This is a genomic window from Allosphingosinicella sp., assembly GCF_036403745.1.
Classification (GTDB): Bacteria; Pseudomonadota; Alphaproteobacteria; order Sphingomonadales; family Sphingomonadaceae; genus Allosphingosinicella.
Genome location: NZ_DASWQI010000098.1, coordinates 1 through 57,136, shown reverse-complemented (window position 1 = coordinate 57,136; position 57,136 = coordinate 1). Strand labels below are relative to the sequence as shown.

The window sequence follows — 57,136 nt, the reverse complement described above, 5'->3', positions numbered from 1 at the left end:
GCGCCAGCTTCAAGGAGCTAGGGCTGCGGCCGTCGCTGTTCCTCGACGTCGGCGCCGTTTTCGGTGTCCGCCGCCCGACCACGGACAGCGTGCTGCCGAACGACCCGCGAGCCGTCGACCGCTGCGTCGACACAGCGGGCGGGAGCGCCGGTACGCCGGATGCGACCGGCGTCTGCGCTACCGGCACCCTCGTGGCCGGCGTCAAGCCGTTCATAGAGCGCTTCGTCGGCGATACGCCGCGGCCGCGCGTGTCGATCGGCTTCGGCGTCAACTGGAATTCGCCCTTTGGCCCGTTCAGGATCGATATAGCCAAGGCGCTTATCAAGGCGCCGGGGGACGCGCCAAAGCTTCTCACCTTCAACGTAGGGACCGCATTCTAATGACCAAGACCCTTATCGGCGCGGCGCTCGTCGCGCTCGCCCTTGCCGCCCCGAGCGGCGCCGTCGCCCAGCGCGGCGGCTCGGCGCCGGACGTTCTCGTCGTCGACATCGGCCGCATCTCGACCGAGTGCAACGCGTGTCGCGCTGCGGCCACCAACCTGCAGAGCCAGCAGTCGGCGCTCCAGCAGCGTCAGCAGCAGCTGCAGCAGCAGCTCCAGACGACCGGCGGCCCGATCCAGACCGCGGTCGACGCGCTTGCCGGCAAGCAGCCCGACCCGGCGCTCCAGGCGCGCATCCGCGCGTTCGAGACGCAGCGCAATCAGGCCGCGCAGGAGATCCAGAGCCGCGGGCAGCAGATCGAATCGATCGGTGCCAACGTCAACATCCAGATCGACACGCGCCTGCGCGCCATCGTCGAGCAGATCCGCGCGCAGCATAATGCCGCCGTGGTCGTCGCCAAGGGCGCGACCTGGGCGAGCAATCCGAGCATCGACGTCACCAACGAGGCGCTTGCCGCGCTCAACCAGCAGCTGCCGTCGGTCAGCCTGACGCCGCTGCCGCAGACGGCGCAGCCGACGCAGCCCCAGGGCCGCTGAGCCCACACCGGTGAGCGAAACCGCAGGAACCGCCGCCATGGGCCCGCTCGATATCAAGCGGGTCATGGCGGCGATCCCGCATCGTTACCCCATGCTCCTCGTCGATCGCATCGAGGAGCTGGTGCCGAACGAGCGGATCGTCGCCATCAAGGCGGTGACGATCAACGAGCCTTTCTTTCAGGGCCATTTCCCCTCGCGGCCGATCATGCCCGGCGTGCTGATCGTCGAGGCGATGGCGCAGGCGGCGGGCGTGCTCGCCGTCGAGTCGCTCGGGCTCCGGGATTCAGGCAAGCTCGTCTACTTCATGGCGATCGACAACACGAAGTTCCGTACGCCGGTGGAGCCCGGCGTGCTGCTGCGCCTCGAGGTGACGCTGACCCAGTCGCGGCGCGCGGTGAGCAAATTCTCCGGCCGCGCCTATGTCGGCGACAAGCTCGCCGCAGAGACCGAGTTCACCGCGATGATCGCCGACGCCCCGGCCGACTGAGGCCCGGTCACCCGGCGGAAGGCGGGAATCTGCCGTGGTCTAGGCCAGTTCCCAGCCGGTGCTTCGACGCACGATGCCGAACACCTCCTGCAGATGCGGGCTGTCGAGCAGCGCTCGCGGCGCCCCGTCCGCGGCGACGGCGCCGTCCTTAATCATCAGTAGCCGGTCGGCAAAGCGCGCCGCCAGATCGAGATCGTGCATCGCCGCCACGACGGCGATGCCGCGCGTCTCTACCAGGTCGCGCAGCAGCCCCATCAGCTTCAGCTGCCACTTCGGATCGAGATTGGCGCTCGGCTCGTCGAGCAGCAGCAGCCGGGGCACGGGCGCGATGGCACGGGCGATCAGCACCCTGCTGCGCTCCCCGGTCGAGAGGCGGTCGACCCTGCGATCCGCGAATTCCTCCGTTTCAAGCATCTCGATCGCCGGATCGACCACGCCGCCCGGCGGCAGGCCGAGTCCAATTACGTCCTGCGCCGAAAGCGGCCAGGCGATCTCGCGGGACGCTGGGAGGTAGGAGAGGAGGCGCGCGCGGGTTTGGGGGCCGTGCGATTCCGGATCCTCGCCCGCGATGCGAACCCTCCCGCCCGGTCTGCCGATCCGCGCGAGGGCGTGGAGCAGGCTGGTCTTGCCGCTGCCGTTCGGGCCGACGAGGCAGACGAGTGCCGGCCCGTCGATCCTGAGGTCCGTCGGCTTGAGGCGTCCGGGGAGGCTGAGCGCCTCGGCGTGGAGGAGCGGCGTCATCGCGCCAGGCCCCAGCGCATCCGCACCACCAGCCGGAGGAAGAATGGCGCCCCGAGCAAGGCGGTGACGACGCCGATCGGCAGCGCCCGCCCCATCGGCGCCACCCGTGTGACGAGGTCGGCGGCAGTCATCAGTGCGCCGCCGATAATCGCCGCCGGAAAGATGGCGCTGCCGGGATGGCCGCGGGTCAGTCGCCGGGCGAAGATCGGCGCGACCAGACCGACGAAGCCGATCGCCCCGCACACCGCCACGCAGGCGCCGACGCCGACGGCCGAGAGGCAGACGACGCCCACGCGCAGGCGAGTCAGCCTGTAGCCGAGGGCCTCCGCCGCCTCCTCGCCGAGGGCGAGGCTGTCGAGAGCGCGCGCGGTGCGGGCGAGGAGCAGGATCGTGGCAAGCGCCGGCACCGCGGCGAAAGCGGCTTGGGCGAGGCTGCGGTCGACCAGCGAGCCCATCAGCCATTCATAGGCATCGTAAAAGGCGAAGGGGGAGGGGGCGAGGGCGAGCGCCACCGTCGTCAACGCCCCCGCCAGCGCGCTGATCGCGAGGCCGGCGAGGAGCAACGTCGCCACTTCTGCGCGACGGCCGGCGAGGGCCAGCAGCAGCAGGAGGGCGCCGACGGCGCCCAGCACTGCGCCCGCAGAGAGCCCGACGGGGCCGCTGAAGCCCAATATGTAGGCGCTGAGCACCGCACCGAGCGCTGCCCCGCCGGTCGTCCCGGTAAGGTCTGGCGAGGCGAGGGGGTTTGCGAACAGCGCCTGGATCGCCGCGCCCGCAGCGCCGAGGACGGCGCCGTAGGAGAGGGCGAGCAGCGCCCGCGGCAGCCGCAGCTCCTGGAGAACGGCGAGGCCGAGCGCGCGGTCGCCGGCGAGCAGGTCGGCAAGCTGACGCCATGGCGTCGCCACCGACAGCGCGAAGAGGAGGAGCAGCGTGGCTGCGAGCGCAAGGGTGGCGGGCCGGCTCACCGGCCGAGTTCCCGCCGCAGCCGCACGATTTCGCGGGCCATCAGCGGCCCCATGCAAGTCCACAGCCGCCCGTCCGTCGCCACCGTCCGCCCCGCCTTGGCCCGCGCCGCGAGGGGGTGCGACAGCCAGCGCTGCTCGGCGGAATATTGGCCGCTCCTGTAGCTGCTGCGGAGCAGCACGGCCGGCGGGCGGACGAGGAGCGTTTCCAGCGACACGCGGTCGCCCGGGAGCGCGCGCTGGCGCAGCCCGGCGGCCGCCATCCACTCGGCCCCCGCGCCGGCCGGCGCGAGGCTGCGCCCGCCGCCGCTGAGGTAGACGGCGTCGCGCAGGGGATGCGGCGCGCTGTGGCGCACCCGCTCGATCGCCGCCGCCACCGCTCGGCCCCGGTTCTCCTGCCCCAACGCGGCCGCCACCCTCATTGTGGCCGCCTCGATATCCGAGAGGGTCTGCGGGTAAGGGATGTCGAGGACCTTGAAGCCGAGCCTGGCGCCGATGCCGGCGCGGTCCCGCCCGCCGCCGCCCATATTGAGGACGAGGTCGGGCTTCAGCGCCGCGACGGAGAGGAGGCTGCCGCCATTGCGGCGATAGGCCCGCGCACGGCTCCACAGCGGGGTCTCTTCGGGCAGCTGGGAGAGGTAGCTGACAGAGACGATCTGCCGCGGCTCGGCGAGCAGCAGGAGCAGCTCGTCGGTGCACAGGTTGAGCGACGCCACACGCTGCGGCGCCGCGGGGGCGGGTGCCGCCGCCGCCGCGAGGGCGAGGCTAAGCGCCGAGGCGCAGGCGAAGGCCCGCATAGACCGTCCTTTCCGCCGTCGCGTAGCCGACGACATCCTGGTAGCGCGCATCGAAGGCGTTCTCCGCCCGCACATAGGCCTCGATCTGCCTGGTGAGCCGCCAGCCGATCCGCGCCGAAGCGAGCAGATAGGCATGGAGCCGCACCCGCTCGGCCGGAAACACATCGAAGTTCGTGTCGGTGCGGGCGCCGACATAGGCCCCCGTCGCGCTCCAGCTCAGCCTGCCCTGTGTGACGGCGGCGATGAAATTGGCGCTGTGCCGCGGCCGCCGAACCTCCCGGACGAGGGTGGTGCCCGCCGCCTGCTGCTCGTCGGCGTCGAGCCAGGTGTAGTTCGCCGACAGCAGCAGCGCCTTGGACGGGCGGTATTGCGCCTCTACCTCGACGCCACGGCGGCGGCTCCGTCCGCTGGCATTGGCGGTCGAGGAGAGGAAGGTCACGGGGTCGAAGACGTCGAGGATCTCGTCCTTTAGCCGCGCCGAAAAGCCGGTGATGCCGGCGCTGAAGCCCTTACCGTCCCATCGCAGCCCTGCTTCCCAGCCCTCTGATCTCTCAGGTTTAAGATTAGGATTGCCGCGGAAGGAGCCGGGGAAGAAGCCGTAAAGATCGTAGAAGGTCGGTTGGGCGATTCCTTCCCCATAAGCTGTGTGGATCCTGAACCCGCCCCCTGGCGCGACGACCGCAGCGGCGCGGACCGTCGTCGCGTCCTTGAACGCGCTGAAGGAATCGTGGCGAACGGCGAGGTCCGTCGAGAGGAAGCCGATCCAGTCCGCCTTCCATTCGCCGACGAATGCGTCGAGGCGTCGGGAGCGGTCCTGGTCGGTGGCGCCGAAATAGCTTTGGTCGCGGCCGTGAAAGCGTTCGCTTTCATGGTCGTAGGCGAGGGTGATGCGATGGTGTCCGAAGGTCCTGGAAAGCTGGGCGCCGCTGGTGAAGCGCTCTCCGGACGTCGTGTTGAGCGGGGCCTCGCCGGTGAAGTTGCGGTTGGCGCTGCCGAGCAGGCTCGCTTCGGCGGAGACGTGCCAGCCGCCCGCCTCATAGGCCGCCCAGGCACGGCCGGCGGCGATGCGGTTGCGGGTGTTGTCGAGTGTTTCGGTGCGGGCGAAGGTGACGGGGTCGTAGCCGTCGAATTCGCTCTTCCCCTCGACATAATGGCCGACGATTCCGAGCTCGAGACCCGGAAGAGGCCGTGCCACGGCCTTGGCGGTGGCGAAGCGGGTCCAGTAGCCGTCGCGCTCGCCGCCCCTACGCCCAAGCTCGTCTATGCCTTCGCTGGCCGCTGCTCCGGCGGCGGCTGAGAAGCCGGCCGGGCCCGCCTGCGCGGCGCCTTGGACGAAGCCCCGGCCGCTCGTGAGCGATCCGTATTCGCCGAGCGCCGTCACGCCCGTCCCGCGGCGTGTGTCGGCGCTCTCCACCGCCACCACGCCGCCCAGCGCCTCCGAGCCCCACAGCGCCGATTGCGGCCCGCGCACCACCTCCACGCGCGACAAAGCATCGCTGGACAGCAGTTCGAACCGCGCCTCGTTGCCGGCCGCGGGGTCGTTGAAGCGGATGCCGTCGACGAACAGCAGGCTGTGGTTCGCTTCCGCTCCCCTTATCCGCAGCTGCGTCTGGCTGCCTTTGGGGCCCGAGACGGCGACCGAGACGCCGGGCACCAGCCGCAGCACGTCGCTCGCCTGCGGCAGCGACAGGGCCTCCAGCGTCTCCGCATCGATCAGTGTGGCGGAGACCGGGCTCTCATCCTGCCGCTCCGGCTCTCGCGAGGCCGTCACGACGATGGTGTCGGCGGGTGGGGTATCGGCCGCGGGAGGGGCGGCGAGAGCGGTGAGCAGGAAGAATGGAATCATGGCGGCTATCTCCTTCGCGTGTCGACACATGTCGTCACGAAGGGAGCGGCCGCGGCCGTTCCCCGCAGCCCGGCTGGTCCCGGCCGGAATGCGGACGACGCGCGAAGGCAGGTCTCCTGGCTCACGGCTTTCGGAGGCCTTGCCGCCTCCGGCGCCCCGCCCTCCTTTGCGGATGGGGGGCTCGCCGCCTACAGTTGCGGGTACAGCGCCGGCTTGAACCGGCTTCCCTTTTCACCGTACCTGTTGGGTACGGCACCTTCGGCTGCGACGGGGCTAGGCGCCGGTGCCGAGGCTTGTCAATCTCGGCCCTTTTCGCTAGGGGACGCGGCAGCCGGCGCCCCGCTTTCGCGGGGCCGCTTTGTTTTGAGGCTGGTCGGAACCAGCCATCCCCGAAGGACCGACGCGATGAAGACCGACGCCCATCCCGATTACCACATGATCAAGGTGCAGATGACCGACGGCACCGTGTTCGAGACCCGCTCCACCTGGGGCAAGGAAGGCGACACCCTCCAGCTCGACATCGACCCGACGGCGCACCCGGCATGGACCGGCGGCAGCGGCAAGATGCTCGACAGCGGCGGCCAGGTCGCACGCTTCAACAAGCGCTTCGGCGGCCTCACCCTCGGCGGCAAGAAGTAAGGCTGCATGGAGGCGCCGACGCTCGAGACCGAGCGCCTCCGCCTCCGCGCTTTCCGCGCCTCCGATCTCGACGCCCAGGCCGCGACCATGGGCGATTCCGAAGTCGTGCGCCATCTCGGCGGGCACCCCTTCTCGCGTGAGGAGACGTGGCGCAAATTGCTGTGCGCGCCGGGCCTGTGGGTGCTGCTCGGCTTCGGATACTGGGCGGTCGAGCGGAAGTCGGACGGCGCCTATTGCGGGCAGTTGGGGTTCGCTGACTTCAAGCGCGACCTCCAGCCCTCGATCGAGGGCACGCCCGAAATGGGCTGGATCTTCGCGCCGCAGATGCACGGCCACGGCTATGCGTCCGAAGCGTGCGCTGGCTCCCTCCTATGGCTCGATGCCGCGCTCCCGGGGCGCGAGGCGACGGCGATCATCTCCCACGCGAACATCGCCTCGATCCGCGTCGCCGAGAAGAACGGCTTCTCTATCCGCGAGGAGGCGCTGTACCGCGGCGAGCCGATCCTCCTCTTCCGCCGCCCGCCGGCGCGGAGCTAGGCGGCTACGGCCTATTCCGCCGCTTCCGGCGTTGTAAGCGTCGGTGGCGAGTTTGAGGCCGGATCATCTGCTGACGCAGCGTCTGCTGAAGTCGGTAACGCGAGCTTGACGAGCGGGCGTATCGGGCTCGTCACGGGCGGAATATCCGCTATCGCGGCCTCACCGTACATAGTGTCTAGGTCTTCGAGTTTCCTCGCCTGAACCAGAACGTTCCGTTCCAAACTACCGATGAAGTCGTTGTAGGATCCACTGGCTTTTTCGAGCCGGCTCCCCAGATCGACGATTTTATTCACCATCGTTCTCATTCCAGCGTGAAGCTTCTTGCCAGCGCTTACGAACTCACGCGCCTCACGGGCGGCGTGTTCTTGCTTCCACATCCATGCCATCATTCTCGCTAGCGCTAGGAGATTGATAGTAGAGGCAATCACGACCTTGTTTTTGAATGCCTCTGAGATCAGCGAGGGAAGCCGTTCAGCTGCTGCTGAAAGAAAATGCTCTCCGGGAATAAACATAATTACAAAATCAGGAGTATTTTCAAACTTGTCCCAATAAGCCTTTCTTCCGAGTTCCGTAGCGTAGGTTCTGACCGCGTTGGCATGATCCAGCAAAAGCGCGGCACGAATATCCTCGTTTTCCTCGTCGTATGCCCTTTCAAACGCGGTTAGTGGGCACTTTACGTCCACAACAATACATTTGCCGCCGGGCAGACGGATAACACAGTCTGGCCGAAACTGCTGCCCTTCCTCAGTGCGAGTGGCTTGGATCTCAAAGTCTACGTTGGGTGCCAGTCCAGCGGACTCGAGGATCGTACGTAGTTGCTCTTCACCCCACCGGCCCCTCGCCTTAGGACTAGAGCGCAGGACACCCGCCAGCCGTGAGGTTTCGAGACGAGCTTGGTCGTTGACCCTGTTCATTTGCTCCACCGCCTTAATTAGGCCGGCGTATTGATCCACTCGCTCTTTCTCCACGCGGGCGAGGCTCTCAGTTTGCCCCTTGAGTAGCGTTTCCACAGGTTGAAGAATCGCTCGGAGTTTGGTCTCATTGGCCTTCTCTGCCTCAGCAAACCGGTCGGTTGCACGCTTAAGCAGCTTAGTCTGCGCGTCGTCTAACGCCCGCGCAGCGAGTTGGTCGAACGTCGCTCGCAACTGGATTTCAGCCTCTTCGATCCTCTTTAGTTGCTGTTGGTGCGACTCCTCTCGCTCTGTATGTTTCGCGCCCATGGCAGCGAGCTTTTGAAGAGCATCATCTCGCTCTACCGTCACCGAGGTCAACATCGGTCGAAGAAGCTCAGCAGCCTCGGCACGATTAGTCGCTACCGCGAGTTGCTTCTCAGCCTCATTGCACCGGTTGCGGATATCATGAGCCTCCGCCCGAAGCGCCGCGGCCTGGCGGCCGCCGAGCATGAAGCCGAGCCCCGCCCCGCCCAAAGCGGCGACGACGATGACCAGCATCAGGAGCGCTTCCATTCTTCTGTCCTCGGCTCAGAACGAAGTGCGAACCTAAAGCAGGGCCGCCGCCGCGGCAACCCAGGCGGACCGACTATCCACAGGAAAAAGGTCAGTCGTCAGGGAGGAGCCGGGGCTCCGGGCGGCCGAGATGGTGGGCGAGGGCGCGGATCCATTCGCAATGGGTTTCCCGTTCCTTGGCGAACGGCTCTGGATCGAACCCGTCCTGCTGGCGGTAGCCCGCGGCCCGAAGGCGCCGCGCCATCCCGGAGGCGGCCTTCGGGTCGGGGGGAGAGGCGTGGGGCTCGAGGGCGATGAGGCGGCCGATCTCCTCGCCCATCCGGCAGCCGTCTTCGCGCAGCAGGACAGCGAGGCCGCGCAGGTCCGGCATGTCGAGCCAGCGTTCGACGATGAGGGCGAGGTCGAGGAGGGCCCCCAGAGCGGCGGGCCAGCCGGAGCCGGTACCGGTCGTGCGGAAGTAGATGAGCGAGGGATGCGAGGTGTGGCTCTGGCGGACGGCCGCGCACCAGTCGCGGCCGTCGCGCAGGATCCGCGGCAGCTCGGCGACTGCGCCGATGGCGGCGAACTTCTCCAGGAGGGCGACGGCGGCGGGCGGCTCGCCGGCGGAGGTGCGCAGCTTGAAAATGCCGGAATCGCGGTGGGCGATGCTCGACTGGACTTCGAGAAGATAGGTGACGGCCATGGTCATGACGCCGAGCCCGCAAAAGCCGGCGGCGAGCATCACCCAGCGCCCGCCGTCCCGCACCGTGTCGCTGCTCTGGCCGATGGTGACGAGCGCGCTTCCCGCGGCGAAGACGGCGTCGCCGAAGCTGGTGATGTGCGGCGTGAACGAGGTGCCCGCCGCGTGGACCATGAGGCCGAAGGCGATGGCGAGGAGCCCCATCCAGATCGCGAAGGAGGCGACCAGCGCGAACGGCGCGAACATCGTCGACAGTCCGCGCCGCCGCCCCCGCAGCCGCTTCCACACCGGAAGCAGGACGAAGACGAGGCGGCGGGCGATGTGTAGCGAGGCGTGACTGCCGCCCGGCACCACCACGGTGTCGAACACGTCGCGCAGCGTCATCGCCGCGAGGGCGATGCCGGCGGCGAGCTCGAGGAACGTCCAATCCATCCGCGCGCAACGCGCCTGCGGTGGTTTGGATCATATGCGGTGGTGTGGCGGCGGCGGGGCAGGCCCCTCCACCACCGCTCCCGCGGCAGGCCCCTCCACCACCCTTCGGGCGGTTCCCTCCCCATCGCCTGCGGCGACAGGAGGACGAGAACCAGTCCTCCCTGTTGCGAAGCAATGGGGAGGGGGACCATGCGCAGCATGGTGGAGGGGCCGCCCTAGCGGTCGGCCTTGCGGGGGAGGCGGACGATTTTGTCGTCGTGGCCGACGAGGGCGGCGAGGGCACCGGCGATTTCGGCCTGGCCGAAAGGCTTGGCCAGGCGGGGGAGGTGGAGGACGTCGTCGGTGGTGCCGGTGTAGCCGGTGATGATCAGGATGGGGATCGACGGGTGATCTGCCTGGAGGCGGCGGGCGAGCTCGGCGCCGTCCATGCGCGGCATCTTGTAATCGGTGATTACGACGTCGGCATCGAGGCCGCCCGCCAGGAGCCCGATGGCTTCGGCGCCGCCTTCGGCTTCGGCGACCTTGTGGCCAAGGTCGCGGATCATCTCAGCCGTCCCGACGCGGACGATCTCCTCGTCGTCGACGAGCAGGATGGAGAGCGGCCGTCCGGTCGAGAGCAGGGGCGCGGTGGCGCGGGCGCGGTCGCGGGCCTGGCCCTTGCCGGCGACAGGGAGGTAGAGGTCGGCGCGGGTGCCCTTGCCGGGTTCGCTGGCGAGTGAGAAGCCGCCGCCGAGCTGGGCAGCGAGGCCGTGGACCATCGAGAGGCCGAGGCCGGTGCCGCGGCCCGTCTCCTTGGTGGAATAGAAGGGCTCGACGGCGCGGGCGAGGGTCTCGGCATCCATGCCGCAGCCGGCGTCGATCACCGACAGGTGGACGTAGAGCCCGGGCCGGAGGCGCAGCTGCGAATGCGGACCGACGGCGACCTCGTCGACGACGATGGTGAGCGGCCCGCCGTTCGGCATCGCGTCCCGGGCGTTGACGCACAGGTTGAGGATGGCGAGCTCGATCTGATTGGGATCGGCGAGCGCGGCCGGGAGGTTGGCGGCGGGGCGGACGTTGAGCTCGATCGTCGGGCCGATCGAGCTGGCAATGAGGTCGCGCATGCCGGTGAGGAGCTCGCCCAGGTCCACCGGCTGCGTCTCCAGCGTCTGGCGCCGCGCAAAGCCGAGCAGGCGCTGGACGAGGGTCTTGGCGCGATCGGCGGCGAGCAAGGCGTTGGCGATGAGGCGGGCCGAGCGGGGATCCTCGGCGGCATATTTCCGCTGGAGGAGGTCGAGCGCGCCGGTGATCGGGGTCAGAAGATTATTGAAATCGTGGGCGACGCCGCCGGTCAGCTGGCCGATCGTCTCGAGCTTCTGGGCCTCGTGGAGCTGGGCGACCGCCTCGGCATGCTGGGCGGTGCGCTCCTCGACGCGCTGCTCGAGATCGGTGGCGAGCTGGTGCAGTTCATCGAGCCGCGCGCGCGCCTCGTACTGGCGGCGCCGGCCGCGGATCGCGGACTGGGCGAGACTGACGAGGGTGGTCGGGTGGAACGGACGTTCGAGGAAGGTGACGTTGCCGAGCATGCGCAGGTAGCGCACGGCGGCCGGGTTGCGCTCGATGCCGCCGCCGCGCTGGGTGAGGAGGACGAAGGGGAAGTCCGACCATTCGGGCTGGGCGGCGATCCATTCGCCGAGCGGGCCGATGCCCGCCTCCCAAAGCGCCTCCTCGGTGACGAGCGCGAAGCCGGCTCCGGCGGCGAGCCCGGCGACCAGCTCGGCCAGGCCATGGCAGACTTGGCCGCGAATGCCGGCTTCCTCCAGCATCGCGCAGGCGACGGCCGCGTCGCGGCCCTGCGGTGCCAGCACCAGCGCGCGCTCGGAGAGGTGGGGGATCACTCCCGCTTGGCTTCCAGCAGCTGCGGCTCGTCGCCGATCAGCTCGGGAACGCCCCGAAGCACGCCCTGGAAGGCGGTCAGTGGCTCGCCGAAAGCGATGCCGGTCGATCCGATCCGATATTCGCGAATCGTGTCCTCGTGCGCGCTGGTCCGCTTCTTGATGACCGAAATGGCGCGGCGGACGCGGCCGCGCGCCTCGAAATAGCGCAGCAGGATGACGGTGTCGGCGAGGTAGGTGACGTCGACCGGCGCCTTCATGTCGCCGACCAGGCCGTGCTGGGCGACGGTGAGGAAGGTCGAGGCGCCGCGGCGGTTCAGATATTGGAGGAGCTCGTGCATGTGCAGGATCAGCGCCTGCTCGCCGGGCATCGCCGCCTGGTAGCCGTTCAAGCTGTCGATCACCACGGTGCGCGCCTCATATTCCTCGACGCAGTGGCGCACCCGCTGCGACAGCTCGCCCGGGGTGAGCTCGGCGGCGTCGACCTGCTCGATGACGAGGTTCTTCGAGTCGACCAGCGCCTGAAGATCGATGCCGAGACCCTTGGCGCGCTCGAACAGCAGGCCGAGTTCCTCGTCGAACACGAACATCGCCGCGCGCTCGCCGCGGCTGATCGCGCCGACGATGAAGTTGAGGGTGAACAACGACTTGCCCGTGCCAGCGGGGCCGAGGATGAGCACGCTCGACCCCCGCTCGACGCCGCCGCCGAGCAGGGCGTTGAGTTCGGCCGATTCGGTCTTGAGCACCTCGCGGTCGAACGCGATCCTGTGCTCGGACGAGATCAGGCGCGGGAAAACCCTGACGCCGCCCGTGTCGATGACCAAGTCGTGATAGCCGCCGCGATAGCGCTGGCCGCGATATTTGATCACCCGCATCCGCCGCCGCTCGGAGCCATATTCTGGCGACAGCTCCTCCAGCCGCATGACGCCGTGGGCGACGCTGTGCATGGTGCGATCGTTGGCTTCGCTCGACAGATCGTCGAGCATCAGCACGGTCGCGCCGGAGCGCGCGAAATAATGCTTCAGCGCCAGGATTTGGCGGCGGTAGCGGAGCGACGACTGGGCGAGGAGGCGGATTTCCGAGAGGCTGTCGAGCACGACCCGCTCGGGCTTCACCGCCTCGAACGATTCGAAGATGCGCTTGGTCGTCTCGCCGAGCTCGAGGTCGGCGGAATAGAGCAAACTCTGCTGCTGCTCCTCGTCGAGCAGGCTCTCGGGAGGGACCAGCTCGAAGATCGAGATCGGGTCGAGCGACCAGCCATGCGAGGCGGCGCCGGCGCGCAGCTCGTCCTCGGTCTCGGACAAGGTGATGTAGAGCGAGCGCTCGCCCTTCTCGGCGCCGGAGAGGAGGAATTGGGTGGCGATGGTCGTCTTGCCGGTGCCGGGGCTTCCTTCGAGCAGGAACAGCCGGCCGCGGGCGAGTCCGCCGGCGGTGATCTCGTCGAGGCCGACGACTCCGAAATTCGCCTTTTCGTCTCGCTCCACCAATCGCTCCATCCCGCCGGGACCCTTTCTAACGCAGATCAACCCGTAACGATCCCAAGCGGGAATAGGGTCTCGACGCCGCTCAAAAGCGCCTCCCGAACCATGCGCAAGACCGAAAAAAAGCGGGGCGCCGAAGCGCCCCGCAGGAATCCCCGGGATGAACAAAGGGTCGGGGGAGGGAGGGTTAGAACTTCATCGAGGCGGCGACGCGGAAGTAGCGGCCGAGGATGCCCGAGAAGTAGGTCACCGAACCGCCGCCGGCCGGCGACGGATAAGGCGGCTTCGAATCGAGGAGGTTGTCGACGATCAGCTTCAGCCCGAACTGCTTGTTGATGTCGAAGCCCAAGGTGGCGTTGTACACCGTCCAGGCGCTGACGCCGCTGATGTTGCGGCGGTTGGCGGCGGCATCGACGTCGAAGCTCGACTTGCCGAAATATTGCGCCTGGACGAGGGCGTTGAACGGCCCCTTTTCCCAGGTGACATTGGCGGTCGCGCTGTGGTGCGGATAGCCGATGTCGCCTGCCAGATGGCTGACGTCGCCGGTACCGACCTGGGTCTCGAGCGTCTTCAGGTAGAAGTAATTGACGCCGAGGCCGAACGTGCCGAGCTCGCCGATCTTGTGCCGGTAGGAGACGTCGGCGGTGAGGCCGCGGAACCGGTAGGAGGCCGCGTTGTAATAGCCCTCCCGGATCATCGTGATCTGGCCATTGGCGTCGCGATCGACGAGGCCGCAGAAATTATTCGGATAGTTGGACGCGTCGTAGCAGGCGTTGAGGATGGCATCCCCTCCCAACGAGACGATCGCATTCTTGAGCCTGATGTCCACCCAGTCCACCGCGGCCGAGAAGCCGGGGAGGAAGCGCGGCTGGAAGATCGCGCCGACCGTCCAGCTGTCGGCCACCTCGTTCTTGAGGCCGGGGTTGCCGGACACCGTCACCGGCACGGTGAAGTTGCTGTAGTCGGAGATGAAGGTCGCCGGGTTGATACCCGCCGCGCGGCAGTTGGCCTCGCGCCGCGATGGATTGGGTCCCGAGCCGACGCTGTTCATGTCGCACGGGTCCGAGCCCACGTCGAAGGCCGAGGAGGTCGGGTTGAACGCCTCGGTGATCGCCGGCGCGCGGATTGAGCGGGTGAAGTTGCCGCGGAAGGTCAGGTCGCGGATGAAGCCCAGGCGACCGCCCGCGGTCCAGGTGAGATCGCCGCCCGACAGCGAGTTCCAGACGTAGCGCGCGGCGCCGTCCAGCTCGAGGGTCTTGAGGAACCTGAGGCGCGTGTCCGGCGAGACGATCGGCACGCGAAGCTCGCCGAAAATCTCGTTGGTGTGGAAGCTTCCGGAAATGGGGTCGATCGGGATGGTGCGGCCGTACTGGCTGCGGGTCCCGTCGCCATTGTCCTGGCCGTAATAATAAGCGCCCGGATCGAACGAGGTCGACTCGCGACGGTGCTCGTAGCCGAGCGACACCTGGACATCGCCGCCCCAAATGTGGGCGATCGGGCCGGTGACGTTGGCGTTGAGGACCATCTGCGTGTTGGTCGAAACCGGCGTGGCGAGCGCAAAGATGTAGTTCCGCGCCGCCTGGCTGGCCTGGCCGACGCCGAAGACGTTGAGCGGCGCGCAGGTGGAGGAGATCGTCGCGATCGGAGCGTTGGTGTAGCCCGGCGCGCAGACGATGTTGCCGCTCGAATCGCGGACGGCGTTCAGCGCGTTGGCGAAGTTCTGCTGGACCAGCTCGTAGTTGCGGCCCTCGGTGCGCGAGCGGCCGTAATTGGCCGATGCCTCCCACTTGAAGTTCTTGGATCCGACGCTGAAGTCGCCGTCGAAACCGCCGACGAAGCGGTAGGTCTCGACCTTCGCTTCGGCGCGGCCGGTGGTGAGGTCGCTGAGCGCGCGGCCGATGTAGAAATTGGTCTGGCCGGGCGCGAGGTTGGCCTGGATCGTCGCGCGGTCGGCGGCGCTCAGGAAGGGGTTGTTGACGCTGGCGATGATGTTGCCGTCCGCCGTGCCGGCGGCGTCGAACAGCGCCGTGTTGTAGTTCGGCTGGTCGATCAGATTGACACCCTTGGTGTGGGCGTACCACGCCTCGCCGAAGACGCGGACATGGTCGGTCAGCTGGTAGCTCGCCAGCGCGGTGCCGAGATAGCGCTCCGAGCTGGTGAGAAGGTTCGACTGCGCCGGCAGGTCGAAGCCGTTGCCGCCCGAGCTGATATAGCCCTGACGCAGCACGGTGCCGAGATCGAGGGGGACGAGGGTGCCGCCCGGGCCGAACTGCAGGAGGTTGCCGCTGGCGTCGCGGATGCCCGAGCGCGAGGCGAGGTAATCGTCGCGCCGGAAGGGAACGCCGCCGCTGGTAAAAGCGGTGTAGCGCTGCGACGGGTAGAGCAGGGTCTGGAAGGTCGAGCCGGCGCTGGTCGGCGGGCTGCCGAAGAAATTGCCCGCTGCGGTGATCGCGCGGTCGCCGGCGGTAAGGCCGGTAGAAGTGTTGTACTCACCGGAAAGCGTGATGTTGCCCCGGCCGCCGGCGAAATTGTGGCCGGCGATGACGCTGATCCGGTAATCCGGCGCGTCGCCCTGCTGCGAGATGCCGGTCTGGCCCTCGATCCGCACGCCTTCGAAATTGCGCTTGAGGATGATGTTGACGGTGCCGGCGATCGCGTCGGAGCCGTAGATCGGCGCGCCGCCGACGGCGACGGTCTCGATGCGCGAGACCAGGGTGGTCGGAATGTTGTTCAAGTCGACCTGGCTGCCCGGCGACACCGGGCCGAAGATGCTCGCGGTGTTCGACGAGACGAAGCGGCGGCCGTTGACCAGCACCAGGGTACGCTGGGTGCCGAGGCCGAAGAAATCGACGAAGGTCTGGGCGGGGCCGAACGAGGACTGGGCGCCGACCGCGCTGTTGCCCGGCGGGCCGAAGGCGGGGAGCTCGTTCAGCGCCTGGCCGACATTGGTGTAGCCGCGATTCTCGATCTGCGCGGCGCCGATGACCTGCGTCGGCTGGATAGTCTGGAAGTCCGGCCGGGCGATGCGCGAGCCGGTCACGACGATCGCCTGATCGTTCGTCGGCTCGTCCGCCGGCGTGGTGGTCGCGGCGCTCGGCGTGGTGGCCGTGGCTGCGGTGGTGGAGTCGGTGACCGGCTGCGCTTCGGCCTGGGCGGCGGCGGGCGCGGAAGCCGCGGGGGCCTCCGTGCTCTGCGCAAAGGCGGCGGCCGGCAGGGAGGCGGCAAGGGCGAAGAGGGAAACGGAAACGGGCAGACGCGGCAGAACGTTCTTGGTCACCGGCAGGTATCCTCAGGTTTTTCTTGGAAGTCGGTGCGCTCGCCCTATGGCGGCCGCCCCTCCCATGAAAATACCGTAAGGATACGAGGTTGTTACCGGGCGAGCGCGGCGAGGCGCGGCCGTTCGGCGCGCGTCGTGCGCGCCCAGGTCATTGTAGCAGTGGAAGGATGCTCTTCACTCCTCCCCGTGCGGTGGGCGAACGGGGAGGGCTGGGTCAGTTGTGCAGTGGCGGGGGGGTCAATCCCCGTCGTAAGCGCGGCCTGCTGCGACCGATTGGCCGCCGGCGGTGACGGGCGTGCCGGGCTGCTCCCACCAATAAGGCTGGCGGGTGCGGGTGCCGGTGGCGACTTCGTTCAAGGTGGCGCTGTCGTAGAGGCGGCCGCCGAGCATCACCTGGTGCACCTTGTCGGTGTTGCGGATGTCGACCGTGGGGTCGGCGTCGAGGACGACGAGGTCGGCGAGCTTGCCGGGTTCGAGCGAGCCAACGTCCTTGGCGTAGCCGAGCGACGTCGCCGGCATGATCGTCGCGGCGCGCAGTGCGTCGATCGGCGACCAGCCGCCGCGCACGAAGCTCCACATCTCCCAGTGCGGTCCGAGGCCGGACTGCTGGCCGTGGGCGCCGATCGAGACCTGGACGCCGCGGTCGGCGAGCTTCTTCGCCTCGCGGGCGCTGTCGGCGTCGACATAATCCTCCTCGGGCGCCATCACCCGCCGCACGTTCTGCGACTGGAGGATTCCCGGCGGGGCGTGGGGGCTGAGCAGCGGATGCTTCCACACGTCCATATGCTGCCGCCAGTAAGGATCGCCGGCGGGGCCGCCGTAGGTGACGACCAGCGTGGGCGTGTAGTTGGTCTTGGTCTGCGACCAGAATTGCAGGACGTCGTCATAGATGACGCGCAGCGGGATGTTGTGCTCGAGCGTCGAATCGCCGTCCTGGATGAGGGTGATGTCCATCGTATAGAGCGAACCGCCCTCGGGGACGACCTCCATCCCCTCGCGCTGGGCGGCGGCGACCACCATCTGGCGCTGCTCGCGCCGCGGCTGGTTGTAGTTCTTGACGCTCCTCGCGCCCTGCGCCTTGAGGCGCCGGACGTGCTGCAGCGCGTCCTCGAAACTGTTGATCTCCGCATACACGTCCGGCGACTTGGCGCCGTAGATGATCTCGCCGGTCGAGAAGGTGCGCGGAGCGAGGATCTTGCCGGCGCGCTGCATCTCGGAGGCCGGGAAGATCTGCGCCGAGCGAGCGGACGGGTCGTGGATCGTCGTCGTCCCCATGGCGAGGTTGACCATCGACGACCAGTTCTGCTGCGGGACGAGGTCGTCCTCGCCCTGCGGCCCGTGGGCATGGGCGTCGACCCAGCCGGGGACGATGGTCTTGCCGGTAACGTCCACCGTCTTGGCGCCGGCTGGGATCGCGACCTGACCGCGTGGGCCGACCGCGACGATCCGGTCGCCGCGAATGAGGACGACGCCGTCCGGGATGATCCCGCCCTGACGGTCGGCCATCGTCACGATTTTCGCGCCGACCAAAGCGACGGTGCCGGTCGGCTTGTCGGCGGCGACGTCCATCGAAAGATCGAGGCCGGTGCGCGGTGCCTGGAACTTCGGCGCATCCTTGCCCTGCGGCGCGACGGCGAAGAGTGCGGCGGTGTCGGCGGTGTAGAGCGTCGGACCCATCGACCAATGCACCCGCCGGCCGCCCTGCGACCAATGGATGAAGTCGCCCCCGTCGGCCGAGACGCGGGTGACGGGAAGGGGGCCGCCTTTCTCGTCGGCGCCGACGTCCTGGGTGCCCGGCATGAGCGGCATGACGAAGGCCTGGTAGTTCTGCCGGAAGGCGAGATACTGGCCGTCCGGCGACACCGAATAATCATTGACCATGTCGCCGGTCGAATGGACGCGCTTCGCCTGGCCGTTGAGGTCCGTGCTGATCAGCTGGCGCTTGTTGTTCGCCGAAATCAGCATGAACAGGCGATCGTTGTCCGCGCCGTAGTGCGGCTCCTCTCCTTCTCGCGAGACGCGCACCGGCGCGCCGCCGGCCGCGGCGACGCGGTAGATGCCGGGATTTTCCGACCAGCGCGACGACGTGAGGTAGCCGCCCCGGCCCTGCTCGAAGACGATGGTCTTGCCGTCGGGCGAGAAGCTCGGTCGGGCATAATGGCCGGGCTGGGCGAAGACGTCCCGCGCGGCGCCGCCGGCCGCGGCGACCGTGCGGATGTGGCCAAGCCCCTGGTCCGTCCAGCCGACGAAGACGATCGTGCGGCCGTCGCGCGACCAGCTCGGATAGAGTTCGAGTTCATTCTCGTCGCCGCGGATCAGGCGATGCGCCGCGCCGCCGGCGGCAGGCTTGATCCACAGCTTGCCGAGCGTCTCGAACACCACTTCGCGTCCGTCCGGGGACACGGTGGCCCAGCGCGGCATCTTCGTGGTGAAGCGGTCCGGCGCGACCTCGACCTGCGGATGGGTCGCGTCGATCACGACGCGCGTGTCGCCGACGCGGAACGGGATGTCCGCCGCGCCCGACCCGTCGGCGCCGACGCGCCTGATCTTGCCGCCGGCCCAGAAGACGAGGCTGCGGCTGTCGGGCGTCCAGGCCATGTTCGGGTAGACGCCGGTGACCGCCCAGGTCTCCTGCACGTCCTGGTCGAGCGCGTCGTAGACCTTGCGCTCCTCGCCCGAAGCGAGGTCCTTGACGTAAAGCTTCGAGCGCGTCCGCTCGCGGCGGACGAAGGCGATCTTCTTGCCATCGGGGGAGGGCGTCGGGCGGACGGAACCGCCGACGCCGCTCACCGCCTTGGTCACCTCGCCGGTGTCCATGTCGTAGCGCTCGATGTCGAACAGGTCGGTGTTGGAGTTCTGGGCATATTCGAAGATCGGCCCGGGGGTGACGTTGCGGGTGTAATAGAAACTCTTGCCGTCGGGCGCGTAGATCGGCTCGCCAAGCTCCTTCTGGTGGACCTCGTTCGGCTTCTTCACGAGCGGCACGCCGCCGCCGCCGGAGACGTGGTAGAGCCACACCTCGCCGGTGCCCAATGAGCGGCCGGTGGTGAAATGCTTCTTCGCGATGATGAAGCGGCCGTCGGGGCTCCAGCTCGGCTGGTTCAAGAGCCGGAAATCCTCCTTGGTGAGCTGGCGCTTGTCGGAGCCGTCGACATTCATGATCCAGATATTGTCGCCGCCGCCGCGGTCCGACGTGAAGGCGATCCGCCGGCCGTCGGGCGAGAAACGCGGCTGGTGCTCGTAGGCGAGACCCTCGGCGATCCGCCGCGGCGTCCCGCCGGCCATCGGCATGGTGTAGATGTCGCCTAGCAAATCGAAGGCGATCGTGCGCCCGTCAGGGGAGACGTCGACGTTCATCCACGACCCTTCGGCGGTGTCGATGCGGATCTGCCGGGTCTGCATGCCGGGAGGCGCGTTGACGTCCCACTTGTCGGGCGTGCCGCGGGTGCTCGCGGCCGGAGCGGAGCCCATGGCGGGGGTGAGGGGGCCGGTGACCTTCTGCTCGCCGGGCCGGATCGCCTGGTTCTCGGGCGCCTGCGTCGACTGGACCGGCTGCTCCTGCTTCGAAGATTGGGTAGGCGGCGTCTGCGCTGAGCCTGCACCAGCCGCCAAAGCCGCGGCGAGCGCCGCCGTCACCGGATATTTCATCCACCCAATCTCCTGCTCGAAATCCGCCGCTTAGGTCGCGCGGGCGGAAAATCCGCTGCTTAGGTCGCGCGGGCGGAATCGTCACCGAAAAAACAATCGCGTGCCGCCGCGCCGTGTCCGCCAGCCTGCGCCGCCGCACGGCATCGCCAGCGCACCCGTTGCAGAAATGTCACGGCTGGTCCAGAAGCGAGGCTGGACGCCCGACGCTGTTTGACAGGTGCGTTCGCACCGCTAACTAAAGTTAACCGCCTGTCTCCGGAGACGTCCCCCCCATGAGAACGACTGTCCGCTCCTACGCTCTCCGCTCCGCCGCGTTTCTCGGCTTGGCCGCCGGACTTGCGCCGAACGCGTTCGCACATCCGCAGACCGACCCGCAGAGCGACGCGGCGGCATCGCAGACCGATCCTCAGAGCGGCACTGCTGCATCGCAGGGGGCAACGACGCCTGCGCCGACGGCAGGCGGTCCAACGACCCAGACGGATGCCGCGACGAGCGCGGACGGACAAACGTCGCAAGGCCAGAACATCGTCGTCACCGGGTCTCGCATTCGCAGTCCGAACCTCACTTCCGTGGTGCCCGTGACCACGATCAGCGGCGAAGACTTTTTCAAGACTGGCTCAACCTCGATCGGCGACGTTCTGAACCAGCTGCCGGCGCTCCACAGCACCTTCAGCCAGGCGAACTCGACGCGCTTTCTGGGCACGTCCGGCCTGAACCTTCTCGACTTGCGCGGCCTGGGAACCCAGCGCACCCTGGTCCTCGTCAACGGGCGCCGGCATGTAGCGGGCGATATCCTCAACACGGCCGCGTCGGTCGATACCAACACAATCCCCACGGACCTTATCGAACGGACCGACATCATCACGGGCGGCGATTCCGCCGTCTACGGATCGGACGCGCTCGCGGGCGTCGTGAATTTCGTCCTGAAGGATCATTTCCAGGGGCTCCAGCTCCGCGGACAGGCGGGTATCAGCCAGCATGGCGACGCCGGCAATGACTTCGTAAGCTTGCTGGCAGGTAGGAATTTCGCCGGCGGCCGAGGCAACATCGCCGTCAATTTCGAATACGCCCACCAGGAGGATTTCTACGCCAGCAACCGTAAAGAATACTCACAGACGAACGGATTCGAGCAGATCAATCAAGTCGGTACGGCTTCGTCGCCCCAGTTCGATTTCGTTCGTGATATTCGCAATGGTATCTATTCGAACGGCGGCACCTTCCTTACTTATCTAGGGGGCAACAGCTACACGCCTTACCTCTTCCAGCCGAACGGCACGCTCATCCAGCAGACTGGCACGCCCGTAGGACTGCCTCCGGTCCCTGATTATCTCGGCGGAAACGGGGACAATTTTCGGGATGGCACGCAGTTCGCCTTCCGGCCGCGGCTCGACCGCTACAGCGCGAACATCGTCGGGCATTTCGAGATTAGCCGGGCCCTCGTCCCCTTCATCGAAGGAAGCTACTCGCGGACCGACTCGTTCGGCAGCGCCTCCGGCCCGTTCTTCACCGGCGCGATCGGCGATACCTTCAACATCAACAACCCCTATCTGAAGGAGCAGGCGCGCGGAATCATTCGTGATTATTACGGCGCCGGACCTGGCGACGACTTCAATTTCACGATGTACAAAAACGCAGTCGACCTGACCAACCGGGCCGAACAGGCGAGACGCCAGACGTATCGTATCGTCGCGGGGATACGCGGCGATTTCAACAAAACATGGAACTACGAGCTGTCGGCGAACTACGGCGTCTTCGACGAGCACACGAACATTCTCGGCAACATCAACCTGCAGCGATACCTGCTGGCCATCGACGCCGTCGATCAGGGGACGGCAAGCGGCGGCGCTGCGAACGGCAACATCGTTTGCAGGGCGAAGGTCGATCCGGCATCGGCGAGCGCCTACAACAGCTCCAGTTACGCCCAGTCGACTCTCGCCAACGATATCGCGACCTGTGTTCCGGTAAATCTGTTTGGCAATGGTAACGTGACGAACGCCGCTCGCCAGTACCTGCTGCAGAATTCGACGGCTTTCGGGAAAATCACTCAGTTCGATGTAACCGGGTTCGTCAACGGAGACACGGGCGGCTTCTTCAACTTCCAGGGCGGTCCGATCGGCTTCGTGGTCGGCGCGGAGTACCGCCGCGAGACTGCTTATTACAAGCAGGACGAGGCGACAGCCTCCGGCATCACCTTCTATAATGCCATCCCTGAGTTCAAACCGCCGTCCTTCGAGGTGAAAGAGGCTTTCGGAGAAGTCCGCCTCCCGATATTCAAGGACCTTCCCTTCGCAAAGCGGCTGACGATCAGCGCAGCGGCTCGGATTTCCGACTACAAGGGTTCGACGGGAACGGTCTATTCCTACAACGGCGGCATAGAGTACTCGCCGATCACCCTGCTGCGCTTCCGTGCTAATTACTCCCGCGCGGTGCGAGCTCCGAACCTGTCGGACCTCTACACGCCTTTGGGGCAGAACTACTTCACTTTTTCGGATCCGTGCGCTGCGCGTAATCTGACGTCCGGTAGTCAGTACCGGGCTGCGAATTGCACCGCCGCAGGCGTGCCGGCAGGTTACGATTTTGTCTACAAATCGACGCCAGGCTACCTGTCCGGTGGCAATCAGAACCTCAAGGCCGAGAAATCGGACTCGTTCACCGTGGGTGGCGTCATCGCCCCCGAGTCGGGCATTCTCCGCGGGTTCGCCTTGTCGGCCGACTATTACAACATCACGGTCAATAACGTGATCAACTCGCCCTCGGCCCAGGGGATCATCAATGCCTGTTACGACCTTCCTTCTCTGAACAACCAGTTCTGCGGGCTCTTCACGCGGGATACCACCACGGGCTTGAACAGCCGCGAATATGTCGAGAACAGCCTTCACGTCATTCCACTGAACTACGCGAAATTGAAAGTCAGCGGAATCGACTTCGACCTGTCGTACCAGCACCACATCCGGAACATTGGTGATATTTCGCTGCGCGGAATCTACACGCTCTCTCTCGTAAGCAGCAATTACCTCGATCCGACCAATCCTTCTTTCGAGGACCGGACCCTGTCGGAGCTCGGTACGCCGAGGAATAACTTCACGTTCAACCTGGGCTTCAAATCCGGGCCGGTCGTTCTGAGTTATAAGCTCCGCTATCTCAGCCCTATGTATAACGGCACTTATGAGAGTTATAACAGTCTGCAGGGTCGTGCGCCCACCAATCCCTATCAGTTCTCGGCGCAGTATCGCCTCTACCCGGCGATCACGTACCACGACCTTCGCGCCGAGATCGACGTGAACAAGGACTTCAACTTCTACATGGGCGTCGACAACGTTTTCAATCAGCTGCCGCCTTTCGGCCTGACGGGTGCGGGTGGCGGAAGCGGCATCTATCCGAACGTCGGGCGCTTCCTATACTTCGGTGTGTCCGCCAAATACTGATGGGGGGCGCTTTCACCTTCCTGGTCCGGCCGCCCCGTCGGTGCCACTCGCCTAGGTGAAGGAAGGGGACGCCACGCGCCTGCTGGCGCGGCGCGCTGCGCACGCGCGGGTGTTGCGGCTGGCGCAGGGCAATTCCATGCGGGCCGCAATAGCCAGGCTCAACGAAGGATCGCTCGTTGATGCCGAGGCTATTGCGCGCCGCCATCTCGCGGTGTTTCCTGACGACGTCGCCGCGCTTTGCCTGCTCGGGGACCTTGCGGCCCGGAGCGGGATCTATCACGAGGCGGAGCGGCTGTTCCGCCGGGCGCTCGCCTTGCAGCCGTCGTTCACGGAAGCCGAGTTGAACCTCACCAAGCTGTTGGCGCTCAGAGACGGGGTGACGGAAGCGCTCGCGTTGCTGCGCGACGTCCTGGCCGACTTTCCGGAGAGATTGGACGTCGCACTGCAGCGTCTGGCGCTGCTTGGCCAGGTCGGAGATTATGAGCGCGCCGAGGCCGAATGTCAGGCGCTGCTGAGAACGCATTCCGATCGTGCAGAGCTGTGGCTCTCCTTCGGACACCTCCAGGGCACCCTTGGGAAGTTCGAAGCGAGCGTACAGGCTTACCGGCGGGCGATCTCGCTTGAGGAAACCTGCGGCGGCGCCTGGTGGGGCCTCGCCAACCTCAAGACATATGTTTTCCTGCCTGCGGAGATAGCTCAGCTGGAGAGGCTCGTTGCCCGGGCGGCAATCGCCGGCCCGGACGACGAGGCATTGCTGCACTTCGCACTCGGCAAGGCCAATCAGGACCGCGCGCACCTGGCGCAATCCTACCATCACTATAAACGCGGCAACGACAGGCGTGCGGCGCTCGTTGGTCATGACGCCGCTGCCATCGCCGCCGAAGCCGATCGGTCGGCCGCCTTCTTCACGCGCCGGCTTTTCGACTCGCGCCGCGGAGCCGGCCATCCATCAAAAGAGCCGATTTTCATCACTGGCTTGCCTCGTTCGGGCTCAACCCTGGTCGAGCAGATCCTCGCGAGCCATCCGCTGGTGGAAGGGACGGCGGAGCTGCCCTACATCCCGATGCTCGCGCACCGGCTCCTGGCCGAGCGGTGGGATCAACGTAGCTTGCAGTATCCCGCCGTTCTTGAGCAGGTTGGCCCGGCGGAATGGTGCGGCCTCGGGCAGGCTTACCTCGATGCGGCGGGCGTGCACCGCAGAACCGGGAAGCCGCATTTCATCGACAAGCTGCCGGACAACTGGCGGTATATCGGCTTCATCCACCTCATCCTGCCGAACGCCAGGATAATCGATGTGCGGCGGGAGACCATGGCCACGCTCTGGTCGAATTATCGCCAGTGGTTCGCGCGTGGCCACACGTTCAGCTATCGGTTCGAGGATCTGGCCAGCTATCACGCAGACTACGAGCGGCTCATGAAACACTTCCTGGAGGTGCTCCCCGAGTCAGTTTACCGCCTCGATCACCAGGCCCTGTTGAACGATTTTCGGCCAGAGGTTCAGTCGTTGCTCGCCGACCTGGATCTTCCGTTCGACGAGGCATGCATCAGCTTTTACGAGAACGCACGACCCGTCCGAACCGCGAGCGCGCAGCAAGTCCGCCGCCCCCTGGATCTGAACGCAAATCGGGAGTGGCGTCAGTTCGAGCCCTGGCTTGGACTCCTCAAGGCCGCCGTTCGAAAGTTCGGTGGCGGGTCCGAGCCTTCCTGAGCCCAAGTCGTCGCAGGAACTGCGCGCCGTGATCCGACGCCCTGAAACGCCCCCTCGGAGTTACCGACCGAGGGAGCGCCCCGGCTTCAGTAGCGGTAGTGGTCGGGCTTGAACGGGCCCTCGACGGGCACGCCGATATAGCTCGACTGCTTGTCGCTGAGCTTGGTGAGCTTCACGCCGAGCTTGTCGAGGTGGAGCGCGGCGACCTTCTCGTCGAGGTGCTTGGGGAGGACGTAGACGTCATTCTTGTACGTCTCGGCCTTGGTCCACAGCTCGATCTGCGCCAGCGTCTGGTTGGTGAAGCTCGCCGACATGACGAAGCTCGGGTGGCCCGTGGCGTTGCCGAGGTTCACCAGGCGGCCCTTCGACAGCACGATGATCTTCTTGCCGTCGGCGAACTCGACCTCGTCGACCTGCGGCTTGATCTCGGTCCACTTCATGTTCTGGAGCGCGCCGATCTGGATCTCGCTGTCGAAATGGCCGATGTTGCAGACGATCGCCATGTTCTTCATCGCCCGCATGTGGTCGACGGTGATGACGTCGGCATTGCCGGTGGCGGTGACGAAGATGTCGGCGCGCGGCGCGGCCTCTTCCATGGTCACGACCTCATAGCCCTCCATCGCCGCCTGCAGCGCGCAAATGGGGTCGATCTCGGTGACGATGACGCGGGCGCCGCCGTTGCGGAGCGAGGCGGCAGAGCCCTTGCCGACATCGCCGAAGCCGGCGACGCAGGCGACCTTGCCGGCGAGCATCACGTCGGTACCGCGGCGGATTGCGTCGACCAGCGATTCCTTGCAGCCGTAAAGGTTGTCGAACTTCGACTTGGTGACGCTGTCGTTGACGTTGATGGCGGGGAAGGGAAGCTTGCCCTGCTTCGAGAGCTCGTACAGCCGGTGGACGCCGGTGGTGGTCTCTTCCGAGACGCCCTTGATCGCCTGGACGGTCCTGGTGAGGAAGCCGGGCGACTTGGCGATGACGCGGCGGACGGTGGCCTGGAAGACCTCCTCCTCCTCATTCTCCGGGGCCGGGAACTCCTCGCCCGCCTCGATGCGCGCGCCCCACAGCGCGAACATGGTGGCGTCGCCGCCGTCGTCGAGGATCATGTTGCAGGTTTCGACCCCCCCATTCCCATCTGGGCCCCAGTCGAAGATGCGCTCGACATAATCCCAATATTCTTCCAGCGTTTCGCCCTTGATCGCGAAGACGGGGACACCGGTGGCGGCGATCGCGGCGGCGGCATGGTCCTGGGTCGAGAAGATGTTGCACGAGGCCCAGCGGACCGTCGCGCCGAGCGCGGTCAGCGTCTCGATCAGCACGGCGGTCTGGATCGTCATGTGGAGCGAGCCGGTGATGCGCGCGCCCTTCAGCGGCTGCGACGCGCCGAACTCGGAGCGGAGCGCCATCAGGCCGGGCATCTCGGTCTCGGCGATCTCGATCTCCTTGCGGCCGAACGCGGCGAGGCCGATGTCGCGGATCACGTAATCGTCGAACTGGGTCTGGGCCTGCGTCGCCACGGAAAGTCTCCTCAAAACGAAAGAAAGACCGCTGGCCAAGCCCGCGGTCGCGCGCCGCTCCCCTAGCCGGGGGAGGCGGCGCATGCAAATATAAAGATATCTTTATATGTGATTCTCGTCCTCCCTGTGAGGCGCAGTCTCATGGGGAGGGGGACCGCCCGAAGGGTGGTGGAGGGGCCGCTCGGGCGTGGCCCCTCCACCATGCTTCGCATGGTTTCCCTCCCCATCGCTTCGCGACAGGGAGGACTAGGTGGTCAGCGTTCGGCGACCGTATCCACCGCCGCGTGCATCATCGCCGCGAAACTCACCGGGCATTGTCCGCCCGGCAACGCCGGGGGCGGACCGAGACGCTCGGCGACGGTGAGAAGGTTGGCGAGATCGCCGCCCGCCGACGCCGCATCCTCAGCCGCCGCCGCGAAGCCGTGGCACAGCTCTTCCGTCGTCGGATCGCCGCCATATTGGTTGGCGAGCGCGGTGGCGAAGCTGTCGTAGGCGCGCTCGCCCGCCTTGTCGCCGGTCGCGAACTGCGACTTGAGGAGGTCGTTGGCGGCCTGGATCGTCTGGCGATTGCTGCGCACGAAATTGCCGTAGGAGGCCTCGATGTCGGCGCCGATGGCGCGGCAGCGCAGGGTCGCCACCATCAGCCGGGACTGGAGGTCGCGCAGCTTCGCCGCGGCGGCGCCTTCCGCCTTCCAGCAGCCTGCCGCCTCCGCGGGCGCGGCGACGAGCAAGGCCGCGGCGGCAAGGCCGGCGGCGGCTTTCAGAACCTGGTGACGCATGGACTTACTCCCACTCTCGCGGCCCTTCGGAGGGCCGGAGTCGGAAGCGTCTCACCGCAGGGTAGACGAATGGTTAACGGCTGCGATGAAGCCGTTTTAAGCTTTGCGCCGCCACTGGTTGATCACTTCATAGGCCATGACGGCGGTGGCGATTGCCGCGTTGAGGCTGTCGGCCTTGCCGGCCATGGGCATCTTCACCAGCAGGTCGCATTCGGCTTCGTAATCCTCCGGCAGCCCCTGCGCCTCGTTGCCGACCAGGATGAAGGCGGGCGTCGCGTAGCGCGGCTCCTGATAGTCGAGCTCGGCCTTGAGGCTGGTGCCGATCAACTCGCCGGGGCCGGCCCGGAGCCAAGGCACGAACTCCTGCCACGAGGCGTGGGCGATCCGCTGGGTGAACAGCGCCCCCATCGTCGCGCGCACCGCTTCGACGGAGAAGGGGTCGACGCAGTCGTCGATCAGGATCAGCCCGCCGGCACCCACGGCATCACCGGTGCGAAGGATGGTGCCGAGGTTGCCGGGGTCGCGCAGCGCCTGGGCGACGATCCACAGGGGCGCCGCCGCGCGGTCGATCCTCGCCAGCGACAGGTCGAACGCGCGATAGACGCCGAGCACCGTCTGCGGATTGTCCTTGCCGCTGAGCTTGTGGAGGATGTCGGCGTTGGTCTCGATCGCCTCGCCATGCGCGGCCTCGGTGTCCGCGATCAGGGCGTCGAGCAGCGGATGGCGGGTACCCGCCCCGAAGAACAGGGTGACGGGGATATGCCCCGCCTCGCGCGCCTCGGTGAGGATGCGCAGCCCCTCGGCCATGAACAGCCCCGTCTCGCGCCGGTGCTTCTTGTCGCGAAGCGCCCGCGTGTCCTTGACGAGGGGGTTGGAGAAGGCGGTGATCGCGCGGGGCATTATTCCTCCCCGAAGGCATCCTCGACGAGCGCGGTCAGCGCGTCGACGGCCGCCTCGGCGCCGTCGCCCTCGGCGCGGATGGTGATCGTGTCGCCCATTGCGGCGCCCAGCATCATCAGGCCCATGATCGAGGTGCCGGTGACCTTGGAGCCGTCCTTCTCCACCTCGACGCTGGCGCTCTGGCCGGCGGCGAGGGTGACGAACCTGGCGCTGGCGCGGGCGTGGAGGCCGCGGCGGTTGATGAGGGTGACGGTGCGTTCCGCCACGCTCAGACGGTCTCGCCGAGGATTTCGGAGGCGACCGAGATGTACTTGCGCCCCGCCTCGCGCGCGGCCGCAACCGCCGCCCGCACGTCCATGGACTTGCGGGCGCCCTCGAGTCGAATCAGCATCGGCAGGTTGACGCCGGCGATGACCTCGACCTGCTCCGATTTCATCAGCGAGATCGCGAGGTTCGACGGGGTGCCGCCGAACAGGTCGGTGAGGATGATCACCCCGCTGCCGTCGTCGGCGCGGGCGATCGCGTCGGCGATGTCGTTGCGCCGCCCCTCCATATCGTCGTCGGGACCGATGCAGATCGCCTCGACCTGCTTTTGGGGCCCCACCACATGCTCCATGGCGGTGACGAACTCAGCCGCCAGGCGCCCATGGGTAACCAGCACCAGACCAATCATTCGAACTTCCCATCCTGCGGCCCCGCCCCGCGGCCGCGCTCGACCCCGTCGCGGCGGCGCGACGCCAGGTCTCGATGCTCGACCGTGGGCGAAAATCCCGCTTCGCGCAACCGGTTGGCGACCCGCTCGGCGACGTGGACCGAGCGGTGTCTTCCGCCGGTACAGCCGAACGCGATCGTCAAGTAGGACTTGCCCTCGGCGCGATAGCGCGGAAGCAAGGCGAGGAGAAGGTCCTCCATTTTGTCCACCGCACCATAGCCTTCGTCGGCGGCGATATAGGCCGCGACGGGAGGGTCCTGACCCGTGAGGTCCCTCAGCCGATCGTCCCAATAGGGGTTTCGGAGGAAACGCATGTCGAAGACGGTGTCGGCGTTTCGGGGGATGCCGCGCGAGAAGCCGAACGACATGATCGTCAGCGTCGGCGCCGAGGCGGGGCTGCCGAACCGCTCGCGGACCTGCTGCTGGAGGGCGTTCGGCGTCGTGTCGGTGGTGTCGACGACATGGTCGGCCCAGCGCCGCAGCGGCTCCATCAACTCGCGCTCGGCGGCGATGCCGTCGGTGGCGGGGCGGTCGGGCGCGAGCGGGTGGCGGCGGCGAGTCTCGGAATAGCGGCGCAGGAGCTCGGAGCCGGCGCAGTCGAAATAGAGCGTCTCGATCGGGAAGGCGTGGTCCCCCGCCAGCGCCTTGATCTGCTCGACGATGCGGCGCGCGTCGAAATCGCGGGTGCGGCTGTCGATGCCGATGGCGAGCGGGCGGCGGCGCCGGCTGCTGCCCTTGCCGAGCGGGGTGGAGAGGAGATGCTCGAGGAGCGAGAGGGGGAGATTGTCGACCACCTCCCAGCCGAGATCCTCGAGCGTCTTCAGCGCCGTCGATTTTCCCGCGCCGGAAAGGCCGGTGACGAGGAGGATGCGTTGCGGGTCGGGAGCGGCGGTCAAGGGTTCAGGCCGTAAAGACGGAGCGCCGCTTCTACCTTCAACGGGGCCGACGCCTCAAGCGCCGCGAGCGCCACTGCGGGGATTACCGTACCGAGGACCTCAGCCGGGGCAGGTCCGTCAGGGAGCCGCTCCGGAACCCGGTCGAGGTCCACGAGGAGGCAGAGCGGCACGTCCGCGGCTGCCGGCACGGTGACGATGCCGACACCCCGCACCTCGATCTTGGCGGCGATGGTGGCGGGCGCGCGGGCGAGCAGGCGGCCGTCATGGACCCGTACCTCGGTATAATCGTCGCTGACCAGCACCGCGCCGCGGTCGATAAGCCGCAAGGCTAGGTCCGACTTGCCGCTGCCCGAGTCGCCGCGCAGCAGCACGCCGCGGCCTTGGATGGCGACGCTGGTGCCGCGGACGGTGTCGCTCACGACTGCGGGTCCGGGAAGCGCAGGACGAAGCGCGCCCCGCCTCGGCCGTCGCGACGCTCTTCCACGGCGATACTGCCGTCATGGCCGGTCATGGTGGCGCGGGCGATGGCGAGGCCGAGGCCGGAATGGCGGCCAAACCCTTCCTCCTCGGGACGCACCGAATGGAAGCGCTGGAAGATCTCGCGCCGCCGTTCGGCCGGAACGCCGGGGCCCTCGTCCTCCACGGTCACCAACACCTCGCTGCCGGCGTGCGCGGCGCCGATCTCGACCAGCGCGCCTTCGGGCGAAAAAGAGATCGCGTTGTCGACGATATTGTCGACCGCCCGCGCCAGCCGCGCCTCATCGCCCATGACGATGGCGCTCCCGGCGCGGGGGCGGGCGAAGGCGATGCGGACGCCGCGGCCGCCGCCGCGCGCCTCCCAGGTTTCGAGCATCGACTCGATCAGCGCGCCGAGATCGACCGGCTCGAAGCGGGCGCGGGACAGCTCCGCGTCGAGGCGGCTCGCCTCGGCAATGTCGACGATCAGCCGGTCCAATCTCGCCACGTCGTCGCGGACCACGTCGAGCAGCTGGCGGCGCAGCGCCGGGTCCTCGACGCGCTCCAGGCTGTCCACCGCCGAGCGGAGGGAGGCGAGGGGGTTCTTCAGCTCGTGCGTCACGTCGGCGGCAAAGGCCTCGGTCGAATCGATGCGGTTGCGCAGCGCCTGGCTCATGTCGCTCAGCGCCCGCGCCAGCATGCCGATCTCGTCGCTCCGTTCCGGAAGCCGCGGCACCCGCACTTCCCGCGCCCGCCCGAGCCGGACCCGCGTCGCCGCGCGCGCCAGGCGGCGCAAGGGGAGGGCGATGGTCCGCGCCAGGAACAGCGACAGGAGCGAGGAGAGGAGGATGGCGGCGAGGACGATCAGCCCGAGCGTGCTGCGCTCCTCGCGCACGACGCTGCGGGTCCGACGGGCGTTACGGGTAAGAAGGAGGACGGCGTGGCGGCGCGACACCGCCGCCGCGGCGGAGAGGAACGGGGTCCCCTCCGGCGCCCGGCGCAGCATCATCTCGGCACCGCGCTCCGCCAATGCCACCTTGGCTTCCGGCCAGTCTTCGAGGCGGTTGCTTTCCGGCGTGGGAAGGAGGGGCGGCTGGTGGGCGCCGACGGCCGCGTTCAGCACATTGTCCAGCCGGCGGGCGAACTGCTTCTGCCACGGCTCGCGCGTCGGGTCGCGCAGGTCGTAGGTCGCCGGCATGCCGTTCCAGCTGTCGAGCAGCACCTTGCCGCTCGCATCGAACACGCGGATGCGGCTGCGGCTGTGGGCGCCGAGCTTGCGGATCAGAGGCAGCTCCTCATCCTCCTCGGCGAGCGCCAGCGCGTCGGCGGCGAGGATCGCCTGGTTGCGGGTGCTGAGCAGCCCCTGCTCGGTCAGACGCCGCCGATAGCCATCGAGGTAGAACAGGCTGCCGGCGAGGATCGCGACGGCGAAGATGTTGAGGGCGAGGATGCGGTGGAGGATCCGCCACCGGCCCCACCAGCGGACGCGGCCTTCCTCCTGCTCGACCGCTTCCAAGTCGGGCTCACTCCTCACCGAAGCGGTACCCGACGCCGTACAAGGTCTCGATGCCGTTGAAGGCCGGATCGGCGGCGCGGAACTTGCGGCGCATGCGCTTGATGTGGCTGTCGATGGTGCGGTCGTCGACATAGATGTCGTCCTGATAGGCGACGTCCATCAACTGATTGCGCGATTTTACCACGCCCGGCCGCTGCGCCAGCGCCTCGAGGATCAGGAATTCGGTGACCGTCAGAGTCACGTCGCGCCCGTCCCACCCCACCCGGTGCCGCGCCGGATCGAGAACCAGCCGCCCCCGCACGATCTCCGCCTCCGCGGCGCCTTCCGCCTGCGCCTCCGCCGCCTCCGCCCGCACTTCGCTCCGCCGCAAAATTGCCCGGATTCTGGCTACTAAAAGCCTCTGACTGAACGGTTTTGAGATGTAATCGTCGGCGCCCAGGGAGAGGCCGAGGGCTTCGTCCAGTTCCTCGTCCTTGGAGGTGAGGAAGATGACGGGGACCGTGGACCGCTCGCGCAGCCTCCGCAGCAATTCCATGCCGTCCATGCGCGGCATCTTGACGTCGAGGATGGCGAGATCGGGCGGGTTCTCGGTGAGCGCCTTCAGCGCCGCCTCGCCGTCAGAATAGACGCGGGTCGCAAAGCCTTCCGCCTGTAGCGCGATCGACACCGAAGTGAGGATGTTGCGGTCATCGTCGACCAGCGCGATCGTTGCCGCCATTCCTGTCACTGCCGCTCCTTATCGGAGCCGCCCGCCACGCGCTACCCTTTGACGGCGAACCGCCGCGCGACTATGCGAGCGCCACATCCAAAAGCGGCCGAAACGCCGCGCATTTGTCTGATATTTCAAGGGAGATTGCGTGTGTCCAATCGCGTGCCCGCCCACGGGCTTGCCGAGCAGGGGATCCTAACGCCGGCCGAAATCAGCTGGAATTTCGGCACCCCGCAGCTGGTCGAGGAAGCGGTGCGCCGCGGCGAAGGCCTGCTCGCCAAGGATGGCCCGCTGGTGGTGCGTACCGGAAAGCATACCGGCCGCTCCGCGCAGGACAAATATATCGTCCGCGATGCCGAGACCGATGGCACCATCTGGTGGGACAATAACAAGGCGATGACGAGCGACCAGTTCGCCGCCTTGAAGTCCGATTTCCTGAAAGCGCTCGGCGAGCGGCAGCACCTGTTCGTCGCCGATCTCTACGGCGGCTCGCAGCCCGAGCACCGCGTCCGCGTCCGGGTGATCAACGAGCTCGCCTGGCACAACCTCTTCATCCGCACCCTGCTGGTGCGCCCGGAGGAAGCCGACCTCGCCGGCTTCGCGCCCGAATTCACGATCATCGACCTGCCGACCTTCCGCGCGGTGCCCGAGCGGCACGGCGTCCGCTCGGAGACGGTGATCGCGGTGAACCTGACCGAAAAGCTGATCCTGATCGGCGGCACCGCTTATGCCGGCGAGATGAAGAAGTCGGTGTTCGGCATCCTGAATTACCTGCTTCCCGCCGAGGGCGTGATGCCGATGCATTGCTCGGCGAACATCGGCCCCAAGGGCGACACCGCGGTCTTCTTCGGCCTCTCCGGCACCGGCAAGACCACGCTTTCCGCCGACGCCAGCCGCACCCTCATCGGCGACGACGAGCATGGCTGGTCGGACGAGGCGGTCTTCAACTTCGAAGGCGGCTGCTACGCCAAGATGATCCGCCTCTCGGCCGAGGCCGAGCCGGAAATCCACGGCATGACCAAGCGCTTCGGCACCGTGCTCGAGAATGTCGTCATGGACGAGGAGACCCGCGAGCTCGATCTCGACGACGCCACCTTCGCCGAGAATACCCGCGGCGCCTATCCGATCGAGTTCGTGTCCAACTGCTCGAACAGCAACATGGGACCGGTGCCGCAGAACATCGTCATGCTCACCGCCGACGCGTTCGGCGTGCTGCCGCCGATCGCCCGCCTCACCCCCGATCAGGCGATGTACCATTTCCTGTCGGGCTACACCGCCAAGGTCGCCGGCACCGAGATCGGCGTCACCGAACCGGAGGCGACCTTCTCGACCTGCTTCGGCGCGCCGTTCATGCCGCGCCACCCGAGCGTCTACGGCAACTTGTTGAAGGCGCGCATTGCCAAGGGCGGCGTCACCTGCTGGCTGGTCAACACCGGCTGGACCGGCGGCAAATACGGCGTCGGCAAGCGCATGCCGATCCGCGAGACCCGCGCGCTCTTGAACGCCGCGCTCGACGGCTCGCTCAACGGCGTCGAATTCCGCACCGACGAGAATTTCGGCTTCGAGGTTCCGGTCAGCGTTCCGGGCGTCGACACGGCCATCCTCGATCCGCGCGGCACCTGGGCCGACAAGGCCGCCTACGACGCGGCGGCGGCCAAGCTGGTGAAGCTCTTCATCGACAATTTCGCCAAGTTCGAAAGCCATGTCGACGCCGGCGTCCGCGACGCCGCCCCGCGCGCCGCCCATCAACACGCGCGGACCGCCCCGATTCCGGCCGCCTGACGCCACCCACTTGAACCCGAAAGGGGCGCGTCGGCAGAGGCCGGCGCGCCCCTTTTTCTATGCCACCCTCGTCATGCCGGACTTGATCCGGCATCCACCTTCTTCTTCCTCGGCGGGAGAAGCGAAGGTGGAGCCCCTGTCCGGGGTGACGGTTCTGGAAGGAATCCGAACGATGACCGACGAACCGCGCCTGTTCACCTCTGACGCTGCCATACGCAGCCTCGGCGAACGCATGCTCGCCTGCACCCTCGCCAAGGCCGAGTGGACCCACGAAGCCCACCTCGCCACCACCCTCTGGCTGGTCGTCGAACGTCCAGACATCGTGCCGGAGCGCGACCTCCCCCACCTTATCCGCCGCTACAATGAAAGCGTCGGCGGGGTGAACAGCGACACCGAAGGCTATCACGAAACCATCACCCAGTGCTTCCTGCGTGGGGTGCGGGGGTATCTGGCGCGGACGGATGCTTCGCTGCCACTGGTGGAGAAGGCGAACGGGCTGCTTCTGGCGGAGGAGGGGCAGCGGGACTGGCCGCTGCCTTTCTACTCGCGGGAGCTTCTGTTTTCCGTCGAGGCGCGGCGGGGGTGGGTTGAGCCGGATTTGGCGGAGGTGCCGGACGCGTAAGGTCCGGGTCTGCGGTGCTCGGGGGCCGCTTTGTTTCACGCAAAGACGCAAAGGCGCAAAGGTGCCGTGCCGGTTGCCATGCCGCGGCTAGTGTCATGGTTGCAGGACGAAAGGGGGCCTTCGGCCCCGAGATGGTTGGAGAGGTCTCGCCTGCCGGCGCGACACGTTCGGACTCTTTGCGTCTTTGCGTCTTTGCGTGAAAAATTACAGCGGCCGTACCGTTCGCTGCTCTGGAGGCTCACCGCCCCCAAACGGCATAGGCGTCGTGAAATCATGATTGTTGGCGATGCGTTTGATGCCTTCGCGGAAGGTGGCGCCGCCGAAGTTCATCAGCAGGCCGAGCGGCAGGTTCATGAGGCGCAGGTAGGTGAGGATCTGCTTGCTGTGTACCGGCGCGAGGCGCTCCAATGATTTCAGCTCGATGAGCAGCTTGCCTTCGACCAGCAGATCGGCGCGAAACCCCTCATCGATGATCAGGCCCTCGATGCGAATCCGAACCGGCTTCTGTCGCTCCACCGCCAGCCCCCGCCGAACGAGGCCCTGCGCCAGCACGGCCTCGTAGACGGACTCCAGCAGCCCCGGGCCGAGTGCCTCGTGCACCTTCAGTCCGCAATCGACGGCGATCGTCGCCAGCCCTTCCACGTCCATCGCTTTTCCCCACTTGCCCGCTCGTATCTAACGACATGCGCGGCGCGGGGGCCATAGGCGGAATGGTTTCACGCAAAGACGCAAAGACGCAAAGGTGCCGTGTCGCTTGTGACGCCGCGGCTAACCTCATTGTTGCAGGGACAAAGGGGCCTCCGGCCCCATTACAATCATCGGAGAACCCGCGCCGGCCAGCGAGACCCACGCGGCCTCTTTGCGTCTTTGCGTCTTTGCGTCTTTGCGTGAGATGATACAGCCTCCTTTGCGGCAAAGCGTCTGGAGGTTCTCACAGCGACCGTATCCGCGGCAAAGCCTTCTTCTCGAACAGCTCCGTCATCGCCCACACCATCGCGTCCAGCCGGTCGGGGCTGCCGGGGCCCTGGTAGCCGGACCAGGTGAGGGCGCAGAGTTGGTCTTCCAGTTCGGGGAAGTGGCCCGCCAACCTTGCGCGGCCGGTTTCGAAGCGGAGCGCGATGGGTTCGGCTCTGGCGGCTTTGCTTTTCGTCGCGGGGACGAGGCGGACGCGGAGGTTCGCGTCGACGGCGCGGAGCACGCTGGCGATCATGTCGCCGCCCTGGTTCTTTTCGGCGATCACCCTGGCCGGGACGCCTGTATACAGCTGTCCCCATTCCTGGGCGGCGCCGGCGACGCGGCGGGCCCAGGCTTCGGGGGAGAGGCCGCGGGCGGTGAGGTCCGCGAGGACCCAGGCGACACCGTCCTCGTCCTTGCCGCACACGACGATGCCGCAGCTGTCGCCGCCGGTGGAGGCGGGCGGGTCGAGGCCGACGACGATGCGGACGAAAGAAGGGGGGGTCGCGCAGAGGCGCAGAGGCGCAGAGGGGCCGTGTCCTTCATTGGCCCCCGGCGAAGCCGCATCAGCTTCCGCCTCGCTTTGAAATGCCGCTTCGCGGCGTGAGCCGGGCTCAAGACTCTCTGCGTCTCTGCGTCTCTGCGCGAAATAATCCGGTTCCCGCGCTTTCTCGATCAGCTCGCGGGTCCAGAGGGCGTCTTCGAAGTCGTCGAGGAGCGTGCCTTCGAGTTCTTGCCGGGCGAGGCGGGTGCCGGCGAACATGTCGTTCATCGCGGCGATGAAGTCGGCCGGGAGGTGGGGATTGTCGTCGGTGCGGCCCTTGGTCTGCTCGGCGCGGGGGAGGGCGAGGATGCGGCGGAGGAGAGGGACCGGCTTGGGCGTGGTGGTGACAATGGTGCGCGGCTGCGTGCCGAGGCGCAGGGCCAGCATCAGATTGTTCCAGGTCGCGTCGGCATTCGGCCATTTCGCCAGTTCGTCGCACCAGGCGTAATGATGCTGCGGCCCGCGCAGCTTCTCCGGGCGCTCGGCCGAGAAAGCGTGGGCTTCGGCGCCGGAGGGGAAAAGGAGCACGCCGCGGCTCGGTATCCAGCGCGGCCGCTCGTGCGTGCGGGCGATGGCGAGGAGCCCGCTTTCGCCGCGGATCATCACCCGTTCGATCTCCTCCAGGGTCGCAGCGACGAGGGCAATGCGCGCCCCGGGGGCGTCGCGTGCGCGTGCCCACACCCATTCGGCGCCCGCACGGGTCTTGCCGAAGCCGCGGCCGGCGACGATCGCCCACAATCGCCAGTCGCCTTCAGGCTCCGCCTGGCCGTCATGCACCTGCCACCACCATTCCTCGCGGATGGCGCGAAGGGCGAGGGGCGGGAGCGTGGTCAGCGCCGCGCGCCGCTCGATCCGGGTGAGGCTGCCGAGGATGCCGAGCAGGAAGAGGGCGCGGGCGCGGGTAATCCTGCCGGGTGCGGGCGGGATCAGGGATTTGAAGAAGATCGGCAAGGCCTCGCCGGGCGCCGGCGCGAGGAAGGCAAGCGTCACGGCGACGGCTCCGGCGCATCGGGACCTTCGCCGGGCTTGATGAAGCCGAGCGCGGTGAGGCGCTTTTCGAGCGCCCCGATGGCGTCGTCGAACGTCCAGACCTCGCTCGGCCCGGGCGGGCGCGGGCGGGGGCCGGGCCGCCCGGTCTTGCGATCCCATCGCTGGAGGAGCTTCATCACCCGCTCGAACTCCTGCGTCATTTCGCCTTCGGGATGGATATTCTCGGTGAGACGGCGCTGCGCCTCCAGACGCTGGCGGACCGACTCCGCCTCGAGCAATGCGACGGCGTGGGCGAGGGCCTCGTGCCAGGCGGTGGCGAATTCCGGGTTGCGGCGGCGGTGGGACTCAACCGTTCCGATGCAGACGCCGGCCTTGGCCGCGGCGGCGCCGGCGTCGGCGGTCGCGGCAAAATGATCTAGGAAGATTTGCTGGCGCGATTCGTTGAACTTGACCCAGTTCATGCGGCGGCGCTGGAGGGGCCGGTTGCCTTGGGGCGCGATGCGGACGGTGACGCCGTCCTCGGCCGGCGGCAGCGGTTCGCCGACCCGCTGGTACCAGGCGTAGAGGTCCATCGCCCATTCCCACGCATGGCGGAAGAGCGGGTCGCGCGACCGTGCGGCGTAGAGGCTCTGCAGGGGGAAGCCGACCGCGGCAGCGACGGCCTCGCGGCTTTGCCCCTTGCGCAGCGCGGCGACGACCTGCGCCTTTACCGCCGTGTCGATAAGCCGCCGGGGCGGGAGCGAATCGAGGTTCTGGTCCATCCGCAGAGTAGAACATAAAAGGTACAATTTTGAAAGGGGTTTTTTGCCGGATACGTTCGAAATGGAGTAGGTTGCGAATGAAAGCGGATCGGTGGGCCCCGAGAGGTATGTCCCAAAGCGGGACCGTGGCTCCGTCGCTGGAGGGCGGCGGGCGTGGTAAGGAGCGGTGCGGAAGAGCCGCGCCATTCCTGGCGGGCGGCGATCGAAAGGGAGAGTGACGATGCGTGCATTGAGGAGCGAAGAGCTTGGTCTGGTCGCCGGGGGGCGGGGGTACCATCATGGGTGCCAGGCGGTCTGTGCGCCGGTTTGTCCGCCGCCGCCGCCCGCCACTTGCACGACATCGGTGTCGAACAGCTCGAGCAACAGCGTCAGCTATTCGGTGAGCTTCAGCAGCAGCACGAGCATCAGCACGAGCAGCAGCTTCAGCTTCAGCTTCTCGAACGGCTCCAGCTCGAGCTCGTCCTCTTCGGGGCATTGAAGGCCGAGGTCGCCTGCGGGCTCAGCCCGCCCGGGCGTAGCGGGTGGCGAATTCGCGGTCCGGCATGACGAGGTAGCGGATCATATCGATGAACGCCCACGGCACCGACACCAGCAGCCCGGCGACCGACAAGGTGAGGACGACCATGGCGATGCCGGTGCCGGTGCGGCCGAGGTAGAAGCGGTGGACGCCCAGCGTGCCGAGGAAGAAGGCGAGGGCGGCGGCGACATATTTGTTGCGGTCGTTGTCCGGGACGGCAGGGGCGGGCGCCGTTTGGGCTGAGGGCATACCGGGTACGGGGAACATGGTGAGGGCGCGGTTGTCGCTGGTCTCGAAGTCGACATACATGCCGACGGCCGGCTCGCCGCGATGCGCCCAGTCCGTGGGGGTGAAGCTGTAGCGGCGGCCGTCGTCGCCGGTGACGATGCCGACCCCGGTCCGCGTGTCCACCCCAAGTACCTGTCCGCGCATAATACCCCGCCTTCGTGAGCGGCCCATCATGCCGCCCGCCGCCGCTTTTGCAATCGCGAAGGACCGCGGGCGCCGCTCTTTTTCCTTGCAGGCGCGGCGCGGGCGGGCAGGGTGGGGGAATGCGCATCCTCGCCCTGCTGCTCGCCTCGCTCCTCACCCTCGCCGCGGCGCCGGTGCCGGCGGTGCGGACCGTCTATCGCCACGCGGCGCTGATCGACGGGACCGGGGCGCCGCTGCGGCGGGACATGGCGGTGGTGGTGGCGGGGGAGCGGATCGCTTCGGTGGTGCGGGATCGCGCGCTGACGCTGCGGCAGCTTCGCGGCGCGCGGGTGGTCGATCTCTCCGGCAAATATCTGCTGCCAGGGCTGATCGACAGCCACCAGCATATCGCGACGCCGCCGGGGCGGGCGAAGGCCCTGGCCCTGCTCAGGCGCCAGCTCTATTCCGGCGTCACCGCGATCCGCGACATGGCCGACGACGTGCGCGAGGTGCGGGCGCTCGATGCGATGGGCCGCAGCGGGGCGATCGCGGCGCCCGAAATCTCTTACGCCGCTTTGGTCGCGGGGCCGAGCTTCTTCGCCGATCCGCGCGTCGCCGCCGCTTCGAAGGGCTTCGCGCCTGGCACGGCGCCGTGGATGCAGGCGGTCGACGAGAAGACGGACATCCCGGCCACGATCGCGCGGGCGAAGGGAACGGGGGCGATCGCGCTCAAGATATACGCCAACCTCTCCGCCTCGCTGGTCGCGCGGCTGACCGGGGAGGCGCACCGGCAGGGGCTCGCGGTGTGGGCGCACGGCATGGTGTTTCCGGCGACCCCGGCCGAGGTCGTAGCGGCGGGACCGGAGACGGTCTCCCACATCAACTATCTCGCCTACCAGGCGATGGACCGGCGCCCGCAATCCTACCAGGATCGCTTCCCGATCGATTACGCCAGGTTCGCACAGGGCGACACTGCGGCGATGGCGGCGCTGTTTCGCGAGATGCGGCGGCGGGGCGTGATCCTCGACGCCACCATCCGCGTCTATGCCGAGCGCGAGAAGCAGGCGGTGCGCAAGGGAGAGGCGCCGCGCGGCGCGACGGAGCTCGCCGAGCGGCTGGTCGACCAGGCGTGGCGGGCGGGGGTGGCGATCTCGGCCGGCACCGACGGCGACAGCCCGCGCGCCGCCGCCTACCCGTCGCTGTTCGACGAGATCGAGTTGCTCGGGGCGGCAGGCCTGCCGCCGCTGCAGGCGATCCGGGCCGCCACCCTCGTCGGTGCGCGCACGTTGCGGCAGGAGCGGGAGATGGGGAGCGTCGCGGCGGGCAAGCTGGCGAACCTGGTGGTGCTGGACAGGAACCCGCTGGAGAGCCTCGCCAACATGCGCAGCGTCGTGCTGACGGTGAAGCGGGGGCGGGCCTATCCGCGCGCCGACTATCGGCCGATCGGGCCGGAGGAGATGAAGGATGATTGACCGGCGCACCCTCCTTGCCGCGGCCGGGGCGAGCGCCGTGGCGGGGGCGGCCCCGGCCCCTCCGCCTCGCCGGCTCATCGTCAATGCGCTCGGCGGCCTTGCCGATCCCAACGACTGGAGCGAGTCCGACCAGAAGAACGCCGTCGGCGAGACCGAGCGCAAGCCGCTGTCGGCGCGCATCCTCGCCGACGCCCGCGCGTCGGGGCTGGGCGCGGTCAACGTCACCCTGGGCTATGTCGCCGGCGGCGGCGATCCGTTCGAGCAGACGGTACGCGAGATCGGCGTCTGGAACTGGCGCCTGCGCCGTCACCGCGCCGAGCTCACCCAGGTGCTCACCGCCGACGATCTGGTGCGGGCGCGGCGGGAGCGTCGGATCGGAATCATCTACGGCGTCCAGAATGCCGCGATGGTGGGCGAGCATGCCGAGCGGATCGACACGTTCGCCGATCTCGGCCTGCGCGTCGTCCAGCTCACCTATAATCCCGCGAACCTGCTCGGCGGCGGGGCCGTGGCGCCGGCGCGGACGCCGCTGACCAGGCTCGGCCGCGAAGTCATCGCGCGGTGCAACGCGAACCGGCTGATGGTCGATCTCTCCCACAGCGGCGAGCGTACCTGCCTCGAAGCTGCCCAAGCCTCGGCGGCGCCGGTGTCGATCAACCACACCGGCTGCCGCGCCCTGAACGACGTGCCCCGCAACAAGAGCGACGAGGAGCTCAGGACAGTGGCCGCTCGCGGCGGATTCATTGGAATATATTTCATGCCGTTCTTAGCGGCCTCCTCCCGCGCGACTGCGGAGGACGTCGTCGCCCATATCGACCAGGCCGTGAACGTCTGCGGCGAGGACCATGTCGGCATCGGCACCGACGGCGGCACCACAGCGATCGACGACCTCGCCGCCTATCGCCGCCATGTCGCCGGCCAGATCGCCCAGCGGCGCGCCGCCGGCATCGGCGCACCCGGCGAGAATGCCGACACGCTGCCGCTCGTCCTCGACCTGCAGGGGCCGGGACAGTTCGAGCGGCTCGCCGGCCTCCTCGCCCGCCGCGGTTATTCCGGGCGGCGGATCGACAAGATCCTCGGATTGAACTTCCTTGGCTTTGCGCGGGCGGTGTGGGGATGACGCTGCTCGTCATCTCGCGAGAGGAGGTGGCCACGCACCTCTCCTACGACGCCTGCATCCCGCTGATGCGGCGGGCGATGATCGCCCTTTCGACCGGGGGGACGAAGCAGCTTCTGCGCGCGATCATGGACCTGGAGGGCGGCCGCGCCTTCGGCGTCATGCCGGGCGCGATGGACGAGACGTTCGGCGCCAAGCTGATCAGCGTCTTCCCCGCCGCCGACAGCGGCGCGCCGTCGCACCAGGGTGTGGTGGCGCTGTTCGACCCGGCGACAGGCGCCCCCGCGGCGATTCTCGACGCGTCGGAGCTGACCGGCATCCGCACCGCCGCCGCCTCCGCCGCCGCCACCGACGCCCTCGCCCGCGACGATTCGAGCTACCTCGCCATCCTCGGCACCGGCGAGCAGGCCCTGCGCCACATCGAGGCGATCCGCGCCGTGCGGCCGATCGACCGCGTGACGATCTGGGGCCGCGCGCCGGACAAGGCGGAAGCGCTCGCCGCGCACGTCGGCGGGGCCACCGCTGCGACGGCAGAGGCGGCCGTGGCGGAGGCGGACATCGTCTGCACCGTCACTGCGTCGCCCGAGCCCATCCTGCGCGGCGAATGGCTCCGCCCCGGCACCCACCTCAACCTCGTCGGCTCGAGCCGCGCCGGCCCCGTCGAAGTCGACACCGCCCTCGTCCAAAGGGCGCGCCTGTTCGCCGACCATGAAGAAGGCGTCCGCCGCCAGGGCGCCGAGTTCCTGAAGGCGCTGGAGGAAGGCGTGATCGGCGAGGACCATCTGCTCGGCGAGGTCGGCGAAGTGTTCGCCGGAACGCTCAGGGGCCGGACGAGCCGCGACGACGTCACGGCGTACAAATCGCTGGGCTCGATCGTCCAGGACCTTGCCGCGGGCTGGTACCTGGTCGAGCGGGCGCGGGCCGAAGGATGGGGCACGAGCGTCGCCTTTTGAGAGGCGGTGGCGAAAACTGGAGAAGAGACGATGAACCTTGTCCTCGCCGCGCTGGCGCTCGCTGCCGCGCCCGTTCAGGTCGACCATCCGCGGACCTATCTCCTGTCGGTCGGCGGCATCGCGCTCAAGGCGTCTGAAAGCATCGAGGGGTTCTCGATCGACACCTGGGGCGTCGATTTTGCCGCCGTGTGCCGCATTCCTTCCGGCTGGCGGATCAAGGCGGGAGGCGGCGCCACGCCCGACGGCGAGCTTTCCGGCGCGGGCAGCCAGGGCGCGACCTGGTTCCGTCACGGGAGTCCGGTGGAATTGCGCGCATTCGTGCTGGTGACGCTTTCCGGTCCCGTGCAGCGGGCCGACATTCGCGACGCGACTGGGGTGGAGCCGGCGACCTTCGGCGGACACGCGACTATCTCGACCGAGGACCGGACCCGCCGCGCGCGCCTTACCTACCGCAACGTCCGGCTGACCCCGGCGCGGCATTGCCCGGCGCACTAACGCCTCACGGCCATAGGATCGGGTGCAAATCCCGCTTCCGCCCGATACACTGTTCTTCCGGAAGGAATTTTCATGCGCACGATCATCGGTGCCGCCTTCGTCTCGCTGGATGGGGTGATGCAGGCGCCAGGGGCGCCGACGGAGGACCCGACCGGAGGATTTTCCTACGGCGGCTGGCTCGCGCCGATCTTCGACGAAGCCGTCGGCAAACGCATTGACCGGCTGTTCGGCGGCGATTTCGACCTGCTGCTCGGCCGCCGCACCTACGACATCTTCGCCGCCTATTGGCCGTTCGCCTCCGACGACGAAAAGGCCATCCGCGACCCGTTCGACCGCGCGACGAAATATGTCGTTACGACCGGCGACCAGCCTTTGTCGTGGCGGAACAGCGAGCGGCTCGCCGACGTGGAAGCCATCGCGGCGGTGAAGCGGACTGCCGGGCCCGACCTCGTCATCCAGGGCTCGTCGACTCTCTGTCCCCAGCTGCTCGCCGCGGGCCTGCTCGACCAGTTGGTGTTAATGACCTTCCCGGTCCTGATCGGCATCGGCAAGCGTCTCCTTGGCGAGGGGACCCCTGCGTCGTCGCTCCGCATGGTCGAGCATGAGGTGACCCCGGCAGGGTCGATCATTGCGACCTACGAACCCACGGGCCGCGTCGAAACCGGCAGCTTCTCGCCGCCGGAGCCGAGCGCCCCGGAAGTGGAGCGCCAAAGACGTGTGGCGGAGGGCAGCTGGTGATCCCGGCTACCCGAAGCCGATAAGCGTGGCCCGACCCGGGGCTGAATCCTAACGCTCCGACGCGGCCCAATCCGCGTCCGCCCCCCGGGCGCTCCAGGCCAGGGTGAGGAGTTCGGTCAGCGACCCGACGGAAAGCCGGTGCTGGAGGCGGGCGCGATGCATCTCGACGGTGCGGAAGCTGATGCCGAGCGTCCTCGCCATGTCCTTGTTCGAGAGGCCGAGCATCATGCACTCCATCACCTGGCGCTGCCGCGGCGTCAGGGTGTCGACCGCCGCCTTCGCACGCTCCGCGGCGCGGCGCGTCCCAAGCTGCCGGACCTTAGGGGCAGCACGGCGGAGCGCGGCTATGAGCTCGTCGAGGGGTACCGGCCGACGCAAAAGGTCGGCCGCGCCCAGACGGACCGCGGCGACGGCATCCTGCTCCTCGAGATCGGAAAAGAGCAGGATCGTCGGGAAGCGCAGCGCCTCCGCACCCGCGCCTTCGCGCAGCCCCTCCGGCCGGCAGCGCGCGGCGGCAATGTCGACGAGGACACAGCCCGGGGCGAGCTCGGGTAGCGCCGCGCCGAGGTCTTCGGCCGTCGAGAAGGGCCTCGCCGCGAAGCGGGCGGCCGTCAGATCCCTCGTCAGGCCGATCCTCAGGTTGCGATCGGACTCGACGATGTAGACGGGAAAGTCCGGCTTGCGGGGTAGCGCAATGGGCACCGAGGTGCCGATAGCCGGGGCCCCGCGGCCGATGGCCGATAGCGGGAGCGCCGGCGCGGCGAAGGGCCACGGCGAGGCGAGGTGAGCGAGCATAGAGCAGCCTTGGGTTGATCGGGTTCGAAGCCGCTTCTACCCTCGCCGGCTCCCGTCCTCTTTGCGGAGCGCGACAATCGCGTAGCAGTTGATGCCACAGTCGAACCCCGCCGAACAGGTGCCGCAGGTGCGTGCTGTCGCGTTGACGCACTATGTCGCAGTGGCGCGGTCGGTCGGCCTCGACGGGTTCGAAATGCTCCGGGGGGTGGGAATCGACCCCGGCTTGCTGGAGGATGCCGAGACCCGCATTCCGGCGAGCGCCGCCAGCCGGTTGCTCACCCAATCGGCCCTCAGGTCCGGCTGCGAATCCTTCGCTCTGCGGCTTGCCGAGCTGCGCAGCTTCGCGAGCCTCGGGCCGCTCAGCCTGCTCCTGCGCCACGAACGCAATCTTCGCGCGGTGCTCCGGCGGATGATCGCGTACCGAGGCCTGATGACGCAGGCGCTCGATTTCGAGCTGGTCGACGAGGATGAGGAGACGAGGATCGTCCTCACCTTCATCCCGGAGGTGGAGCGACAAGGCGTCGAGCTCGGCATGGCGCTCACCTGCCGGTTCCTCGGCGGCGCGATATTCGGCGGGTGGCATCCCGCCGAAGTGCATTTCCAATATTCGGAACCGGCCGACGCGCGGGTTCACCAGCGGATTTTCCGTGCCCCTCTGGTCTTCAATGCGCGCTTCAACGGCTTCGTCATTCCGACGGCGTCGCTCGACCGGGAGAATGCCTCGGCCGATCCCGAGTTCGTGGAGCATGCGCGAAGCTATGTGGACCTGCTCGCCCGCGACCTGCCGACGACATCGCTCGCCGATCAGGCCGGCGCCGCGATCAGGGGCCTGCTTCCGGCCGGCGGGGTGACCCTGCCGAAGGTGGCGGGGCAACTCGCCATCCACCCGCGCGCGCTCCAGCGAAAGCTAAGCGCGGCCGGACTACGATTTGCCGGCCTCGTCGAAACGATCCGCGGGAATGTCGCGCGGGATCTCCTCGCGAATACCGATTTGGCAGTCACCGAGGTCGCGCTGCTCGCCGGCTATGCCTCGGCGGCGGCGTTCAGCCGCTGGTTCGCGGCGTCGGCGGGCGAGCCGCCGCGGACGTGGCGGCTGCGGAACCGGCCGGGCGCCGAGGGCTCAGGCGCCTGACGCGCTTTGCCTGTCCGGGCCTGCGGCGAGTGACGTCGCCCAGAGCCAGTGGGAAAGCGCCTCGAAGGAAAGCGGCCGCTTGAACTGGATTCCCGCGGCGCCGTCCGCGGCCCAGCACAAGGTGCCGGCCATCGGATCGAGCCCGTCAATCTCCACCTGCACGTCGCGCCGCGTGCCGGCCGGGAGGAGGAGGTCGAATCCGAATATCGAGACTCCGGTCTGGGAGATGTTGACGATCGAGGCTCTTGCCACCTGGCCGGAGTGGAGGATGGTGGCGGCCGCGTTTTTCGGGGCCACGCGCAGCGCCCGGTGGCGGTGGTGCGGGCTGCTGAAGGCTTCGTCGATCATCCCGGGCACCGACTGCGTTTCCAGGAACTGGCCGCCGAAGCGATCGGCCTGCGCCCACACGATTTTGGCGGGGTGGCTCCGCCCCTCGCACAATTGCAGAGCGACGCTGTCCCCGATCGCCGGCGCGGGGCAGGCGTCGGCCATGAAGCCGTTGGGCGAGATGTTCCGGACCCGGCAGAGCGTCTCGCCGGCAGCCGCTACGAGCTTGGCCGTTCGAAACAGGGTGCAGAGACGCTGCTCCCGGCGAAGCTCACAGGAGGGAAGGAGCCCCGGCGGAACGAGTGCGGCAATAGCTCGAGGCGATCGCATGCGGGTCATGGGGCACCTTCACGGAGTCGGAGCGACGACATGAAACTCGCCAATCTGGATGAATTGCGCGTTACGGCGGCCTACCGTAGCGCTGCTGTACTCGCGGGCCCGTCGTTACGCGGTGTGATCGGTGCAGTGCATCCTTCGCCGTCCCGCGACGTTGCTGCTCAGAACCATTCCACACCATGAAGGAGCAAGGGCGATGGCGGATCTCAGCCGCATTCGGGAGCATATGGAAGTGATCGGGGCCGACGGCGTCCATGTCGGCACGGTCGACTCGGTCTCGGGCGATCGCATCAAGCTGATCAAGGCCGACAGCGGCTCGCATCAGGGCCACCACCATTATGTCAGCGTCGGCCTCGTCGCCGACATCGAGGGCGACAAGGTGCGGCTCTCCGCCAACGGCGCGAACGCCGCCTTGCTCGAGGAGGAGCAGGACGGGTCGGCCTTGGGTGAGCAGGGGCTGTTCACCTGGCGCAACATCGGCATCGGCGCCGCCGCGGCGGCGGTCGCGACGGCGGCGGGAGTCGGTGCAGCGGCCCTGTTGCGCGGATCGAACAGGAGGGGCGGGAACGGCAAGAGCCGCTCCCAATCGTCCGCCGGGAAGAGTCCCACCAAGCAAAGCGCCTGATCCGGCGCCGCCGCTTTATTGCGGCGGCGGTGCGTTCGGGTCGCCTTGGTCCTGCCCCTGGCCTTGGTCGGGCGCTCCTGCGACGGTGACGGCCAGCAGGCTCTTGCCGAGGTCGCCGAGGAACCGCACGAACGGTGATCCCTTATGCGCCTTCCATTTGAGCGCCGCGATCGTCTCTTCGGGGACGGCGGCGAGGCTCAGCACAGGGGCGGTCGTCCAGGTGCCGTTGCGGTAGGTTTGGGTGGTGACCGTAAACGCGTCGGGCCCGGCCCGGCTGACGCTCTGGCGCACTTGCGCGGTATTGGCGGAGAGGCTTTCCTCCCAGCCATTGGCCTGCAGTGCGACGGCGCTGTCGGAGGTGGCGCCCTGGTAGCTGGTCGCGCACGCGATGGTGGAAGCGGCTGCGTCGAGCGCGCACTGACCTGCGACCGGGCGGCCCTTGCGGTCGCTGCCGTCGAAGGCGAGCAGCCGCCCCGGCTCCTGCCATTGATAACGGGCCCACATCTGCGGCCCCTTACCGCCGCTCAACAGCCAGTATTTCCCGGCGAGCGTCCCCATCGCTCCCCAGCGGGCGATCAGCTGCGCCTGGCTCGGCGCGCGCGGCGGCAGGCGGACCGCGTCGCCCCGGGCTCCGGCGAGCGCGAGACGGAGGCCTTCCTGCGCGTCCTCATCGCCCGGCTTCATCCGCCCGGCCTGGCGGAAGTCGGCGGCGGCGAGCTTGTACGCCTTTTTGCCGAGATAGGCTCTGCCGCGATTGACGAAGGCGAACTCGCGGTCTTCCGGGTTGAGGTCCGCGGCGGCGATCGCGCGGGTGAACAGGCGGACGGCCAGGTCGTAGTCGCCGCGGTTCAGCGCCTCGAGCCCGGCATTGCCGTCCTCGACGCCATTGGCGAGCGCGGCGCCGGCGAGGAGTAAGGCGAGTGCGGCGGCGGCGAGCGTCCTGATCATCCATCCCTCCACATCTGGCCGGCGCGCGAGCACCGCACTTAATTAGGTGGCGGCGCGTTCGGGTCGTCGGCCGGATAGTCCTCCGGCGGCGGGTCCTGGACGTCGGCGGATTCCTCGAAGGCGCCGTAGACGACGTCGACCACCTGCCCGGTGTAGGTGTCGATGAGCAGCATGTCGGAGCCGTAACGCACCCACTGCCGGCCCGGCGGCGGCGCCGCCAGGCCGTAATTGTAATAATCGTAAATGTAATAATCGGGCAGCCAGAACACGGACGGCAAACGATAGCCGACCCCGTAGCGGCGATAGGCGTAGCCGTGGGGCCAGCGGTAGCGGCCGACCCGGTAGGCGCTGTAGCGGTGGCCCCGCACCGAATAATAGCGTGTGCGGCTGTGCGCGACAGCGCCGGGGTAATGATAACCGGGCCGAGATCCGGCGTGGAGAGGGCGGCCCGCGTGCTCGCCGAACTTGTGGCCGTTATACTCATTGCCGATCTGGCCGGGGCGAGGGCCGGGGCGGGCATTGACGGGCTGCTGACTATATGGCCGCTTCGGGTAGGTTCCCACCGGCGTCTGGCCGAACGTTTTCGGTCGGGCGCCGGATTGAACGGGATAAGACGGGTTCGGACGGTAGGCTGGACGGTTCGCCGTGCCGGGCGGCGGGGGACGGTAGAAAGGCTGGTGCTGGACGGCCTGCGGATGCTGGGAGACCTGCGGATGCTGGGAGACCTGCGGATGCTGGTAGACCTGCGGATGCTGGTAGACCTGCGGATGTTGCATGACCTGCGGATGTTGCAGGACCTGCGGATGTTGCATGACCTGCGGCCGCTGCTGAATCTGGGGCCGCTGCTGGCCCTGCGGTCGCTGCGCCGGGCGCTGCGGCGCGTTTTGCGCGGGGGGGCATTTGCCGTTCTTGCACTTGTCCGACGCGGCGGCGGACGATGCCGTCAGCGCGAGTGCCGCTGCCATGCAGAGCCAGATCGTTCTCGTCATCGCGTCGTCTCCCCCAGGCCGGGTGCGAGCGACAGCTCTTCCGGCGACACCGCACGCGACGCTACAAACACGACCGGTCAAGCTGAGGAGGGGCTGCTGCCCGTCCCATGGGCCGGAAGCCGCGGAAAGTTCGCCTTGTTCCGCTCGCTGTCAAGCGCTCGCGGCGGAGCGCAGCGGGCGACTGTGTCCGAAATCGAGAGAATTCCTGCCGCGCCGGCTCAATCGGCCTTTGGCTGCAGCAGCGGCACCGCTTCCGGCTCGACCCGCAGCGAATTGCCTTGGCAGCCGGTGATTCGGACGGCGGCGCCTTCTTCGCAATCGGGGCCGCGGCAGGTCCAGACGCTGTCGCCGACCCGGACCCGGCCCTCGCCGTCGCGGATCGCTGCGACGACGGTGACGCGCGTGCCGACGAGGCGGGCGGCGCGGTCGTTGAGGAAGGGGTCGTCGCTGTCGACCGCATGCGCGGCGTACCAGCGGCGGCCGGCATAGACCGACGCCATCGACAGGATCGCGAACAGCATCACCTGGAACGGCAAGGCGATGCCGGTCAGCAAGGCGAGAACGCTCGTCCCCGCGGCGGCGAGGGCGATCCAGATGAGGAAGACGCCCGGCACGATCAGCTCGAAGATCGCCAGCGCGGCGGCGATCCCGAGCCAGACCCAATGGGCGTCTGGGCCGGTCACTTGAGGGCGGTGCCCCGCGGCGGCGGCGCGCCGGGCTCAGGCGGACGGGCCGACGTGGTGCTGCCGGCGCCGCTTCCGAACGCCTCCTTCGCAAGCTCGCCGATCCCGCCCAGGGTCCCAACCAGCGCCGATGCCTCCATCGGGAAGAGGATCGTCTTGGCGTTGGGCGAGCGGGCGAACATGCCGATCGCCTCGACATATTTCTGGGCGACGAAATAGTTGATCGCCTGGCTGGACCCGCCCTCGATGGCGTCGGAGACGAGCTTGGTCGCGGTGGCTTCGGCCTGGGCGGCGCGCTCGCGGGCCTCGGCGCTGCGGAAGGCGGCCTCGCGCGTGCCTTCCGCCTGGAGGATCTGCGACTGCTTCTCGCCTTCGGCCTTGAGGATGGCCGAGGCGCGCATGCCCTCGGCCTCGAGGATGTTCGCGCGCTTTTCGCGCTCCGCCTTCATCTGGCGGCCCATCGCATTGACGATGTCTGCCGGCGGGCGGATGTCGCGCACTTCGACGCGGGTGATCTTGACCCCCCAGGCCTCGGTGGCGTGATCGACGACGTTGAGCAGCCGCGCGTTGATCTCGTCGCGCTTCGACAAGGTCTCGTCGAGGTCCATCGAGCCCATGACGGTGCGCAGGTTGGTGGTCGAGAGCTGCAGGATCGCGGTGTAGAGGTCGGAGACTTCGTAGGCGGCCTTGGCGGCGTCGAGCACCTGGAAGAACACCACCCCGTCGACCGCCACCATGGCATTGTCCTTGGTGATGATCTCCTGCCCCGGAATGTCGAGCACCTGCTCCATCATGTTCACCTTGCGGCCGACCCGGTAGAAGAAGGGCAGGTAGAAATTGAAGCCCGGGCGCGCGACCACCGTGAAGCGGCCGAAATGCTCGATCGTGTAATGATAGCCCTGCCGCACGATCTTGATGCCGGAGAACAGCACCAGGATCACCAGCAGCGCGATCAGCAGGATGGTCGTCAGGATTGTCGTCATGCCCCAGCCCCTCCCATGGGCCATGTGAATATCATCTAGACAAAAGGGGCCGGTTCCAAGCAGATTCGGATGCATGCCCCAGCGCCTCCGCCTCTGCCGCTCCGTCCTGTTCCTCCCCGCCTCCAATCCGCGCGCCATTGAGAAGGCGCGGGAGCTTCGGCCCGACATGGTGGTGCTCGACCTCGAGGATGCGGTGAAGCCGGCCGACAAGGAGACGGCGCGCCGTGCCGCGGTCGCGGCGGCGAACGAGGGGTTCGGCGACTCGGTCACTGCGATCCGGGTCAATTCGGTCGGCAGCGACTGGTTCGGGGCCGACGCCATCGCGATGCGGCGCTGCCGGGCGGACTATATCGTGCTGCCGCGGGTGCGCAGCCGGCAGGAGATGCACGATGCGGAGCGCCTCACCGAGCACCCGATGCTGGCGATGATCGAAACCGCGGCGGGCGTCCTCCACGCCGGCGACATCGCCCGCGACTCGGCGGCTCTCATCGCCGGCACCAACGACCTTGCCGCCGACCTCGGGCTGCGGCCGGGAACGCACAACCGTCCGGCGCTGCGCACGGCGCTGCAGAATGTGGTGCTGGCGGCGCGGGCCGCGGGGATCGCCTGCTTCGACGGGGTCTACAACAAGCTCGAGGCCGATGCGGGGTTCGTCCAGGAATGCGAGGAGGGGCGGAGCTTCGGCTTCGACGGCAAATCGCTCATCCACCCGAGCCAGATCGAGGCCGCCCACCGCGCCTTCGGTCCGAGCGAGGCGGAGATCGCCGCCGCCGAGCGCCTGATCGCCGCGGCGTCGGGTGGGGCCGAGCGCTATGAAGGCGAGATGATCGAAAAGATGCACGTCGCCCAGGCGCGCTTCCTGCTGGCGCGGGCGCGGCGTTGACGGCGTTGACGGCGTTGCGCGCGGCGGCTTCGCCGTCCTAAGCAGCGCGTCGCTACAGGATTTTTCGGGGAGTTTTCGCATGGACCGTCGTACTTTCATCGCCACGGGTGCGTCCGCGATTGGGCTAACCATGCTCCCAGCGGACGCGCTCGCGCAGGCGGGGTCGGGCGACGCAGAACTCAACGCCGCGTTCGACGAGATCTTCCGCCGGGCGGTGGCGCGCTCGCCCGAGCTGGCGAGCTCGCTTGGCCTCGACAAGGGGCCGGGGGCGGCGCTGAAGGGGCGGCTCTCCGACCGCACGGCGGAGGAGCGGGAGCGCCAGCTTGGGGTGACGAAGCAGGCGCTGGCCCGGCTTGCCGCGTTCGATCCCAAGACGCTGTCGCCGGCCGCGCGGCTCAACCTCGAAGTGGTGCGCTATTCCCTGACCGGGCAGACGGTGGCGCCCGAGCGCTTCCATATCGACAGCGCGATCCGGCCCTACCGTATCTTCCAGCAGGGCGGCTCCTACTTCTCGGTGCCGGACTTCCTCAACACCGCCCACACCATCGCCGGCGCCGAGGACGCGGAGGCCTATCTGTCCCGGCTCGACGCCTTCGCGACGGCGCTCGACCAGGACAGTGCGGTGCAGAAGGCCGAAGCCGCGCGCGGCTTCCTCGCGCCGGGCTGGTCGCTCGACCTGACGCTGCAGCAGATGGAGAAGCTCAGGAGCCAGCCGGCGGCGACCAGCTCCATCGTCCAGTCGCTCGTCACCCGCGCCCGCGCGAAGAGCATCCCCGGCGACTGGCAGGGCCGCGCCGCCCGCATCGTCCAGACGCGCATCTACCCGGCGCTCGACCGGCAGATCGCCCTCATCCGCGGGCTGCGGCCGACCAGCCGCCCCGGCGACGGCGTCTGGCGGCTGCCGCAGGGCGAGGCGATCTACGCCGCCGCGCTCGAGCAGGCGACGACCACCAATTTCTCGCCGGACGAGGTCCACCGCATGGGTCTGGCGCAGGTGGCCGAGATCAGCGCCGCGCTCGACAAGATCCTTTCCGCCAACGGATACCGGAACGGCACGGTCGGCGAGCGGCTGGCGCGGCTCAACGTCGATCCGGCGCAGCTCTACCCGAACACGGCAGAAGGGCGCACCGCGCTGATCGCCAGCCTCAATGCCGGCATCCGCGACATGTACGCGCGCCTGCCGCAGGATTTCGCAACCTTGCCGAACGCGCCGCTGGAGATCCGGGCGGTGCCGGTGGAGATCCAGGACGGCGCGTCGAACGGCTATTATAACCGCGCCTCGCTCGACGGCTCCCGGCCGGCCATCTACTTCATCAATTTGAAGGACGTGGGCGACTGGCCGAAATATTCGCTGCCCTCGCTCACCTATCACGAGGGCGTGCCGGGCCATCACCTCCAGATCAGCCTCGCCCAGGAATCGAAGGACATCCCGACGCTTCGGAAGATGGGCTTCTTCAGCGCCTATTCGGAAGGCTGGGCGCTCTATGCCGAGCAGCTCGCCGACGAGCTCGGCGCCTACCGGACGCCGCTGGAGCGGGCGGGCTACCTGCAGTCCTTCCTGTTCCGCGCGGCGCGGCTGGTCGTCGACACCGGCATCCACACCAAGCGCTGGAGCCGCGAGCAGGCGACCGATTACCTGGTCAAGACCACCGGCTTCGCCCGGCCGCGCTCGCAGCGCGAGGTCGAGCGCTACTGCACCCAGGCGGGGCAGGCGTGCAGCTACAAGGTCGGCCACATGGCGTGGACCCGGGCGCGCGAGAAAGCGAAATCGATCCTCGGCGCCCGCTTCGACGTCAAGCGCTTCCACGAAGTGCTGAAGGACGGCGCCATGCCGCTGACCATCCTCGAGCGGCGGGTGGAGGAAAGGGCGCGGGCCGAGGTGCGGGCGTAACACCGGGGACAGTCTATTTGACTGTCCCCGCCACCCGGGACGAACTGGGGACAGTCTATCTAATTGTGCCCTTCGCGCGGTGGAACGGGGACAGCCAGACAGGCTGTCCCCTATCCCCTACTGCGCCCCTATTTCGGGCCGCGGCCGGGGCCGCCGCCACGGGGCGGCCGCCGGCCGCCGCCGGGTCCCGGCCGGTCGCCCGCCGGACGATGGCCGCCGCCGGGCCGGCCCTGTGGGCGAGGTGCGTCGCGGCGCACGGGCGGCGCACTGCGCGGCGGGGGCGTGACGGAGCCGGTCGGCGCGACCGAATAGCCGTCCTTGAGGAATTTGGTGAACGCTGCGCGGACGCTGGCCTGCAGGCTCGCCTGCAGTTCGGCGGGCAGGTCGGCCGCCGCCGTGTTCGCGTGGATCGCGTTGAGGTCGCGCAGCAGGGTGTTGGGCACGCCCTTGGAAGCCGCCTTCATCGCCCCGATCGCATCGACGACGGCGGCGTAGAGGACTTCCTGCATCACATCGGTAGCGGACTTGGTCATGCGCCGCTTCTAGCCGACGCCAATGCCTGTGTCGCGCCGTATTGCCGCCTTTGGGAGCGCCTGTACAAGCAGGGACGAAGGGAGATCGCCGTGGGGATTCGCACCTGGTTCGGACGTGCCTTTGCCGGGGTCGTGCTGCTTGCCGGCGCTGCCGCGGCGGGCGCCGCCGCCCCCGCGACTCAGGATCGCCAGCTTGCCGAGACCCTGACAGCGATCGACGCCGCGAACGACGCCGGCGACTGCCGCAAGGTGCTGAGCCTGGGCGAGGGCGTGCTCAAGTCGCGGCACGGCAGGCTCGAGGCAAAGCTCGAGGCGGTGCTCGAAGGCGTCGTCGCCCAATGCGCCTTCGAGACCGGATCCAGGGACTCCGCCTACGCCCATGCCCTCCGCGGCACCGGCTTCGACGAGAGCCCGGACGGGCTGTGGCACCTGCGCCTCTATCTGGAGCTGGAAGCGAAGAAATATGCCGCCGCGGTTGCGACCGTCGAGGCGATGACGCAAGGACGCGGCGCCGCCCTCAACTCCGCGCCGATGCAATGGCTCTACCGCCTTGACGAGGAGATGAAGAAAGCCGGCCTCAAGGCCGAGCGCAAGCGTCTCCTCAAGCTGCTTGCCTCCGACACGTACGCGCCCGATGAATCGATGGGCGAGACGCAGTCGTTCCAGGAAACCTTCGCGGAGGTGCTCGCCGAAGAGGGGGACACGACCGGGGCGCGGGCGATTCTTGCGACGCTGATCGATCCCTATGTCCTCTTGGACGCGCTGTTCGATCCACGGGTCGCGCCGCTCCTCCCCAAGAACTTCGACCTGCGGGCGGCGGCCGAGCAATCGCTCGCGCACTATCGCGCCTTGGCGGACAGGCATCCGGACCGGCTCGGGCCCATCGTCGCCGCCTCGGCCGAACTGCGGCGCCTCGGACGGCCGAAGGAAGCGTTGGCGCTGATGCGGCCAGTCGTGGCGCGGACGGACCTCGCGACGGCCTTCACAGACGCCAACAGGAAGCTGCCCTGGGCGTGGGACGAGATCGCCCGCGCCAGCGAAGCCCTCGGCCTCTACGACGATGCGGCGAAGGCATTCGTCATCGGCGCGGCTCTCCCCGAGCAGGGCTCGGCCAATGTCAGCCAAATCATCAATCTCGCCCACCTCCAGGTCCGTTTCGGTCATCCGGAAGAGGCATTGAAGACGCTTGCCCCGTTCGACGACCCGGCGCGCAAGGCGAGTCCGTACGGGATCCTCGAAATGCACCTCGCCCGCGGCTGCGCGAACGCGGCGGCCCACCACGATGAGGCCGCGGCGGCAGACATCGCTTTTGCCAGGGCGCACCCGGACGATCATCCTGAGGCGCTCGGCCTTCTCGACCTTTGTGTCGGCCGAATGGACGACGCGGCCGCTTTCTTCATCCGCGGCCTCGAGGATCCCAACCGGCGCGTTCGCATGCTGCAGACGCTCAGCGATTACGATCCGTCGCCGGCAACCTTACCGCCCAGCTTCGGCGCGAAGCTGGCGATGCTCAAGACGCGAGCGGACGTGAAGGCGGCGATCGCCAAGGCCGGCGGAATTCGCCGCATCCCCTTCCAGGAAGGCGATCTGTAACGGCTTGACGAGGCGCCACTGGCGCACGTCGCGCCCCCTTCCTATAGGCGAGGGCCCGCGATTCCCCGACGAGGCGCTTTCATGGACATCCCGCTCGGCCTGACCTTCGACGACGTGCTGCTGAAGCCCGGTCCGTCGACCGTGCTGCCGAGCCAGGCCGATACGCGGACGCGGGTGACGAAGGAGATCGGGCTCAACATCCCGATCCTCTCCTCGGCCATGGACACGGTGACCGAGGCGGACATGGCGATCGTCATGGCGCAATTGGGCGGCATGGGTGTCTTGCACCGCAACCTCTCGACCGAGGAGCAGGCGGCGGCGGTGCGGGCGGTGAAGCGCTTCGAGAGCGGCATGGTGGTCAACCCGCACACCATCCGCCCCGACCAGACGCTCGCCGAGGCGCGCGAGCTGATGGAGCGCTACAATATCTCCGGCGTGCCGGTGACGGAGCGCGACGGGCGGCTGGTCGGCATCCTCACCAACCGCGACGTCCGCTTCGCCACCGACCGCCAGCAAAAAATCTCCGAGCTGATGACGCATGAAGGTCTCGTCACCGTGCGCGAGAATGTCAGCCAGGACGAGGCGCGGCGGATGCTGCACCAGCATCGTATCGAAAAGCTGCTCGTGGTCGACGAGCAATATCGCTGCGTCGGCCTGATCACCGTGAAGGACATGGAGAAGGCGGTCGCCCATCCCTTGGCCTGCAAGGATGCGCAGGGCCGCCTCCGCGTCGCCGCCGCCACCACGGTCGGTGATAGCGGCTTCGAGCGCACCGAGCGGCTGATCGATGCAGGCGTCGATCTCGTCGTGGTCGACACCGCACACGGCCATTCCCGTCACGTGCTCCATGCGGTCAACCGCATCAAGCGCCTGTCCAATTCCGTGCAGGTCGTTGCCGGCAACGTCGCGACCTCGGAGGGCGCGCAGGCGCTGATCGATGCGGGCGCGGATTGCATCAAGGTCGGCATCGGCCCGGGCTCGATCTGCACCACGCGCATCGTCGCCGGCGTCGGCGTTCCCCAGCTCACCGCGATCATGGATGCGGTCGAGGCGGCGAAGAAGTCCGACATCCCCGTCATCGCCGACGGCGGTATCAAGTTCTCCGGTGACCTCGCCAAAGCGCTCGCTGCCGGTGCCGACATCGCGATGGTCGGCTCGCTGCTCGCCGGCACCGACGAGACGCCGGGCGAAGTGTTCTTGTGGCAGGGCCGCTCCTACAAGGCCTATCGCGGCATGGGGTCTGTCGGCGCGATGGCGCGCGGCTCGGCTGACCGCTACTTCCAGCAGGACATCAAGGACACGCTCAAGCTCGTGCCCGAAGGCATCGAGGGCCAGGTGCCTTACAAGGGTCCGGTCGGCAACGTCATGCACCAGCTCGCCGGCGGCCTGCGCGCCGCGATGGGATATGTTGGTGCAAAGGACATGAAGGACCTGCACGACAAGGCCCAGTTCGTCCGCATCACCGGCGCGGGCCTGCGCGAAAGCCACGTCCACGACGTCACCATCACGCGCGAAGCCCCGAACTATCCGGGCGGCGTGTAGGCGCAACATCAGCAATACGGGGCGCTGAAGCAATCCGGTTGACACGGCTGGATTGCTTCGCTT

49 protein-coding genes, 1 pseudogene and 1 riboswitch (1 of these 51 cut by a window edge) are annotated in these 57,136 nt (G+C 67.9%); of the genes and pseudogenes, 20 read left to right on the top strand and 30 right to left on the bottom strand.

Going from position 1 to position 57,136, the window contains the following annotated elements; genetic code table 11:
• The 3 genes in view from bamA to fabZ are tightly spaced (at most 37 nt apart) and all read left to right on the top strand, a layout consistent with a single transcriptional unit that may run on beyond the window.
• Positions 1-380 carry the final stretch of an outer membrane protein assembly factor BamA gene (gene bamA / locus VGC56_RS19165; protein WP_464127551.1) on the top strand. 2,314 nt of this gene lie to the left of the window's left edge, so only the last 380 of its 2,694 coding nucleotides appear in the window; the start codon falls outside the window, past its left edge; its stop codon occupies positions 378-380.
• Positions 380-976, top strand: a complete 597-nt coding sequence (locus VGC56_RS19160) for an OmpH/Skp family outer membrane protein (protein ID WP_464127483.1) — start codon at positions 380-382, stop codon at positions 974-976. The genes bamA and VGC56_RS19160 overlap by 1 nt, the downstream gene beginning before the upstream one ends.
• Before the next feature lie 37 nt (positions 977-1,013).
• The gene (gene fabZ / locus VGC56_RS19155; RefSeq protein ID WP_464127481.1) at positions 1,014-1,463 is read left to right on the top strand and encodes a 3-hydroxyacyl-ACP dehydratase FabZ; all 450 of its coding nucleotides are present in this window, start codon (positions 1,014-1,016) and stop codon (positions 1,461-1,463) included.
• A 39-nt stretch (positions 1,464-1,502) separates the two neighbouring features.
• On the opposite strand, the gene VGC56_RS19150 is transcribed toward fabZ, so the two are convergent.
• The 4 genes from VGC56_RS19150 to VGC56_RS19135 are packed head-to-tail and all read right to left on the bottom strand — an operon-like array spanning position 1,503 to position 5,809.
• On the bottom strand, positions 1,503-2,204 hold the full coding sequence (locus tag VGC56_RS19150; protein ID WP_464127479.1) for an ABC transporter ATP-binding protein: 702 nt from the start codon (positions 2,202-2,204) through the stop codon (positions 1,503-1,505).
• Positions 2,201-3,169 carry a FecCD family ABC transporter permease gene (locus VGC56_RS19145; RefSeq protein ID WP_464127477.1) on the bottom strand — a complete coding sequence of 323 codons (969 nt, stop codon included), beginning with the start codon at positions 3,167-3,169 and terminating at the stop codon, positions 2,201-2,203. Before VGC56_RS19145 ends, VGC56_RS19150 begins: the two co-directional genes overlap by 4 nt.
• The gene (locus VGC56_RS19140) at positions 3,166-3,963 is read right to left on the bottom strand and encodes an ABC transporter substrate-binding protein (protein WP_464127475.1); all 798 of its coding nucleotides are present in this window, start codon (positions 3,961-3,963) and stop codon (positions 3,166-3,168) included. Before VGC56_RS19140 ends, VGC56_RS19145 begins: the two co-directional genes overlap by 4 nt.
• Positions 3,932-5,809: a TonB-dependent receptor plug domain-containing protein gene (locus VGC56_RS19135; protein WP_464127473.1), complete on the bottom strand. Its 1,878-nt coding sequence runs from the start codon at positions 5,807-5,809 to the stop codon at positions 3,932-3,934. The genes VGC56_RS19140 and VGC56_RS19135 overlap by 32 nt, the downstream gene beginning before the upstream one ends.
• Positions 5,810-5,898: 89 nt before the next feature.
• Positions 5,899-6,084: riboswitch (cobalamin riboswitch) on the bottom strand.
• A 130-nt stretch (positions 6,085-6,214) separates the two neighbouring features.
• Here VGC56_RS19135 and rpmE point away from each other — a divergent pair.
• Positions 6,215-6,448 (top strand): 50S ribosomal protein L31, encoded by a 234-nt coding sequence (gene rpmE, locus VGC56_RS19130; protein ID WP_464127471.1) that lies wholly within the window; start codon positions 6,215-6,217, stop codon positions 6,446-6,448.
• Positions 6,449-6,454: 6 nt separating this feature from the next.
• Positions 6,455-6,985, top strand: coding sequence for a GNAT family N-acetyltransferase (locus VGC56_RS19125; RefSeq protein ID WP_464127469.1), 531 nt, complete (start codon positions 6,455-6,457; stop codon positions 6,983-6,985).
• Positions 6,986-6,996: 11 nt separating this feature from the next.
• Here the strand turns inward: VGC56_RS19125 and VGC56_RS19120 are convergent, their stop codons facing one another.
• The 6 genes from VGC56_RS19120 to VGC56_RS19095 form a co-directional block, all read right to left on the bottom strand.
• Positions 6,997-8,451, bottom strand: coding sequence for a DNA recombination protein RmuC (locus VGC56_RS19120; RefSeq protein ID WP_464127468.1), 1,455 nt, complete (start codon positions 8,449-8,451; stop codon positions 6,997-6,999).
• Between the two features lie 91 nt (positions 8,452-8,542).
• On the bottom strand, positions 8,543-9,562 hold the full coding sequence (locus VGC56_RS19115) for a hypothetical protein (protein ID WP_464127466.1): 1,020 nt from the start codon (positions 9,560-9,562) through the stop codon (positions 8,543-8,545).
• Between the two features lie 215 nt (positions 9,563-9,777).
• Complete coding sequence (locus VGC56_RS19110; protein WP_464127465.1) at positions 9,778-11,439, bottom strand: ATP-binding protein; 1,662 nt, start codon at positions 11,437-11,439, stop codon at positions 9,778-9,780.
• A complete protein-coding gene (locus VGC56_RS19105; protein ID WP_464127463.1) occupies positions 11,436-12,920 on the bottom strand; it encodes an ATPase domain-containing protein in 1,485 nt (494 codons plus the stop codon). The genes VGC56_RS19110 and VGC56_RS19105 overlap by 4 nt, the downstream gene beginning before the upstream one ends.
• 184 nt (positions 12,921-13,104) lie before the next feature.
• Positions 13,105-16,194 (bottom strand): TonB-dependent receptor domain-containing protein, encoded by a 3,090-nt coding sequence (locus VGC56_RS19100; RefSeq protein WP_464127461.1) that lies wholly within the window; start codon positions 16,192-16,194, stop codon positions 13,105-13,107.
• 237 nt (positions 16,195-16,431) lie between these two features.
• Positions 16,432-19,842: an amidohydrolase family protein gene (locus tag VGC56_RS19095; protein WP_464127460.1), complete on the bottom strand. Its 3,411-nt coding sequence runs from the start codon at positions 19,840-19,842 to the stop codon at positions 16,432-16,434.
• A gap of 272 nt (positions 19,843-20,114) precedes the next feature.
• Here VGC56_RS19095 and VGC56_RS19090 point away from each other — a divergent pair, with 272 nt between their 5' ends.
• Both VGC56_RS19090 and VGC56_RS19085 read left to right on the top strand, forming a co-directional pair.
• Positions 20,115-23,267, top strand: a complete 3,153-nt coding sequence (locus VGC56_RS19090) for a TonB-dependent receptor domain-containing protein (protein WP_464127459.1) — start codon at positions 20,115-20,117, stop codon at positions 23,265-23,267.
• Between the two features lie 55 nt (positions 23,268-23,322).
• Complete coding sequence (locus tag VGC56_RS19085; protein ID WP_464127457.1) at positions 23,323-24,975, top strand: tetratricopeptide repeat-containing sulfotransferase family protein; 1,653 nt, start codon at positions 23,323-23,325, stop codon at positions 24,973-24,975.
• Between the two features lie 86 nt (positions 24,976-25,061).
• Here the strand turns inward: VGC56_RS19085 and ahcY are convergent, their stop codons facing one another.
• The 9 genes from ahcY to VGC56_RS19040 all read right to left on the bottom strand — a co-directional run bounded on the left by ahcY (position 25,062) and on the right by VGC56_RS19040 (position 32,466).
• Positions 25,062-26,489, bottom strand: a complete 1,428-nt coding sequence (gene ahcY / locus VGC56_RS19080; RefSeq protein WP_464127455.1) for an adenosylhomocysteinase — start codon at positions 26,487-26,489, stop codon at positions 25,062-25,064.
• A 254-nt stretch (positions 26,490-26,743) separates the two neighbouring features.
• Entirely contained in the window at positions 26,744-27,268 is a 525-nt protein-coding gene (locus tag VGC56_RS19075) for a hypothetical protein (protein WP_464127453.1), read from the bottom strand.
• Between the two features lie 96 nt (positions 27,269-27,364).
• On the bottom strand, positions 27,365-28,168 hold the full coding sequence (locus tag VGC56_RS19070) for a TrmH family RNA methyltransferase (protein WP_464127452.1): 804 nt from the start codon (positions 28,166-28,168) through the stop codon (positions 27,365-27,367).
• On the bottom strand, positions 28,168-28,434 hold the full coding sequence (locus tag VGC56_RS19065) for an HPr family phosphocarrier protein (protein WP_464127450.1): 267 nt from the start codon (positions 28,432-28,434) through the stop codon (positions 28,168-28,170). The genes VGC56_RS19070 and VGC56_RS19065 overlap by 1 nt, the downstream gene beginning before the upstream one ends.
• Positions 28,435-28,436: 2 nt before the next feature.
• Entirely contained in the window at positions 28,437-28,841 is a 405-nt protein-coding gene (locus tag VGC56_RS19060) for a PTS sugar transporter subunit IIA (RefSeq protein WP_464127448.1), read from the bottom strand.
• Positions 28,838-29,776 carry an RNase adapter RapZ gene (gene rapZ / locus VGC56_RS19055; RefSeq protein ID WP_464127447.1) on the bottom strand — a complete coding sequence of 313 codons (939 nt, stop codon included), beginning with the start codon at positions 29,774-29,776 and terminating at the stop codon, positions 28,838-28,840. Before rapZ ends, VGC56_RS19060 begins: the two co-directional genes overlap by 4 nt.
• The gene (locus VGC56_RS19050) at positions 29,773-30,195 is read right to left on the bottom strand and encodes an HPr kinase/phosphorylase (RefSeq protein ID WP_464127445.1); all 423 of its coding nucleotides are present in this window, start codon (positions 30,193-30,195) and stop codon (positions 29,773-29,775) included. The genes rapZ and VGC56_RS19050 overlap by 4 nt, the downstream gene beginning before the upstream one ends.
• Positions 30,192-31,748 (bottom strand): sensor histidine kinase, encoded by a 1,557-nt coding sequence (locus tag VGC56_RS19045; RefSeq protein ID WP_464127444.1) that lies wholly within the window; start codon positions 31,746-31,748, stop codon positions 30,192-30,194. Before VGC56_RS19045 ends, VGC56_RS19050 begins: the two co-directional genes overlap by 4 nt.
• 7 nt (positions 31,749-31,755) lie before the next feature.
• Entirely contained in the window at positions 31,756-32,466 is a 711-nt protein-coding gene (locus VGC56_RS19040) for a response regulator transcription factor (RefSeq protein WP_464127442.1), read from the bottom strand.
• 141 nt (positions 32,467-32,607) lie between these two features.
• On the opposite strand from VGC56_RS19040, the gene VGC56_RS19035 reads away from it, so the two are divergent.
• Positions 32,608-34,239, top strand: coding sequence for a phosphoenolpyruvate carboxykinase (locus VGC56_RS19035; RefSeq protein WP_464127440.1), 1,632 nt, complete (start codon positions 32,608-32,610; stop codon positions 34,237-34,239).
• Between the two features lie 172 nt (positions 34,240-34,411).
• Entirely contained in the window at positions 34,412-34,861 is a 450-nt protein-coding gene (locus tag VGC56_RS19030) for a hypothetical protein (protein WP_464127439.1), read from the top strand.
• A gap of 204 nt (positions 34,862-35,065) precedes the next feature.
• On the opposite strand, the gene VGC56_RS19025 is transcribed toward VGC56_RS19030, so the two are convergent.
• The 4 genes from VGC56_RS19025 to VGC56_RS19010 all read right to left on the bottom strand — a co-directional run bounded on the left by VGC56_RS19025 (position 35,066) and on the right by VGC56_RS19010 (position 39,059).
• Complete coding sequence (locus tag VGC56_RS19025) at positions 35,066-35,509, bottom strand: GxxExxY protein (protein ID WP_464127437.1); 444 nt, start codon at positions 35,507-35,509, stop codon at positions 35,066-35,068.
• 283 nt (positions 35,510-35,792) lie between these two features.
• Positions 35,793-37,349 carry a DNA-packaging protein gene (locus tag VGC56_RS19020; RefSeq protein WP_464127435.1) on the bottom strand — a complete coding sequence of 519 codons (1,557 nt, stop codon included), beginning with the start codon at positions 37,347-37,349 and terminating at the stop codon, positions 35,793-35,795.
• Complete coding sequence (locus VGC56_RS19015) at positions 37,346-38,110, bottom strand: hypothetical protein (RefSeq protein WP_464127433.1); 765 nt, start codon at positions 38,108-38,110, stop codon at positions 37,346-37,348. Before VGC56_RS19015 ends, VGC56_RS19020 begins: the two co-directional genes overlap by 4 nt.
• Positions 38,111-38,609: 499 nt before the next feature.
• A complete protein-coding gene (locus VGC56_RS19010) occupies positions 38,610-39,059 on the bottom strand; it encodes a TM2 domain-containing protein (protein ID WP_464127431.1) in 450 nt (149 codons plus the stop codon).
• Positions 39,060-39,178: 119 nt separating this feature from the next.
• Here VGC56_RS19010 and VGC56_RS19005 point away from each other — a divergent pair, with 119 nt between their 5' ends.
• The 5 genes from VGC56_RS19005 (at position 39,179) to VGC56_RS18985 (ending at position 43,813) form a co-directional block, all read left to right on the top strand.
• A complete protein-coding gene (locus VGC56_RS19005) occupies positions 39,179-40,510 on the top strand; it encodes an amidohydrolase family protein (protein WP_464127430.1) in 1,332 nt (443 codons plus the stop codon).
• Complete coding sequence (locus VGC56_RS19000) at positions 40,503-41,630, top strand: dipeptidase (RefSeq protein ID WP_464127428.1); 1,128 nt, start codon at positions 40,503-40,505, stop codon at positions 41,628-41,630. The genes VGC56_RS19005 and VGC56_RS19000 overlap by 8 nt, the downstream gene beginning before the upstream one ends.
• Positions 41,627-42,580 carry an ornithine cyclodeaminase family protein gene (locus VGC56_RS18995; RefSeq protein ID WP_464127426.1) on the top strand — a complete coding sequence of 318 codons (954 nt, stop codon included), beginning with the start codon at positions 41,627-41,629 and terminating at the stop codon, positions 42,578-42,580. Before VGC56_RS19000 ends, VGC56_RS18995 begins: the two co-directional genes overlap by 4 nt.
• A 30-nt stretch (positions 42,581-42,610) precedes the next feature.
• Positions 42,611-43,075, top strand: coding sequence for a hypothetical protein (locus VGC56_RS18990; protein ID WP_464127424.1), 465 nt, complete (start codon positions 42,611-42,613; stop codon positions 43,073-43,075).
• Positions 43,076-43,147: 72 nt separating this feature from the next.
• Positions 43,148-43,813, top strand: coding sequence for a dihydrofolate reductase family protein (locus VGC56_RS18985; RefSeq protein ID WP_464127423.1), 666 nt, complete (start codon positions 43,148-43,150; stop codon positions 43,811-43,813).
• A gap of 48 nt (positions 43,814-43,861) precedes the next feature.
• Here the strand turns inward: VGC56_RS18985 and VGC56_RS18980 are convergent, their stop codons facing one another.
• Positions 43,862-44,515 (bottom strand): response regulator transcription factor, encoded by a 654-nt coding sequence (locus VGC56_RS18980; RefSeq protein ID WP_464127421.1) that lies wholly within the window; start codon positions 44,513-44,515, stop codon positions 43,862-43,864.
• A gap of 184 nt (positions 44,516-44,699) precedes the next feature.
• Here VGC56_RS18980 and VGC56_RS18975 point away from each other — a divergent pair, with 184 nt between their 5' ends.
• Entirely contained in the window at positions 44,700-45,740 is a 1,041-nt protein-coding gene (locus VGC56_RS18975; protein WP_464127419.1) for an AraC family transcriptional regulator, read from the top strand.
• Here VGC56_RS18975 and VGC56_RS18970 read toward each other — a convergent pair.
• The gene (locus VGC56_RS18970) at positions 45,729-46,406 is read right to left on the bottom strand and encodes a PilZ domain-containing protein (RefSeq protein ID WP_464127418.1); all 678 of its coding nucleotides are present in this window, start codon (positions 46,404-46,406) and stop codon (positions 45,729-45,731) included. The two genes, VGC56_RS18975 and VGC56_RS18970, sit on opposite strands and share 12 nt — an antisense overlap.
• 193 nt (positions 46,407-46,599) lie before the next feature.
• Between VGC56_RS18970 and VGC56_RS18965 the strand changes: the two are divergent.
• Positions 46,600-46,833: pseudogene (locus tag VGC56_RS18965) on the top strand (DUF2171 domain-containing protein); the annotation flags it as partial.
• A gap of 210 nt (positions 46,834-47,043) precedes the next feature.
• On the opposite strand, the gene VGC56_RS18960 reads toward VGC56_RS18965, so the two are convergent.
• From VGC56_RS18960 to VGC56_RS18945, 4 genes are all read right to left on the bottom strand, one after another.
• Positions 47,044-47,976, bottom strand: a complete 933-nt coding sequence (locus VGC56_RS18960; RefSeq protein WP_464127416.1) for a hypothetical protein — start codon at positions 47,974-47,976, stop codon at positions 47,044-47,046.
• A gap of 38 nt (positions 47,977-48,014) precedes the next feature.
• Positions 48,015-48,965 (bottom strand): RcnB family protein, encoded by a 951-nt coding sequence (locus tag VGC56_RS18955; RefSeq protein WP_464127415.1) that lies wholly within the window; start codon positions 48,963-48,965, stop codon positions 48,015-48,017.
• A gap of 218 nt (positions 48,966-49,183) precedes the next feature.
• Complete coding sequence (locus VGC56_RS18950; RefSeq protein ID WP_464127414.1) at positions 49,184-49,648, bottom strand: NfeD family protein; 465 nt, start codon at positions 49,646-49,648, stop codon at positions 49,184-49,186.
• On the bottom strand, positions 49,645-50,631 hold the full coding sequence (locus VGC56_RS18945; RefSeq protein ID WP_464127413.1) for an SPFH domain-containing protein: 987 nt from the start codon (positions 50,629-50,631) through the stop codon (positions 49,645-49,647). Before VGC56_RS18945 ends, VGC56_RS18950 begins: the two co-directional genes overlap by 4 nt.
• Before the next feature lie 73 nt (positions 50,632-50,704).
• Between VGC56_RS18945 and VGC56_RS18940 the strand changes: the two genes are divergently transcribed.
• Together VGC56_RS18940 and VGC56_RS18935 are read left to right on the top strand one after the other, a co-directional pair.
• Positions 50,705-51,514, top strand: a complete 810-nt coding sequence (locus VGC56_RS18940; RefSeq protein ID WP_464127411.1) for an HpcH/HpaI aldolase/citrate lyase family protein — start codon at positions 50,705-50,707, stop codon at positions 51,512-51,514.
• A 79-nt stretch (positions 51,515-51,593) separates the two neighbouring features.
• Positions 51,594-53,405, top strand: coding sequence for a DUF885 domain-containing protein (locus VGC56_RS18935; protein WP_464127409.1), 1,812 nt, complete (start codon positions 51,594-51,596; stop codon positions 53,403-53,405).
• Between the two features lie 128 nt (positions 53,406-53,533).
• Here the strand turns inward: VGC56_RS18935 and VGC56_RS18930 are convergent, their stop codons facing one another.
• Positions 53,534-53,938 (bottom strand): hypothetical protein, encoded by a 405-nt coding sequence (locus VGC56_RS18930; RefSeq protein WP_464127408.1) that lies wholly within the window; start codon positions 53,936-53,938, stop codon positions 53,534-53,536.
• 90 nt (positions 53,939-54,028) lie between these two features.
• Between VGC56_RS18930 and VGC56_RS18925 the strand changes: the two genes are divergently transcribed.
• Positions 54,029-55,531: a hypothetical protein gene (locus VGC56_RS18925; RefSeq protein ID WP_464127406.1), complete on the top strand. Its 1,503-nt coding sequence runs from the start codon at positions 54,029-54,031 to the stop codon at positions 55,529-55,531.
• Between the two features lie 81 nt (positions 55,532-55,612).
• Positions 55,613-57,073, top strand: coding sequence for an IMP dehydrogenase (gene guaB, locus VGC56_RS18920; RefSeq protein WP_464127405.1), 1,461 nt, complete (start codon positions 55,613-55,615; stop codon positions 57,071-57,073).
• Positions 57,074-57,136: the final 63 nt, after the last annotated feature.

What these genes read in the sequence shown, in the direction of transcription:
- VGC56_RS19095 (WP_464127460.1), bottom strand. Translation starts at nt 19,842, where the DNA reads ATGAAATATCCGGTGACGGCGGCGCTCGCCGCGGCTTTGGCGGCTGGT.
- VGC56_RS19135 (WP_464127473.1), bottom strand. Translation starts at nt 5,809, where the DNA reads ATGATTCCATTCTTCCTGCTCACCGCTCTCGCCGCCCCTCCCGCGGCC.
- VGC56_RS18995 (WP_464127426.1), top strand. Translation starts at nt 41,627, where the DNA reads ATGACGCTGCTCGTCATCTCGCGAGAGGAGGTGGCCACGCACCTCTCC.
- fabZ (WP_464127481.1), top strand. Translation starts at nt 1,014, where the DNA reads ATGGGCCCGCTCGATATCAAGCGGGTCATGGCGGCGATCCCGCATCGT.
- VGC56_RS19075 (WP_464127453.1), bottom strand. Translation starts at nt 27,268, where the DNA reads ATGCGTCACCAGGTTCTGAAAGCCGCCGCCGGCCTTGCCGCCGCGGCC.
- VGC56_RS19090 (WP_464127459.1), top strand. Translation starts at nt 20,115, where the DNA reads ATGAGAACGACTGTCCGCTCCTACGCTCTCCGCTCCGCCGCGTTTCTC.
- VGC56_RS18985 (WP_464127423.1), top strand. Translation starts at nt 43,148, where the DNA reads ATGCGCACGATCATCGGTGCCGCCTTCGTCTCGCTGGATGGGGTGATG.
- VGC56_RS18970 (WP_464127418.1), bottom strand. Translation starts at nt 46,406, where the DNA reads ATGACCCGCATGCGATCGCCTCGAGCTATTGCCGCACTCGTTCCGCCG.
- VGC56_RS19040 (WP_464127442.1), bottom strand. Translation starts at nt 32,466, where the DNA reads ATGGCGGCAACGATCGCGCTGGTCGACGATGACCGCAACATCCTCACT.
- guaB (WP_464127405.1), top strand. Translation starts at nt 55,613, where the DNA reads ATGGACATCCCGCTCGGCCTGACCTTCGACGACGTGCTGCTGAAGCCC.
- VGC56_RS19070 (WP_464127452.1), bottom strand. Translation starts at nt 28,168, where the DNA reads ATGCCCCGCGCGATCACCGCCTTCTCCAACCCCCTCGTCAAGGACACG.
- VGC56_RS19060 (WP_464127448.1), bottom strand. Translation starts at nt 28,841, where the DNA reads ATGATTGGTCTGGTGCTGGTTACCCATGGGCGCCTGGCGGCTGAGTTC.
- VGC56_RS18960 (WP_464127416.1), bottom strand. Translation starts at nt 47,976, where the DNA reads ATGATCAGGACGCTCGCCGCCGCCGCACTCGCCTTACTCCTCGCCGGC.
- VGC56_RS19015 (WP_464127433.1), bottom strand. Translation starts at nt 38,110, where the DNA reads ATGGACCAGAACCTCGATTCGCTCCCGCCCCGGCGGCTTATCGACACG.
- VGC56_RS19030 (WP_464127439.1), top strand. Translation starts at nt 34,412, where the DNA reads ATGACCGACGAACCGCGCCTGTTCACCTCTGACGCTGCCATACGCAGC.
- VGC56_RS19160 (WP_464127483.1), top strand. Translation starts at nt 380, where the DNA reads ATGACCAAGACCCTTATCGGCGCGGCGCTCGTCGCGCTCGCCCTTGCC.
- VGC56_RS19025 (WP_464127437.1), bottom strand. Translation starts at nt 35,509, where the DNA reads ATGGACGTGGAAGGGCTGGCGACGATCGCCGTCGATTGCGGACTGAAG.
- VGC56_RS18975 (WP_464127419.1), top strand. Translation starts at nt 44,700, where the DNA reads ATGCCACAGTCGAACCCCGCCGAACAGGTGCCGCAGGTGCGTGCTGTC.
- VGC56_RS19115 (WP_464127466.1), bottom strand. Translation starts at nt 9,562, where the DNA reads ATGGATTGGACGTTCCTCGAGCTCGCCGCCGGCATCGCCCTCGCGGCG.
- VGC56_RS18935 (WP_464127409.1), top strand. Translation starts at nt 51,594, where the DNA reads ATGGACCGTCGTACTTTCATCGCCACGGGTGCGTCCGCGATTGGGCTA.
- VGC56_RS18955 (WP_464127415.1), bottom strand. Translation starts at nt 48,965, where the DNA reads ATGACGAGAACGATCTGGCTCTGCATGGCAGCGGCACTCGCGCTGACG.
- VGC56_RS19125 (WP_464127469.1), top strand. Translation starts at nt 6,455, where the DNA reads ATGGAGGCGCCGACGCTCGAGACCGAGCGCCTCCGCCTCCGCGCTTTC.
- VGC56_RS18930 (WP_464127408.1), bottom strand. Translation starts at nt 53,938, where the DNA reads ATGACCAAGTCCGCTACCGATGTGATGCAGGAAGTCCTCTACGCCGCC.
- VGC56_RS19000 (WP_464127428.1), top strand. Translation starts at nt 40,503, where the DNA reads ATGATTGACCGGCGCACCCTCCTTGCCGCGGCCGGGGCGAGCGCCGTG.
- VGC56_RS18940 (WP_464127411.1), top strand. Translation starts at nt 50,705, where the DNA reads ATGCCCCAGCGCCTCCGCCTCTGCCGCTCCGTCCTGTTCCTCCCCGCC.
- VGC56_RS19005 (WP_464127430.1), top strand. Translation starts at nt 39,179, where the DNA reads ATGCGCATCCTCGCCCTGCTGCTCGCCTCGCTCCTCACCCTCGCCGCG.
- VGC56_RS19150 (WP_464127479.1), bottom strand. Translation starts at nt 2,204, where the DNA reads ATGACGCCGCTCCTCCACGCCGAGGCGCTCAGCCTCCCCGGACGCCTC.
- VGC56_RS19140 (WP_464127475.1), bottom strand. Translation starts at nt 3,963, where the DNA reads ATGCGGGCCTTCGCCTGCGCCTCGGCGCTTAGCCTCGCCCTCGCGGCG.
- VGC56_RS18945 (WP_464127413.1), bottom strand. Translation starts at nt 50,631, where the DNA reads ATGACGACAATCCTGACGACCATCCTGCTGATCGCGCTGCTGGTGATC.
- rpmE (WP_464127471.1), top strand. Translation starts at nt 6,215, where the DNA reads ATGAAGACCGACGCCCATCCCGATTACCACATGATCAAGGTGCAGATG.
- VGC56_RS19120 (WP_464127468.1), bottom strand. Translation starts at nt 8,451, where the DNA reads ATGGAAGCGCTCCTGATGCTGGTCATCGTCGTCGCCGCTTTGGGCGGG.
- VGC56_RS19010 (WP_464127431.1), bottom strand. Translation starts at nt 39,059, where the DNA reads ATGCGCGGACAGGTACTTGGGGTGGACACGCGGACCGGGGTCGGCATC.
- VGC56_RS18990 (WP_464127424.1), top strand. Translation starts at nt 42,611, where the DNA reads ATGAACCTTGTCCTCGCCGCGCTGGCGCTCGCTGCCGCGCCCGTTCAG.